This is a genomic window from Achromobacter spanius (assembly GCF_039673305.1).
In the GTDB taxonomy this organism is placed as follows: Bacteria; Pseudomonadota; Gammaproteobacteria; order Burkholderiales; family Burkholderiaceae_B; genus Achromobacter; species Achromobacter spanius_F.
In genome coordinates this window covers 1-40402 of record NZ_JBDJLJ010000051.1, presented here as the reverse complement: position 1 = coordinate 40402, position 40402 = coordinate 1, and the positions used below count along the sequence as shown (strand labels likewise).

Sequence of the window (40402 nt, the reverse complement as noted above, 5' to 3'; positions counted from 1 at the left end):
GCTCTCGGCCGGCCCCGGCCAGGCGCTGGCGCGCCTGCGCATCGGCCAGATGGACTGCCCCACCGAGGAAACGCTGATCCGCAAGAAGCTGGGCGGCCTGGACAGCGTGCATGCGCTGGACTTCAACCTGATGCAGCGCATCCTGACCGTGGTGCATGCCGAAGGCGCGCTGGATCCCATCATCGCCGCCATCAAGTCGCTGGACATGACGCCCGAGCCGCTGGCGGACGGCGCCGCGGGCGCTCCCGCCGCGCCCGCCGCCAAGCCGGTGAACTGGTGGCTGATCGGCGGCGCGGGCGTGCTGGCCGCGCTGTCGGAGTTCTCGCATTTCGCGCAGGGGCCGCTGGTCCTGACGGCCGCGCTGGCCCTGGCCGCCATTTTGGCCTGCGGTGTCAGCACTTACCGCAAGGGCTGGATCGCGGTGCGCAACGGCAACCTGAACATCAACGCCCTGATGAGCATCGCCGTCACCGGCGCGGTGCTCATCGGCCAATGGCCCGAAGCCGCCATGGTGATGTTCCTGTTCAACGTGGCCGAACTCATCGAGGCCCGCTCGCTGGACCGCGCGCGCAACGCCGTGCGCGGCCTGCTGGACCTGGCGCCCGAAACCGCCACCGTGCGCCAGGCGGACGGCACCTGGATCGAGGCGCCCGCCGCCGCGCTGCAGCCGGGCGACAGGGTGCGGGTGCGCCCCGGCGAGCGCATCGCCGCCGACGGCATCGTCGTCAGCGGCAGCTCGGCGGTGGACCAGTCCCCGATCACCGGCGAAAGCCTGCCCGTCGAAAAGGCCCAGGACGATCCCGTCTTCGCCGCCACCGTCAACACCGCCGGCTCCTTCGAATACCGCGTGACCGCCGCGGCCGGCAACACCACGCTGGCGCGCATCATCCACGCGGTGGAACAGGCGCAGGGCGCGCGCGCGCCGACCCAGCGCTTCATCGACCGCTTTTCTCGCATCTACACGCCCGCCGTGGTGGGCATCGCCCTGCTGGTCGCGGTCGTTCCCCCGCTGCTGTGGGGCCAACCCTGGTTCGACGCCATCTACCGCGCGCTGGCGCTGCTGATCATCGCCTGCCCGTGCGCGCTGGTGATCTCGACGCCCGTCAGCATCGTCAGCGGCCTGACCGCGGCCTCGCGCCGCGGCATCCTGGTCAAGGGCGGCGTGTACCTCGAAGAAGGCCGCAACCTGAAATGGCTGGCGCTCGACAAGACCGGCACGCTCACCCACGGCAAGCCGGTGCAGACCGACATCCAGGACTGGGACGCCCCTGAACATGGCCGTCATCCCGCCGCCCTGATCGCGGCCAGCCTGGCGGCCCGTTCGGACCACCCGGTGTCGCTCGCCGTCGCCAACGCCGCGCGCGAGGCCGGCAGCGCGCTGCTGGACGTGGACGCCTTCACCGCCCTGCCCGGCCGCGGGGTCAGCGCCCAGCTCGACGGCGTGACGTACCGGCTGGGCAACCGCCGCCTGATGCGCGAACTGGGCGTCTCCAGCGACAAGCTGGAAGCGCGCCTGGATGAACTGGAAAACCAGGGCAAGAGCGCCATCGCCCTGACCGACGGCAGCCGCGTGCTGGCGTTGGCCGCGGTGGCGGATACGGTCAAGCCCACCAGCGCCGAGGCCGTCGCGGACCTGCACGCGCTGGGCGTGCGCACCCTGATGCTGACGGGCGACAACACGCCCACCGCGCAGGCCATCGCGCGCCAGGTCGGCATCGACGAGGCCCGCGGCGACCAGCTGCCGGAAGACAAGCTGGCCGCCATCGAAAGCAAGCTCGCCCCCGACGCCCGCGTGGGCATGGTGGGCGACGGCATCAACGACGCGCCCGCGCTGGCGCGCGCCGACATCGGCTTTGCGATGGGCGCGGCGGGCACGGGCACCGCCATCGAGACGGCCGACGTGGCCCTCATGGATGACGACCTGCGCAAGATCGGCACGTTCCTGCGCCTGTCGCGCGCCACGCATCGCGTGCTGGTCCAGAACATTGTGCTGGCCCTGGGCATCAAGGCGGTGTTCCTGGCCCTGGCCATGACGGGCAACGCGACCCTGTGGATGGCGGTGTTCGCCGACGTGGGCGCCAGCCTGCTGGTGGTGGCCAACGGCCTGCGGCTGCTGCGGGCGGCGCCGGCAGGCCATTGAAACTGGCGGCACGCCGACGCGGGCATGGCGGGAGTTTCCCCTTATGATGGCGAAAAACAGAGCCGCCCCGTGCGCGCCGTCAAGGAGACTTCCGCTTGTCCGCAGGCTCGCATTCGCCCCACCCGGAACCCTTTCCCACCTTTGAATCATCCGATTTTTCGGGCGAGGGGTCGTTCTACTTCGACCTGGTGCGCCTGCAGGACCGCGAAGATATTCCGCGCGGTTTCCTGCACCGCCACAACTACTACCACCTGCTCTGGATGAGCGAGGCGCGCGGCACGCACATGCTGGATTTCGAGCAGCACGAAGTGCGCGACCACTCCGTTTTCTTCCTGTCGCCCGGCCAGATCCACGCCTGGACCTCGTCCGTCAAGCCGCGCGGCTATGTGCTGAACATCAGCACGGACTTCTTCGCGCACATGTTCCCGCGCGCGGACGACATCGCCAAGTTTCCCTTCTTCCATGTGGCCGGCGGTTCGCCGGTCCTTTATCTTTCGCGCGAGCAGCATGACGGCATGCTGCCGCTGCTGGGCGAAATCGAGCGCGAGACGCGCGACCGCCAGACCGGCCGCTTCGACGTGGTGCGCTCGTACCTGCTGATCCTGCTGACGCAGCTGCGCCGCCTTTATCCCGCCGATGAGCGCGAGACCGCCGCCGGCCCCGGCTATCCGCTGGCCCGGCGGTTCACAATGCTGATCGAAGACCACTACCTGGAATTCAACGCCATCCGGCAGTACGCGGATGCGCTGTGCGTCAGCGAGCGCCAGCTCAACGAGGCGGTCAAGCGCAGCGTGGGGCGCACCGCCAGCCAGCTGGTGCAGGAGCGCATCGCCCTCGAGGCCAAGCGCCTGCTCAGCAATACCGCCCTGGGCATTGCCGAGATCGCGTTCAAGCTGAACATCGAAGACCCGGCCTACTTCGCCCGCTTCTTCAAGAAGCGCACCGGCTGCACGCCCGGCGACTTCCGCAGAAAGCACTACCGCCCCATCGAATGAGGGCGGCGCCCGGCAGCGGCGCGGAAAAGTGCAACACAAGCTCCGATCTGTCCTAACGCGGCCGCCCCGGGGCTGCGTAAAGTCGGTCAAGTCCGGGAACGTACTGCCGCCCGCCGCCCCTGGTAACGGCGCCCCGACGACATAAAAAATCCAACACTGGAGACAGACATGCATACCCCACTGCCCTTCCTGCGGCGGTTGAGCGCTGGCGCGCTGCTGGCCGCCGCGTCGCTGGGCGCTGCCGCGCCCGCCCTGGCCGCCGGCTATCCCGAACGGCCCTTGCGCATCATCGTTCCCTTCGCCGCGGGCGGCGCCACCGACGTGATCGCGCGCACCGTGGCGCAGTCCATGTCCACGCGCCTGGGCCAGCCCGTGGTGGTCGAAAACAAGGCCGGCGCCAACGGCAACATCGGCGCCGTCATGGCGGCGCGGTCCGAACCCGACGGCTACACCCTGCTGATGGCGACGTCCAGCCATGCCATCAATGCGACGCTCTATCACCAACTGGACTACAGCCTGACGCGCGACTTCGCGGGGCTGTCGAACCTGGCGTCGGTGCCCTTACTGCTGGTGGTGAACCCGTCGGTGCCGGCCAGGACGCCGCAGGAACTGGCCGCCTATGCCAAGGCGAACGGCAACCGGGTGAACTACGCCTCCGGCGGCACCGGCACCGCGTCGCACCTGGCCGGCGCCCAGTTCAATTCGCTGGCGGGCGCGCAGATGACGCACGTGCCCTACAAGGGCGGCTCGCAAGCGCTCAATGACCTGATGGGCGGCCAGGTCCAGATCATGTTCGCCAATTTGCCCGAAGTGCTGTCGCAGGTGCAGGCGGGACGTCTCACGCCGATCGCGGTCACCGGCACGCAGCGCCACGCCGCCTTGCCCGACGTGCCCGCGTTTTCCGAGACGCCCTACACGGCCATGAACGCCCGTTCATGGTTCGGCCTGTTCGTTCCCGCGGCCACGCCCGCGCCCGTCGTGGAAAAGCTGTCGCTGGCCATCACGCAAGGCGTGGCGGACCCCGCCGTGCAGGACAAGCTGAAGGGCCTGGGCGCGGATCCCGTGGGCGACGGCCATGCCGCCTTCCAACAGTATGTAAACCAGGAAGTGGAACGCTGGAGCACGCTGGTGAAGCAGTCCGGCGCCACGGCCGACTAATGTGCTTTCCGCAACACCTATCAAGGATGGACCATGCTTTACGACGTACGTACCTATACCTGCCGCGCCGGCACCATCAAGAAACATCTGGCGCTCTATGCCGAGCACGGCTACGAGGTGCAGAGCCGGCATCTGGGCAAGCCGCTCGCCTACATGCAGACCGAGACGGGCAACGTCAACACCTACATGCATATCTGGGTCTATGACAGCGCCGCGGACCGCGACGCCAAGCGCCAGGCCCTGCAGAAGGATCCGGCCTGGGCGACATACCTGGCCAAGAGCGCGGACGCCGGCTATCTGATCAGCCAGGAAAACCGCCTGATGACCCCCACGGCGTTCTTCAAGCCCTGAAGCCGTCGCGCCGCCGCGCGCCGGCCGCGGGCGGCCCTGGCGGCGGCGCTATCCCGCCTGTTCTTCCTGCGGCCAGTCTCTCAGCACGGGCGCGTCCGGCGCGCCCGGTCCCACGTCGCGCAGATGGTCGTGCTGCAGCAGGGCCATGCGGTAGGCGTCGCGGTAGGCGCCGTTGGAAAAGAACTCTTCCTTCAGCAGGCCTTCGATCTGGAAACCGCAGCGCTCGTAGATGTGCACGGCGGCGGTATTGTCCTTGTCCACCACCAGGTACACCTTGTGCAGGTTCAGCACGCGGAACGCATAGCCCACCGCGATGCGGGTCGCGGCCTTGGCGTAGCCCCTGCCCTGGTAGCTGGGCGCGATGATGATCTGGAATTCGGCGCGCCGGTGGATGTAGTCGATCTCCACCAGTTCGACCAGGCCCGCGGGCTGCCCGGTGTCGTGTTCGATGATGAAGCGCCGCTCGTTCTGGTCGTGCAGGTGGCGGTCGTACAGCGCGACCAGTTCGTCGTAGGCCTCGTAGGGCTCTTCGAACCAGTAGCGCATGATGACGTCGTTATTGTTGATCTTGTGCACGAAGTGCAGGTCGCCGCGTTCTAGCGGGCGTATTTTGATATCGGATGCGACCGACATGATGACCTCGGAATGACCGCTGATGTGAGGCCATTCTATGTCAATCCGAGGGATCTTCCGCCGCATGCCGCTCTGCGCGGTCAGCTCGGCACATTGGCCAAGCGTTCCCCCCGGGTCCGCCCTTTCCCGCGCAGGGAAACGAATAGGACCGCGCGCCTACAGCGTCAACCCCGCCTTGCGCGCACGTTCGGAATAGGCCTTGACGTGCCGTTCGGTGCGACGGCCGGCCGCCGCGACGTCGCCGTCCGCGATGGCCTGGAAGATGCGCTGGTAGACGTGGATGATTTCCTTGCGGCTGTCCTCGGACGTGAAGTCCTCGACCCCCGACAAATCATGGATCAGTTCTGCCAGCGACGTCATGAACACCCGCAGCAGCTCATTGTGGCTGGCGGTGGAAACTCCGTAGATCCACTTGCGCGTCTCGGCCAGGAAACACGCCGGATCCTGGGCGGCGGGCGCCGCGATGCGTTCCAGCACGCCCTTCAACTCCGCCAGGTCTTCGTCGTTCCGGTTGGCCGCGGCCAGCATCGCGATCCGGGGTTCGAGCGATTCGCGGGCCTCCAGCAACGCCTCCAGGGGCAGCTTGCGGCCGCGCGCATAGACCCGGAAATGACGCGCGAACATTTCATCCGACGGCTGGCAGACGAACGAACCGCCGTAACGCCCCAGACGCGTCTGCACCAGGCCTTCGGCCTCCAGGATGCGCAGTCCCTCGCGGATCGCATTGCGGCTGATGCCGGTCTGCGCGACCAGGTCGCGCTCGGCCGGCAGCTGCGTGCCGGCGGGGTAGACGCCGGACAGGATCTGGTTGCGCAGCCGGGCCGCAAGCATGTCGCAGGACTTGGGGACGTCGATCAGCCCGAGCGTGTCGAAATCGCCAGATGCCATGTTGAATTCCTTATGGTTGGAATATGTATTTCTTGAACCATTGTATTGCGCCATCGCCGCCACTTCCCAGTTGCCCTTGCGCCCAGCGCGTCCCCGGCACAGACCCGATTGACTTTCATCTGGACGATTTCCATAATGATAAAACTTTAGATCAATGTAATATATAAACCATTGAACCAAGGAGGCGGCATGGACTTCCCTTTGGCTGGGCTCAAAGTGCTGGATCTTTCCAAAGTGCTGGCCGGGCCATTGTGTGCCCAGATGCTGAGCGACTTTGGCGCCGAGGTCGTCAAGGTCGAACCCATCGGCATCGGGGACGAAACGCGCCACTGGCCGCCCTATGACGCCCACGGCAACGGGGCCGTGTTCCTGTCTGCCAACCGCAACAAGCGCAGCATCGCCCTGGACCTGAAGAGCCCGCGCGGCCAGGAAGTCGCACGGCGCCTGGCCGCGGACGCCGACGTGGTCATCGAAAGCTACGCGCCCGGGGTTGCCGGCAGATTGGGGGTCGGCCGGGACGCGCTGCGCGCCCTGAACCCGCGCCTGGTCTATTGCAGTATTTCCGGTTACGGACAACAGGGCCCCTTGAGCGCCTTGCCCGGCTACGATCTCATCCTGCAGGCCTTCAGCGGCATGCTGGAGATCACGGGGGAAGAGAACGGCGGCCCGGTGCGTTCACCCATGTCGCCGATCGACCAGGCCACCGGCATGAACGCCCTGTCCGGCATTCTTGCCGGGCTGGTGCAGCGTGGCCGCACGGGACAGGGCACGGCCCTGGAAGTCTCGCTCTTTGACAGCGCGGTCGGGCTGCTCGGCTATACCCTGCAGAACTATTGGCAGTCGGGCAGGCTGCCCGGCAAATCGGGATCCGGGCACCCGTCGTTGTGCCCGTACCAGGTGTTTCACGCCCAGGACCGCGACATCCTCATCGGCATTCCGAACGACAACCTGTGGGGCCGCTTCTGCAAGGCGGCCGGCGTGCCGGAAGCCGCCAGCGACCCGCGTTTTGCCACCAACGGCGCCCGGGTGAAGCATGCCGCCGAAACGATTGAATTCGTGCAGAAGCTGGCGGCCACGCGCAGCTGCGACGACTGGCTGGAACGCCTGACCGCGGCCGGCGTGCCGGCGGCGCCGCTGAACACCCTGCAGGACCTGCTGGATCACCCCCACATGCGGGCGCGGGGCATGGTGCTGGACTTTGCCGGCCAGGCCGCAGGCCACACCATTGCGGCTCCCGTGGCCTTCGAAGACGCACGCCCGGCCTTGCGCAGCAATCCCCCGCAACTGGGGGAACACACCCGGGACATTCTTTCCGAATTGGGCTATGGCCCGGACGACATCGGCGCGCTGTTGCAGGACGGCGTGGTTCAGCACCGCAGCGCCCCAGCCTCGCAAGACGGACACAGATAGGCAGCACGGCCGCCGCGCCCCGCAGGCGCGGCAAGATCAAGGCGCACCGCCAGAGCGCGCCCCAAAACAACTACCGCAATCCGCGGAGGAGACATCATGAAGACACGCTTGCACTTGGCAAGGCTGGGCGGCGCCTGGCTGCTGGGCCTGTGCGCCATCGCTCCGGCGGCGGCACAACCCGTGAAAATCGGCCTGCTCAGCGATATGGGCGGCACCTTCAGCGCCTTGGGCGGCGCGGGCTCGTGCGCCGCCGCCAAGATGGCCGCCGAGGACTTCGGCGGCAAAGTGCTGGACCGGCCGATCGAAATCCTGTGCGCCGACCATCAGAACAAGGTGGAGATCGCCGCAAGCCTGGCGCGCAAGTGGATGGACCATGAAGGCGTCACCGCACTGGCGGACATCGCGTCCAGTGCGGCCGCGCTGGCGATCCAGCAGGCGGCCACGGAATCGAAGAAGGCGGTGGTGCTGACGTCGGCGTCCGGCACGGAATCGCTGGTCAATTCCGCGTGCTCGCCGGTGGGGGCCGTGTGGGCATGGAACACCCGTTCCCAGGCGATGAGCACGGTCCAGGGCGCCATGAAGGAAGGCGGCAAGAAGTGGTTCTTCATCACCGTCGACTACACCTTCGGCCATGCGCTGGAGCGCGACGCGTCCAAGTATGTCCTCGCCAACGGCGGCACGGTCGTGGGCAAGGTGCGGCACCCGCTGAACACCACGGACTTTTCATCCTACCTGCTGCAGGCGCAGGCCTCGGGAGCGGACGTGGTGGCGCTGGCCACCGGCGGCGCCGACCTGGTGACCGCCATCAAGCAGGCCCAGGAGTTCGGCCTGACGCGCGGCAAGCAGAAAGTGGTGTCCTTCATTACGTTCCTGACCGACATCCACGCGCTGGGCCTGCAGCGCGCCCAAGGCCTGGTGCTGACCACATCGTTCTATTGGGACCTGAACGACGAGACCCGGGCCTGGGCCAAGCGCTTTTTCGACATCCGCAAGGCCATGCCCACCATGGTGCAGGCCAGCGTCTATTCCAGCGTCGGTCACTACCTGAAGGCGGTGCAGGCGGCCGGCTCCACGGATGCCGTGACGGTGATGCAGAAGATGCGGGAAATACCGGTCAACGACGTCTTCACCCACAACGGCAAGCTGCGCGAAGACGGCGTCATGCTGCACGACATGCTGGTGGCGCAGGTCAAGACGCCGCAGGAATCCAAGGCGCCCTGGGACTACTACAAGATCCTGTCCACCTTGCCCGCCGACCAGGTCTACTGGCCCCTCTCCGAAAGCGAATGCCCGCTGGTCAAGAAATAAAGGGAGACCTGCCATGCGTATCCGCAACCTTTTGCTGGCGGGGCTCGCCATGCTGCTCCTGGGCACCGCCCAGGCCGCCGACCCGGCCGCCGATTTCCCCAACCGCCCCATCCGCCTGGTCATTTCCTTTCCTGCGGGATCAGGGTCCGACATCATTGCCCGCTACCTGGGCAAGCACGTCAGCGCGACGCTGGGGCAGCCCATCGTCGTGGAGCCCAAGGTGGGCGCCCAGGGCAGCGTCGCCGCACGCGAGGTCGCGCGGGCCAAGCCCGACGGCTACACCTTGCTGCTGGGCACCAACTCGACCCACGCGGCCAATTTCTACATGATGAAGGACATCGGCTACGACCCGGTCAAGGATTTCAGCCCGGTCACCCAGCTGACCTCGAACCCGCTCATGCTGGTCGTGCGGTCGGACCTGCCCGCCCGGGACATGCCGGAATTCCTGCAATACGCGCGGGCGCGCCCCGGCCAGTTGAACTACGGCACCGGCAATTCCGGCGGCCTGGCCGCCGCGCAGCTCCTCAAGACGCTGACCGGCATCCAGACCATGGGCATCCCCTACCCCGGCACGCCCCAGGCGGTCACCGACCTGATCGGCGGAAGGCTGGACTACATGATCACCGACGTCATGGTCACGCGCCCCTACCTGGAAAGCGGCAAGCTGCGCGCGTTGGGCGTCACCAGCCGGGAACGGCTGCCCTCCAGCCCGGACGTGGCGCCGCTTGCCGAACTGGGCGTCGAAGGCTATGAGTTCGCCTCCTGGGTGGGCTTGTTCGCGCCCGCCGGCACGCCGCCGGGCGTGGTGGCCAAGATCAACGCCGCGTTCGTGCAGGCGCTGAAGGCCCCGGACACCAGGCAGTTCTTCGACAGCATGGGCATGCTGCCCGCGCCCTGCACGCCGCAGGAATTCTCGGCCTACATCCGCGCCCAGCTCGACCTGTGGGGCAAGCTGACGCGCGATGCCGGCGTCTCCGTCCTCTAGTCCCATCCCGCTGATTCCAGGAGCCTGCCCGTGCCCCCTGCCGACAACCTGCTGTTCACTCCCTACACCTTGCGTGGCCTGACCTTCGCCAACCGCATCGTCATCTCGCCGATGAGCCAGTACTCCGCGGTCGAGGGCAAGGTGCAGCCCTGGCACCGCGAGCACACGCTGGCGCAGGCCCGAGGCGGCGCCGCGGCGTTCATGGTCGAGGCGTCGGCCGTCACGCGGGACGGGCGCGGCACATGGGGCGACCTGGGCATCTGGAACGACGACCACATCGAGGGGCTGCGCGAACTGGCCGACATCATCGCGCGCCAGGGCGCGATCCCCGCCATCCAGATCGGCCATGCGGGCCGCAAGGCCAGCACGCAACGCCCCTGGGAAGGCAACCGGCCGCTGGCCACGGCCCACGGCGACGAGCCGGCCTGGCCCACGCTGGGCGCCGATGCGATCCCGATCGCGCCGGGCATGGACCCGCCCAGGCGCCTGGACGCGGACGGACTGGCCGGAATCTGCGGCGCCTTTGCCGCGGCGGCCCGGCGCGCAGCAAAGGCCGGCTACCGCATGGTCGAAGTGCATGCCGCGCACGGATACCTGCTGCACAGCTTCCTGTCGCCCCTGTCCAACCGGCGCGAAGACGAGTACGGCGGTTCGCTGGAAAACCGCATGCGCTTTCCGCTGGCCGTGGTCCGGGCCGTGCGCGACGCGCTGCCGGCGGACTGTGTGCTGTCGGTGCGCATATCGGCGGTCGACGGCGCCAGCGGCGGCTGGACCCTGGCCGACTCGATCGAGCTGGCCCGCCGGTTCAAGGCGCTGGGCGTGGATATCGTGGACTGCTCATCCGGTGGAATCCTGGGGCCGGCCACGGCGTCCACGGACCCGCAAGCGGTCCGGCGCGGGCCGGGCTTCCAGGTTCCCTTCGCCAATGCCGTCAAGCACGAAGCGGGCATTCCCACCTTGGCGGTGGGCCTCATCGTGCAGGCCAGCCAGGCCCAGGCCATCCTGGCCGAAAACAAGGCGGACCTGATCGCCATCGGTCGCCAGGCCCTGGTCGATCCGCACTGGCCCCTGCGCGCGCGGCGCGAGCTGGGCCTGGATCCGGACTATGCTGCCTGGCCGCGGCAATATGGCTGGTGGCTGGCCCGGCGCCCGGAGACCGGGCCTCAGACGTCCAATCGGTAGACGCGCCGCGCCGTGTCCATGAACAGGGCGCGGCGCTCGTCCTCGGTCAGATCCCGGGTTGCGATCTTGAACGCGTTCCACAAGGCGTTGTAGTCGCAGGACTGCCTGTCCACCGGGAAATTGCTTTCGAACAGGCAGCGCTGCGGCCCGAAGCGCTCAAGGCAGACATCGATGTAGGGCTTCCATAGGCGCGCCAGTTCGGCCGATCCGGCAGGCCCATCGGCTTTCTCGAATCCAAAGCCGAATACCGGCATGCCCATGCCGCCAACCTTCACCACCACATTGGCGCAGCGCGCGACCTGCGCCATGCTCTGGCTCCATTCGGAAAAGGCCTGCTCGCGCCGGCCGCCGTAGGCGTCCACGCCCAACACGCCGCCAACATGGTTGAGCACGATGCAGGTGTCGGGGAACGCGCGCGCCAGCTGCACCAGATCGTCCAGCTGCGGGTGGTACATCCAGGCATCGAAGCTCAGGCCCATGCGCGCCAGTTCGGCAAAGCCGGCGCGAAAATCCGCCTGGCCCATCAGGTGGACCGGCACGGGATGCCTGATATGGCGGCCCACCGCGCCGTCCGCATGAGCGACCTGGTGGCGGATGCCGCGCAACCTGCCGCCCGAAGCCGCCTGCGCGGCCCGCAGCACATCGCCCACCGCGGCGCCCAGGCGCAGATCGGCATGCGCCACGATGCCTGCCGCGATGCGGCAGGGTCCGTAGGTTCCGCTGTCGGCGATCGCCCCCATGCCCGCCGCGAACTCCACTTCGCCCACCGGCCGCAGGGACGCCGGCCCTTGCGCCCGCCACATGGAGGCAGCCTCGACGTAGACGGTGGCCACGATGTTGTGGCCGCCCTGGATGTCTTGCAGGAAGTCGGGAAGCAGGTAGCGGTTGCCCGCTGCCGGGAAATCCCACAGGTGATGATGGGCGTCGATGATGGGCAGCTCGGGTTCCAGCGCGGCCTCGCGCCGCGTCCGGCCCAGCCAGGATTCCAGGTCGGCGGTGCTGCGCGGCTGGTTGCCGGTGTAGCCGCTGTCGGGTGTGGGATGCATGGGGGCCTCGGAGGTCAGGAGGACTGGGCGCGGGACCGGGCCGGTCCGAAATGCGCCGCCAGGTGGTCACGGTATTGCTGCAGATAGGCGCTGCGCGCCTGCGGGCTGACCCGCGCCACCGCGTAGGCGGCAAAGGGCGGCAGGACGCCCATGCCGACATACGGGAACAGGCCCTTCTGCAGCGGCAGCAAGGTGCCTTCCAGATCCGCGTAGCCGCGCGGCGCATCGTCCGAAAAGCGCTCGGCGGGACTGCCCGTGGTGATGGTCACCATGGCGTTGCGGCCCTTGAGCGCGCCCTTCTCGAAACGCCGGTCGCTGTCGTAGGCGAATCCCACCGACATGACGCGGTCTATCCAGCCTTTCAGGATGGCGGGCGGCCCGAACCACCACAGCGGAAAGTTCAGCATGACGACATCGCACCAAAGCAGCTTTTCGTGTTCGGCCGCGATCTGCGCGCAATAGCTTTGCTGCTGATGGGCAATGCGCTGTTCGCGCTGGTACTCGAAGGGCACGTCATCGACCTCGTGCTCGAAGTCGTCGACGTCGCCGACCGGCGAGAAGTCCATGCGGTACAGATCGGACACCTGCACCCGGTGGCCCAGGTCCGCCAGGGTCTGGCACGCCGCATCGCGCAGCGCGCCGCAAAAGCTGGCCGGCTCGGGGTGGGCAAATACGATAAGCACATTCATGGGCGGTTCCCTAGCGGCCGCTGAACGCGGGAGGTCGTTTCGCCAGGAAGGCCTGCACGCCCTCCTGGTGGTCCTGGCCCAGCACGGCCAGCCCCTGCGAGGTCGCTTCCAGGTCCAGGAAGGCTTCCAGCGTGGGCACCGTCATGGCCTTGAACATGCGCTTGGCCAGGCCGAAGGCCATGGTCGGCCCCCGGGCCAGGGTCAGTGCAAGATCGGCCGCGGCGGCGTCCAGCTCCGCGTCGGGAACCACCCGGCACACCAGGCCCAGCGCCTTCGCCTCGGCCGCATCCAGGGTGCAGCCGCTGAAGACAAGTTCCTTGGCCTTCATCATCCCGAGCGCCTGCGTCAGGAAGTAGACGGCGCCGCCATCGGGCGCCAGGCCCACGTTCTTGAAGACCATGGAAAAGCGCGCGGTTTCCGAGGCCACGATCATGTCGCTGGCCAGCGCCATGCTGAATCCCACGCCCGCCACGGGCCCGCGCACCGCCGCCACGACGGGCTTGTCCAGATTGGCGATGGCGGCGATTGCGCGATGCAGGCGGCGAAAGCGTTCGCGGGTGCTGAAGGCGGTGAAGCTGCCCAGGTTGTTGACGTCGCCGCTGGCGCAGAATCCGCGGCCGGCGCCCGTCAGGATGACCGCGCGCACCTCGTCGCGGAAGGCGAGATCCAGAAAAACGTCGCCCAAGCGCTGCTTTACCGGTTCGGTCAGCGCGTTGAGGCGCTCGGGACGATTCAGGCGGACCGTGGCGAGCGGCCCGTCCTCCGTCACTTGGACTTCCAGGTCAGCCGTCGTCATGGCCGCCCCCCGTCAGAAGGCCACTGATGCCGCGCCCTTGAGCGCGAGCATCTGCCGGGCCTCGTCGGGCGTGGCCACGGCCATGCCCAGGCCCTCGATGATCCCCCGCACGATCCGCACCTGCTCGGCGCTGCCCTGCGCCAGGCGGCCGGGCCCGGCCCACAGCGAATCCTCCAGGCCAACCCGCACATTGCCGCCCCCCGCCAGGGCGATGGACGCGACCTTCATCTGCGCGGCGCCCGCCCCCAGCACGGACCACTGGAACTGGTCTCCGAACAGGCGGTCGGCCGTGCGCTTCAGGTGCTGCACGTCTTCGGGGTGGGTGCCGATTCCGCCCAGGATCCCGAACACCGTCTGGATGAACAGCGGGCCCTTGACCAGGCCGCGATCCAGGAAATGGCGCAAGGTGTAGAGGTGGCTGGTGTCGTAGCACTCGAATTCGAAGCGCGTGCCGTTGGCCGTGCCCACCTGCAGGATGTGCTCGATATCCTTGAACGTATTGCGAAACACCAGTTCCCGAGAATTTTCCAGATGCTCGCGCTCCCACTCGTGCTGGAAGGTCTTGTACTTGTCCAGCAAATGGTAAAGCCCGAAATTCATGGACCCCATGTTCAGCGACGCCAGTTCGGGCTTGAACGTGGCGGTGGGCCGCAGGCGTTCTTCCACGGTCATGTAGGGACTGCCGCCCGTCGTGATGTTGACCACCGCGTCGCAGCGGCGCTTGATGTCGGCAAGGAATGGCGCGAAGGCCTCCGGCGTCTGGTCCGGCTTGCCGTTCCGGGGATTGCGCGCGTGCAGATGCAGGATCGCCGCACCTGCCTCGGCGGCGGCCACGGCGTCGTCGGCGATCTGTTCAGCCGTCACCGGCAGGTAGCGCGACATGGACGGGGTGTGGATCGCGCCCGTGACGGCGCAAGAGATGATGACTTTCCGGGTGTTTGCCATGCTTGTCTCCTGTTGTCTGTGCCGGCGCGTCAGATCACGCCGTCCGCGCGCAATTGCGCCAGTTCGGCATCGGCCAGCCCAAGCCAGTCGCCGAACACTTCATCGTTGTGCTGTCCCAGTTCGCCGCTGGGTTCGATCGGCGGCAGGTCCGAGCCCTCATAGCGCATCGGGGACCGCGGCAGCGTCACCCGGCCATAGAGCGGGTGGTCGACCTCTTGCAGGAAGCCGCGTTCATGCAGATGCGCATCCGAGGTCACCTCTTCCAGGTCGCGCACCGGCGCGCACGGCACCCGCTGCGCCTGAAGCAGCCGGACGAGCTCGGCCTTGCTCAGCGCGCGGGTGAATTCCGAGATCATCGCGTCCACGGTATCCATGTTCTGCACCCGGGCCTTCAGCGTGGAGAAGCGTTCGTCCTGCGCCAGGTCCTGCCGGTTCAGGGCGGCCAGCAGGCCGGTCCAGTGTGTCTCGCCCACGCACAGGATGGCGATGTGGCCGTCGGATGTCGGATAGACGTTGTAGGGCGATTCGGCCAACCCGCCGTGGCGGTTGCCCGTGCGCACGGGGGCTTGCCCGCCTGTGCCGTACCACAGGCCCAGGCTGGAGCTCAGCGACGCGTACACCGCTTCCAGCATGGCCACCTCGACCCGGCGGCCCAGGCCGGTGCGCTCGCGTTCGAACAGCGCCGTGAGCACCGCGCCGTACAGGTGCACGCCGCCCGAGAAGTCGCACACGGCGGGGCCGGCGCGAACCGGCGCCCGGTCGGCAAAGCCGGTCACGCTCATGATTCCCGACACCGCCTGCACCGTCAGGTCCATGGCCGGCAGGTCGCGATAGGCGCCAGACAGGCCATAGCCGGAGCCCGAGGCATAGATCAGCCGGGGATTGACCTCGCGCAGCGCGTCGTACCCCACGCCCAGCCGGTCCATCACGCCGGGGGCAAAATTCTCCAGCACGACGTCGCTGCGCGCCACCAGATCGCGCAGCAGTTCACGGCCGCGCGGCTGCTTGAGGTTGAGCGACACGAAGCGCTTGTTGGAATTGAGCATGGCGAAGGGCAACGCCGCCCCGCCCACCACGCTGCGCCGGCGCAGGTTTTCGCCGCCGGGCGGCTCGACCTTGATGACCCGGGCGCCGGCCATGGCCATCAGGAACGTGGCGTACGGGCCGTTGTAGATCTGGCCCAGGTCCACGACAGTCAAGCCATGCAAGGGAAGATCACGGCTCATGGCTAGCGCCCCTGGAAACGCGCGGGGCGCTTCTCGGCGAATGCCGCCGGCCCTTCCTTGGCGTCGACCGTCTCCTGCAGCAGGCGATTGACCAGCAGTTCAACCCGCAAGCCGGTCTGCAGATCCATGTCCCGGCTGCGCAGCGCCAGCTCCTTGGCCGCCTGCACCGCCAGGGGCGCGTTGGCGGCAATGCGCCGCGCGTAGTCCATGGCCGCATCCATCAGCTGTTCGCGCGGCACCACCTTGTTGATCAGCCCCCAACGCAACGCCGTCTGCGCGTCGATGGCGTCGCCGGTCAGCGTCAGTTCCATGGCCAGGGCATAGGGAATCTGCGACATGACGCGCTGGGTGCCGCCGTTGCCGGCCACGATTCCGCGCTTGACCTCGGCCAGGCTGAAGGTGGCGTGCTCCGCCGCCACGCGGATATCGGTGGCGAACAGCAAGGTCGTGCCGCCGCCCAGCGACAGGCCGTTGACCGCGGCGATCACGGGCTTCCAGACCTCCAGGCCGCGGTTGAGCAGCTGGTCTCGCTGGGTCAGCCACATCTGCTCCAGCGGCGTGGGCGCGGAGACGAACGTCTTGATGTCGGCGCCGGCGGTGAAGGCCCGGTCGCCGGCCCCGGTAATGATGGCCACGCGCACGGCGTTGTCGTCGCGCACCCGCTGCCACGCGGCGGACAGGGCCTGGTAGTGCTCCAGGTCCATGGCATTCATGCGTTCGGGCCGATTGATGGTGATGACGGCAATGCCGTCCTCGACAACGTAATCGATAGACATAGCGACCTCCTGGGGTTTATTTGGAACGGTTGCCCAGCAGATGGCGCGCGACCACCATGCGCTGGACTTCGGATGGGCCTTCACCGATGCGCTTGATGCGCAGCTCGCGGTACCAGCGCTCCAGCGGCATTTCGCAGGCCACGCCCATGCCGCCCAGGATCTGGATGCAGCGATCGACGACGCGCCCGGCCGTCTCGGTGGCGTATACCTTGGCGATCGACGCGTCCAGCTTGATGTCCTGGCCGCGATCGGCCTTCCAGGCGGCCTGATAGACCAGCAGGCGCGCGGCCCGCAGTTCGATTTCGGAATCGGCGATCATCCACTGCACGGCCTGCCTGTCGGCCAGCAAGGCGCCGAATGTCTGCCGCTGTTTGGCCCAGTCGATGGCGAGTTCAAGCGCGGCCTGGGCGACGCCCAGCGTGCCCGCCGCATACGGGACCCGGCCATGCACCAGCAGCCGGTCCACCAGTTCAAAGCCCTTGCCGACCTCGCCCAGCACGTCGTCCAGCGGCACCCGGTAGTCGTTGAAGTGCAGCTCGTACGGCGCATAGGCGCGGATGACCGGGATGACCTTCGTGGACACCCCGGGCCTGTCCATATTGATGATGAAGGCCGTGACGCCATCGCGCCCCTTGGACGGCCCGGTCCGGGCGAAGGCCACGCCCCAGCGCGATTCGCTGGCGGCCGTGATCCACACCTTGGTGCCGTTCAACACATAGTGATCGCCCACGCGCTCCGCGCGGGTCTGGATCGCGCGGGCCGGATCCGAGCCGCCGCTGGGCTCGCTGATGGCGAAGAACGCTTTTTCGCCCCGCTCGATGGAGGGCACGGCGTACTTGCGGATCTGTTCCGGCGTGCCGCCGAAGATGATGCTGGGCGGATCGAAGCCGAACGCGCCGCAAGCCGGTATGTAGGCCCCCATGCGGCATTTGGCCGATTCTTCGGCCACGATGCACTGGCCCAGCAGGTTCAGGCCCGCTCCGCCGTACGCCTCGGGGCTTTGCACGCACCACAGCCCGAGTTCCCGGGCCTTTTTCTGCAGCCCGGCCAATGCCTCGGGCGGCAGGGCGAACGCGTCGTGCTCCAGCCCTTCTTCCAGCGGCGCGACTTCATTGCGCATGAACCGCCGGACCGTTTCCTCCAGCATGCGGAGTTCTTCGGGCATCTCCCAACTGCCCAGTTCCGCAGCAGCCTGCACCTGCTCCATGGTGAGTCTCCTATTTGTTTTGGTCGACCTTTATAGGCCGCTGTGCGCCGTGGAAGCGCATCCCGGCCATGAAAATCATCTTATCTCAATCTTTTTAAAAAATGAACCATTGAAATCATTTAAATGGTGTGCTGAAATTTGAGCCACACAAATTCGATAACGGAGACAAAGACCATGCCCATCCGATCGCTGCTGTTCGTACCCGGCGACAGCGAGCGCAAGCTCGCCAAGGCCGTGCAAACCCATGCCGACGTCCTGATCCTGGACCTGGAGGATTCGGTCTCCGGCGAACGGGCCGACATCGCCCGGCGCATCGTGCGCGACTTCCTGGACAGCCAGCCTGCTGCCCGGCGCACGCAGCGCCTGTGGGTGCGCATCAACGCGCTTGACCACCCGGCGGCCCTGGCCGACCTGGTGGCCGTGGCGGGCGGCCACCCCGATACGATCCTGCTGCCCAAGACGCGCGGCGGCGCGGACGTCAAGCAGTTGGACCATTACCTGACCGCGCTGGAACAGCGCGACGGCGTGCCGGTGGGCGCGGTCACCATCGTGCCGGTCGCGACCGAGACCCCCGAATCCGTGCTGGCCATGCACAGCTACATGGGCTGCAGCCCGCGCCTGGCGGGGTTGACCTGGGGCGCCGAAGACCTGTCGTCGGCGGTGCACGCCTCGTCGAACCGGCTGGAAGACGGATCGCTGGAACACACCTACCGCATGGCGCGCTCGGCGTGCCTGCTGGGCGCGCGCGCGGCGGGCGTCGAACCCATCGACACCCTGTGGACCGACTACAAGGACCCGGTCGGCCTTGCGAAGGATGCCGCCGCGGCGCGGCGCGCCGGGTTTTCGGGCAAGGTCGCCATCCATCCCGACCAGGTGGACGTGATCAACCAGGCCTTCACGCCCAGCGCCGAAGACATCGCCTACGCGCGGCAGGTGGTGGCCGCCTTCGAAGCCCAGGGCACGGGGACGGTCGGGCTGAACGGCAAGATGCTGGACATGCCCCATCTGAAGCAGGCCAGGCTGGTGCTGGCTCAGGCCAACGGCTGACGCCGAAGGCGCCGCCTGCCCGCGGCGGCCCGCGGGCGCCGACTCTTGGGGGGAGTCCCATGAACGACACGCACGCGGCAGCCCGCGGCGCGCAACGCGCCGCGGACGCCATCGTCCTGGAAGGCCGCGCCGTGCGGCGCGAATTCCGCGGCTTCGTGGCGGTCGACAATGTCGACCTCAGAATCCGCGAAGGCGCGATCCACGGCCTCATCGGGCCCAATGGCGCGGGCAAGACCACGGTCTTCAACCTGCTGACCAAATTCCTGGCGCCCAGCAGCGGCAGCATCCTCTTGCGCGGCCGGGACATCACGGCGCTGAGCGCGGCCGATATCGCCCAGCAGGGACTGGTGCGCTCATTCCAGATCTCCGCCATCTTCGACAGCCTCAGCGTGCGCGACAACCTGCGCGTGGCGCTGCAGCGCGGCGCCGGCCTGGCGACCCAGATGTTCGCGTCCGCCCGCCGGCTGGACGCGCTGGACGAGCGGGCGATGGCGCTGCTGGAGGACGTGGGCCTGCGCGCCTATGCCGAGGTGCGCGCCGGCACCCTGTCCTATGGCCGCAAGCGCGCCCTGGAACTGGCGGCCACCCTGGCGCTGGAACCGCGCATCATGCTGCTGGACGAGCCGATGGCGGGCATGGCGCACGAAGACATCGACGCCGTGCGGGACTTGATACGCAAGGCCGCGTCGGGGCGCACCGTGGTCATGGTGGAGCACAACCTGCCGGTGGTCGCCGCGCTGTGCGACTCCGTCACGGTCCTGGAGCGCGGCAAGGTCATCGCCGAAGGCAGCTATGCCGAGGTCAGCGAGATGCCGCGCGTGCGCGAGGCCTATATCGGAGCGGATGATGACTGACATCGCTATCGAAGTCCGCGACCTGCACGCCTGGTACGGCGAAAGCCACGTGCTGCAGGGCGTGTCGCTGAACGTGCGCCGCGGCGAAGTGGTCACCCTGCTGGGACGCAACGGCGCCGGCAAGACGACCACGCTGAAGTCCATCCTGGGCGTGCTGCGCAAGCGCACCGGCGACATCCGCATCGGCGGCCAGGATGCGACCCGCTGCGCCCTGCACCACATTTCGCGCCACGGCGTGGGATTCGTGCCGGAAGAGCGCGGCATCTTCGCCAGCCTGAGCGTGGCGGAGAACCTGACGCTGCCGCCCATCGCCCGGCCTGGCGGCATGTCGCTGGACGAGATCTATGCCCTCTTTCCGAATCTGCTCGAACGCCGCAACAGCCCCGGCACGCGGTTGTCCGGCGGCGAACAGCAGATGCTGGCCATTGCCCGCATCCTGCGCACCGGCGCCGACATCATCCTGCTGGATGAACCCACCGAGGGCCTGGCGCCCGTCATCGTGCAGCGGATCGGCAAGCTCATACACACCTTGAAGGCGCGCGGCATGACCATCCTGCTGGTGGAGCAGAATTTCCGCTTCGCGCGCAAGGTGGCCGACCGCTACTACGTCATGGAACACGGCAGCATCGCCGACGAATTCACCGGCGCGCAGATCGAAGGTCGCGACGCCCGCCTGAACGCCCTGCTCGGGCTCGCCGGAGGGCATGCATCATGATCCCCCTGATCGGAATACCCACGGTGGCGCTCTTCGGCCAACTGCTGCTGGGCCTGATAAACGGTTCGTTCTACGCGCTGCTCAGCCTGGGCCTGGCGGTCATCTTCGGCATGCTGCGCGTCATCAACATGGCGCATGGCGCGCAATACATGCTGGGCGCCTTCGCCAGCTGGCTGCTGCTCAACTACCTGGGCATCGGCTTCTGGCTGTCGCTGGTGCTGGCGCCGCTGTGCGTTGGCCTGCTGGGCATCCTGGTCGAACGCCTGCTGCTCGCCCACCTCTACCAATCGGACCATCTGTACGGGCTGCTGTTGACCTTTGGCGTGGCCCTGGTGGCCGAGGGCCTGTTCCGCTACTGGTTCGGATCCAGCGGACAGCCCTATGCGCCGCCCGAAGCGCTGGACGGCGCGGTGGATCTGGGCTTCATGATCCTGCCCATGTACCGCGGGTTCATCGTGGTGGCCTCGCTGCTGGTCTGCCTGGCGGTGTGGTGGGTCATCGAGCGCACCAAGTTCGGCGCCTACCTGCGCGCGGCCACGGAAAACCCGGTGCTGGTGCAGACCTTCGGCGTCAACGTTCCGCTGCTGATGACCCTGACCTACGGACTGGGCGCCGCCCTGGCCGCCCTGGCCGGCGTATTGGCGGCGCCCATCTACCAGGTCAGCCCGCTGATGGGCCAGAACCTGCTCATCGTCGTGTTCGCCGTCATCGTGATCGGCGGCATGGGCTCCATCGGCGCCGCCATCGCCACCGGCTACATCGTGGGCATCATCGAGGCGGTCACCAAGCTGGTGTACCCCGAAGCGGCCAACACGGTGATTTTCGTGCTCATGGTGATCGTGCTTTTCTTCAGCCCCAAAGGACTGTTCGGGAGGGAACAATGATGACGAACCTGACCCGCCCCGGCACGCCGATGCGCCTGCTGCTGCTGGCGATACTGGCCGTGCTGCTGATCGCGCCGGCGGTGGTGTACCCGGCCTTCCTTGTCAAAGTGCTGTGCTTCGCGCTGTTCGCCATCGCCTTCGATCTGCTGCTGGGCGGCGCGGGCCTGCTGTCATTCGGCCACGCCGCCTTCCTGGGGTGCGGCGCCTATGTGTCGGCCTACGCCATCAAGACCCTGGGCATGGACCCGGTGCTGGGCATTGTCGCCGGCACGTTGGCCGCGGGCGTGCTGGGGCTGTTGTTCGGCCTGGTGGCCATCCGGCGCCAAGGCATCTATTTCGCCATGATCACCCTGGCCCTGGCCCAGCTGTTCTATTTCGTGTGCGTCCAGATTCCGCAGACGGGCGGCGAGGACGGCATCCAGGGTGTGCCGCGCGGCAAGGCGCTTGGCATCCTGGACTTGAGCAACAACCTGAACACCTACTACTTCGTGCTGGCGATATTCCTGGCGGGGGCCTATGCCAGCTGGCGCATCCTTCATTCCCCCTTCGGCAACGTGCTCAAGGCCATCCGCGACAACGAGCCCAGGGCGATTTCCCTGGGGTATCGCACGGCGCGCTACAAGCTGGCGGCGTTCGTCGCGTCCGCGACCCTTGCCGGGCTGGCCGGCGCCACCAAGGCCATGGCCTTCCAGGTGGCCTCGCTGCTGGACGTGCAATGGCAAACCTCGGGAGAAGTCATCCTGATGGCCCTGATCGGCGGCATCAGCACGCTGCTCGGCCCCTTCGTCGGCGCGGCGGTGATCGTCTCGCTGGAAAGCTACCTGGCGGACCTGGACCTGCCCATCACCGTGGTCATCGGCTGCATCTTCATCGTGTGCGTGACGGTGTTCCGCTCGGGGATCGTGGGGGAAATCGAGAAGCGCCGCGCGCAGCGCCAGGAACGGATCCTGGCCGGCCGGGCCACCGAAGCGGGCGCTGGCGGGGGGTAGGTCTTTTTGCGCAAGCGGATCGGCATGGCGGCCGCATACACGGTATCCTGGGCGGCCCCGGCCCGCCGTTCTCCGAACCCGCGCCCGCAGTCCGCCCCAACAGGAACCGATCATGCACATTCTGGTTGCTGGCTTCCAGCACGAAACCAACACCTTCGCGCCGTCCAAGGCCGGGTACGACAACTTCGTGCGCGGCGAAGGCTTTCCCGCCATGGTGCGCGGCGCTGACATGCTGGCGCTGCGCGAAGTGAACATCCCCGCGGGCGGCTTCATCAACGCCGTGATGGCGGAAGGCCATACGGTGAAGACCGTGATCTGGGCGGGCGCGAGCCCCTCTGCCCATGTCACGCAAGACGCCTACGAACGCATCGCCGGCGAGATCCTGGACGCGGTCCGGGCCGGCGGCTTTGACGCCGTCTACCTGGACCTGCACGGCGCGATGGTCACCGAACACCTGGACGACGGCGAAGGCGAACTGCTGGCCCGCGTGCGCGAGATCACCGGTCCGGACGTGCCGGTCGTCGCCAGCCTGGACCTGCACGCGAACGTCACCGCCCGCATGCTGCAAATGGCCGACGGCCTGGTCGCGTTCCGCACGTATCCGCACGTGGACATGGCCGACACCGGCGATGCCGCCGCCCGCCTGCTGCTTGCGCGCATCCAGGCCGGCGGACAATGGACGCGCAGCGAGCGCCGCCTGCCCTTCCTGATACCCATCAACGGCATGTGCACGATGCTCCAGCCCTCGCAGGGCGTGTACGAATTGCTGGCGAAGCTGGAGCAAACGCCGGGCATCGCGTCCATCTCGTTCGCGCCAGGTTTCCCGGCGGCGGATTTTCCGGAATGCGGACCGGTGGTGTGGGCCTACGGCACGGACGCCGCGGCGGTGGAGCAAGTATCGGAAACGCTGACGGCCCGCGTGCAGGCGCTGGAACCGGACTGGTCGCCGGACTTCCTGGCCCCAGCCGACGCCGTGCGCCGCGCGCAGGCCCTGGCGACGGACGCAAAACGCCCGGTGGTCATCGCCGACACCCAGGACAATCCCGGCGCGGGCGGCGACGCCAACACCACCGGCATGCTGCGCGCGCTGGTGCAGGCCGATGCCCAGAACGCGGCGCTGGGACTTTTCTATGATCCGGACGCGGTGCGCCAGGCGACCAGCGCGGGCGTGGGCGCCACCGTGAAGCTGAGCCTGGGCGGCCAGTCCGGCGTGGCGGGCGACACGGCCTTCGAGGGCGAATTCCTGGTCGAAATGCTGTCGCCGGGCAAGCTGCGCTTTGACGGACCCATGATGAACGGCATGGAGGTCGACCTGGGCGCCGTCGCCTGTCTGCGGATCGGCGGCGTGCGCGTGGTGGCCAGCGCCAGCAAGGCGCAGATGCTGGACCGCAACCTGTTCCGCGTGGGCGGCGTGCAGCCCGAGGAAATGGGAATCCTGGTGGTGAAGAGCTCGGTGCACTTCCGGGCCGACTTCCAGCCCATCGCGCACGAGGTGCTGGTGGCCAAGGCCCCGGGCCCGATGCAGGCCGATCCCGCCGACCTGCCCTGGACGCGCCTGGCGCCGGGGATGCGGGTGCGCCCCCTGGGACAACCCTTCGCGGCAAATTAAGCCGGCAGGCCAGCGGGCGCGCCAGTGGCGCCCCGCTTGGCGCGGCCGGCTATGCTTACTTCAGCTTGCCCTGAGGGCTGACAAAGTCTTCCAGCGTCAGCCCCTTTTCCTTGAGGATCGCTTCCAGCAGGGGCTGCAGCTTGCCCAGGCTTTCCTGAACGGTTTCGCGCACGGTGTCGACCACGACCTGGGTGCTGCGTTCGATTTCGATATTGACGGCGTCGCCCGCCTGCTTGTCCTCGAACACCGTCATGCGGCGCGTTTCGGGGATCAGCCAGACCTCGAACCAGCCCTCTGTGCGGTTCACTTCCGACACGGTCAGGCTGGCGCCGTTGATGGCGATGTAGCCCTTGGCGAACACATACTTGCGAAAGGCCTCGGGGATGCTGAAGCGCATCAGCCGATTGGTGTCGGACGACTTCACCATCAGCACTTCCGACGTGAAATCCACGTGGCCGGATAGCGGGTGGCCGCCGATCTCGGCGCCGTCCTTGGCCGCGCGCTCGACGTTGGCGCGATCGCCTTCGGCGTAGCTGCCCAGCGTGGTGATCGCCAGGCTCTGCAGCATGACGTCGAACGTGGCCTGGTTCTCGGACAGGATCTCCGTGACCGTCAGGCAGACGCCGTCGGTCGACACGCTGGCGCCGATGGCCAGGTCAACGCAGAAACCAGGGGGGAAATCCAGCGTGAAGGTGCGCAGGCCTTCGCGATCCGCGATCTTTGCGATCTTCGCGGTGCCTTGAACAATACCGGTGAACATACGGATCCTGAATGCGGGGCGGCGGGCCCCGGAAGCAAAACATCAACGTTAACCGATATTTTGCCCCCGGGCCGCCGCCCGCGCCGCGATCCGTAACGCGATCAATGGCGGATGGCGATGGTCTTCAGGGTGGTGAAGCCGTACAGCGCCTCGAAGCCCTTCTCGCGGCCGTAGCCCGACTGGCGCGAACCGCCGAACGGCAGCTCCACGCCGCCGCCCGCGCCGTAGTTATTGACGAACACCTGCCCGGCGCGCAGCTTGCGCGCAAGGCGCATCTGGCGGCCGCCGTCGCGGGTCCACACGCCGGCGACCAGGCCGTACAGCGTGCCGTTGGCGATTTCCAGCGCCTCTTCCTCGGTGTCGAACACCATGGCGGCCAGCACCGGGCCGAAGACTTCTTCCTGCGCCAGGCGGCTGTCGGGCGGCACGTCGCGGAACAGCACGGGCGGCTGGTAGAAGCCGGCTTCGGGCGTGCCTTCCTTGAGCTTGCCGCGCGCGGCGACCTTCATGCCCTGCGCTTCGGCTTCCGCCAGGAAGCCGCGCACGCGGTCCTGCTGGCGGGCGTTGATCAGGGGGCCGACGTCCAGGTCCGCGGCGGCCGGGCCGGTGACCGTGGCCGAGAACGCGTCGGACAGGCGCTTGAGCACGGTCTCGTACACCCCGCGCTGGATCAGCACGCGGCTGCCGGCCGAGCACGTCTGGCCGGCGTTCTGGATGATGGCGGCCAGCAGCACCGGCATCGCGGCGTCCAGGTCGGCGTCGTCGAACACGATCTGCGGCGACTTGCCGCCCAGCTCCAGCGTGACCGGCACGTGGTTTTCGGCGGCGGCGTGCGCCACCATCTTGCCCGTCTGCGGCGAACCGGTGAACGAGATGTGGTCGATGCCGGGATGGGCCGACAGCGCCGCGCCCGCCTCAAAGCCATAGCCCGTGACGATGTTCAGGGCGCCGGCGGGCAGGCCCACCTCGGCGGCGATCTCGGCCAGCTTCAGGAGCGACAGGCAGGCGTCCTCGGCGGGCTTGACCACGCAGGCGTTGCCCGCGGCCAGCGCCGCGCCCACGCTGCGGCCGAAGATCTGCAGCGGGTAGTTCCAGGGCACGATGTGGCCGGTCACGCCGTGCGCCTCGCGCACGGTCAGCACGGTAAAGCCCGGGGTATAGGGAATGGTCTCGCCGTGCAGCTTGTCCACCGCCCCGGCGTAGAACTCGAAATAGCGCGCCACGGCGGCGGCGTCGGCGCGGGCCTGCTTGATGGGCTTGCCGGTGTCGGCCGATTCCAGCTGCGCCAGCTCTTCCTGGCGGTCCAGCAGCGCGAAGGCAATCCGCATCAGCAGACGGCTGCGCGCGGCGGGCGCCATCTGGCCCCACTCGCCTTCGAAGGCCGCGCGGGCGGCTTGGACGGCGCGGTCCACGTCGGCTTCGTTCGAGCGGGCGATCGCCTCGAAAGGCTTGCCATCGGACGGGTTCAGGACGGGAATGGTTTCACCGGCGGCCGCGGCCACCCATTGGTTGGCGATAAAGTTCTTCTGAGTCACGATGTGCGGAGTAAAGTAGCGGCCGAACGGCCGGTTGGGGGAATTTGCAGGTCTCCAGGCGCTTGCCGGCCGGGCCGGTCGCGCCGCCGGCGCGTCGTGCGCGCGGGCGTTGTGGTTTGCTGCCAAGGTACGGGAGCCCCCCGGAACTTGTCAATTGGATTGACAGCTTTTATCCCAAGCTTCAGGATATTTTTCTGGATGGTGGGGTTATCCCTAATATTTCAGGGGCTTATGGCCCCACCGGTTTGTCATGCGCAATGACAAGCCCGTCCCCAACGACAAGGAGCGCGCCCGATGAGCAATGTGCGTGACCCGCAGCTGGAATCGCTGCTGGCAGCCGCCACCCGCCCCCGTCCGGAACTGGACGTGCTGGCCGAGGTGGCGTCCGGCCTGGGCTATGTGCGCGCCGAGCGCTTCGCCGAGCGTGTCTACGAAAGCCTGTTCTATGCGATCGCCACCGGCAAGATCGCCCCGGGCAACAAGCTGCCCACGGAGCTTGAACTGGCCGCCCTGTTCGAGGTGTCGCGCCCCGTGGTGCGGCAGGCGCTGGACCGCCTGCGCGAAGACCAGCTGGTCGACTCCATCCGCGGGTCCGGCACCTACGTGAAATCCAAGCCGGACCTGATGGGCGGCATGCCCGCGGTGGACCCCGCGCGCCGCGTCGGCCATATCCTCGAAGGCCTGGAGCTGCGCATGGTGATCGAACCGGAATGCGCCTACCTGGCCGCCCTGCGCCGCACCCCCGACGACCTGCAGGAAATGGACCGCATGCTGACCGGCTACGAAGAAGCCGACGCATCCGGCGCCATCGCGCACCACCACGACTTCGGCTTTCACCGCGCCATTGCGTCGGCCACCGGCAACCAGCGCTTCGTGCAGGTGCTCAAGTCGCTGGAGTACGACGTCAGCCACGCCGTCAATGTCATGCGCCACCTGGTCCACAGCGAACCCTGGAAGCGCACCCGCGCCGCCATCGACGAACACCGCCATATCTATCGCCTGATCCAGGATCAGGACGCCGAGGGCGCGCGCAACGTCATGCGCGCCCACATCGAGAAAGCCCGCAGCCGCATGCTCAACAGCGGTTCGGAACACTAAGCAGGAAGCCGTACTTTCATGTCTACGCAACGCCCCCAATTGAACCTGGACCAGCAGCTCGTCATCGTCACCGGCGCCAGCCGCGGCCTGGGCGCCGCCATCGCGCAGGCCTTCCTGCGCGAAGGAGCCAAGGTCGTCATCAACTACCTGAACAGCGCCGACCGTGCGCAGGCCCTGGCGGCCACCGCCCCGGACCGCGCGCTGGCCTTGCAGGCCGACGTGCGCGACCCAGCCGCCGTCGCCGCGATGGTCGCGCGGGCCAGCCAGCACTTCGGCCAGCCGGTCGGCACCATCGTCAACAACGCCCTGCCCGCCTTCCAGTTCAACGGCGACGCCCGCCCCCACGCCGACACGCTGGACTGGGCCCAGATGAACGCCCAGATCGAAGGCAGCGTGCGCGCGGCGCTCAACACCACGCAGGCCGCCCTGCCCGGCATGCGCGCCGCCGGCGGCGGCCGCATCATCAACGTGGGCACCAACCTGGTCCAGAACCCGGTGGTCCCCTATCACGACTACACGGCCGCCAAGGCCGCGCTGCTGGCCTTCACGCGCACCCTGTCCCATGAACTGGGCGCCGACGGCATCACCGTCAACATGGTGTCGGGCGGCCTGCTGCGCACCACCGACGCGTCGGCCGCCACGCCGGACGCGGTCTTCGACCTGATCGCCGCCAGCACCCCGCTGCGCGAGGTCACCACGCCCGAGCAGTTCGCCGACGCGGTGCTGTTTTTCGCCAGCCCGTGGTCGCGGGCGGTGACCGGGCAGAACCTGATTGTCGATGGCGGATTGGTGAAGGGGTGACCGGCGCATCCGGGTTGCTCCCCGGATGACGTCGATGCGTCGTGTGTTACGGTGAACCGGCGAATCCACCGCAACCCAGGAGGCAAGATGAAGACGCAGATCACTTATCGAAAGCTCGACGGCAGCGAGGGCGTGGCGCTGGTGAATGGCGGGATCTCCGATACGCGGCAAGCCAGGCAGGAACTGGCGAACTGGCTGGAACTGCCCGCGGTGAACGACCCCGTCGCGGACCGCGAGGATGTCGACGGCAGGCTGCGGCAAGGCGGGATCGAGCCGGGCTCCGTGCAGTTCAATCACATCAGCGAATAGCAGCAGTAGAAGGCCCCGACGCGTGCGTGTCGGGGTTTTTTGCGTTCGTGCTCCGGCGAGCCGGTACCGCCACCAAGGCGGCACGCCGTAAAAGGCCGCGCGGGTGCGCGGTATCATTCGGCATCCGACCTCATGGCCGCCCGCCGAACCCGCACGGACGTCGCAGCCGTTCGGCGGCATTCGCGGGGCGATGACCCGAGAGCCGCATCCATAAACGATCTAGAACAACCATGAAACTCGCCACCTGGAACGTCAATTCCCTGAACGTGCGCCTGCAGCAAGTCCTGGACTGGCTGGCCGCCAATCCCGTCGACGTGCTCTGCATCCAGGAACTCAAGCTCACCGACGACAAGTTCCCCGAGGCCGCATTCAAGGAAGCCGGCTATCACGCCGTCTGGGCCGGCCAGAAGACCTACAACGGCGTGGCCATCATCTCGCGCGTGCCCGGCACGACCATGGTGCGCAACATCCCCGGCTACGAAGACCCCCAGCAGCGCGTCCTGGCCCTGACCTTCCCCAGCCCCGAAGGGGACGTGCGCGTCGTGTGTGCGTACTGTCCGAACGGCCAATCCGTGGGCTCGGACAAGTACGCCTACAAGCTGGAATGGTTCCAGGCCATGCACAAGTGGCTGGCCGAAGAGATCAAGCAATACCCCCGCCTGGCGGTGCTGGGCGACTACAACGTCGCCCCCGCCGACGAAGACGTGCACAACCCCGAGAAATGGGAAGGCCAGGTCCTGGTGTCCGAACCCGAGCGCCAGGCCCTGCGCGATCTAATCGACCTGGGGCTGACCGACTCGTTCCGCCTGTTCGAGCAGCCCGAGAAGTCCTTCAGCTGGTGGGATTACCGCCAGTTCGCGTTCCGCCGCAACGCCGGCCTGCGCATCGACCACGTGCTGCTGTCCGCCCCGCTGGTCAAGCGCTGCGTCGCCTGCGTCATCGACAAGGAACCGCGCCGCAACGAGCAGCCCTCGGACCACGCGCCGGTCATCGCCACGCTGGAATTTGCCTGAAAAAATATCGGGGTATGACGTGTTGCGCGGACCCGGCAGTATCCTGTATATTCCTGGTCTTGCTTGATTTGGGGCGGTAGCTCAGCTGGGAGAGCGTCGCGTTCGCAATGCGAAGGTCGGGAGTTCGATCCTCCTCCGCTCCACCAAATTCCAGACGGAAAAGCCTTGGACACGAAATGTGCTCCAAGGCTTTTTTGTTTCTGCGTGTCTGATTCCATTCACCTTCGGATCGTGTTTTCGCTTGGAAGGCGCAAAATCCAATCCGGCTGCTCGCGACCCCTTGGGGCTACGTTCATGAGCGCGATGCCAAGTTAATACGCAACTGACTTCGCTTCGGATCGATCAACCCGCATCATGACCTCTCTCACCCACCGCAATATCGCCGACCGAGTGCAGCAGGTAATCCCTGCTCGCGCTGCCAGACATGGCAGCAGTACGGAAACAGAGATCCGGGCCGTCCAGGAACAAGCAGTCCAACCAGAGGACCGCGTGAAGCTGGGTTCGGTGCTGGCGTCCATCGCGCGCAAAGCCGGCGCCCTGAGCGTTGCAGAGGTCGAATCCATCAATCAGGTGCGTGACAAGGCACCAGTGGAACCGATGCAGCTGGATTGACCTCCATCACCCCTGAAACGCCACCTGGGACCGCGAGCCGCGCCCTCCGTGTCAACACTCTGGCCCAGGCCCTCAGGCCGCGCGACTTTCCCCCCTCAAACCCTCTCCTGATCCAACCTGCGCACCGCCGCGCTCAAGGTGGAAAAGTCGAATTCCTTCCGGCCTCGCGCCAGGCACCGGATCAGCACCGTCGTCGCCACCGGCACAAACGCCGCCAGCAGGAAGGATTCCAGCAGGTAGGTCGGCTTGTCGCCCGGCGCGGGGAAGAAGAACAGGCCGGCGATCAGGCCCGAGATTGTGGCGGCGGTGGCGGTGAAGCCGTCGTGCTTGCGGCTGAAGAGCCCATAGAACACCGGGAACGCGGCGGCCGAGCACAGCAGGTCGGCCAGCAGGAACAGGTACAGCACGCTGTAGCCCTGCGAGGCCACGATCATGACGGGAATCGCCATCAGCAGCACCAGCCAGCGCGCCAGGCGCTTCATGGTGACGGCCTGGGCCTCGGGCATCAGGCGGCGCAGGTCGACCGCGATGATGCTGGTCACCGCGCTGATCGCGGTGTCCGCGGTGCTCATGACCAGGGACAGGCCCAGCGGGATCAGGGCAATCACGAACCAGGCCGGCGCGTGCGGCATGATGACGCTGAACAGCGCGATCGAACTGTCGCCCGCCGGCGCCAGCGCGACAAAGGCCAGGCCGAACAGGCCCATCAGGAAAATGAACGGCGCCACCAGCGCGCCGCCCAGCAGGAAGCCGTTGCGCATGGTGCGCGCGTCGCGCGCGGCGTAGATGCGCTGCCAGTTGCCCTGGTGGAAGATGCCCGTCAGCAGGATGGCGACGAAGAACGTCAGGCCCGCCTTCACGCCCACCGGATCGGTCAGGTCGAGCAGCTGGGGGGCCTTGGCCTGCAGCGCCTCGACGGTGGGCAGGACGCCGCCGGCCGCCTGCCAGCCGACAACGCACAGGACGACCAGCAGCGGCACGATGATCATCATCTGCACCTGGTCGGTGAAAATCGACGAACGCAGTCCGCCGTAGGTGGTGTAGAGCAAGGTCGTCCCCATCACGATGGCGGCGGTTGCCCACAGCGGCACGGGCGCCAGCATGGCGACCAGCTTGGCGATGGCGGTGATCTCGGCCGACAGCGCGATGAACAGGTAGAACAGCATGATGAAGAGCGCCAGCCCGTACATGGGCCGTCCGTAGCGCGCCATCAGGAATTCGGTCAGCGTGTGGCCGTGCGGAATCAGTTCGCGCATGCGCCGTCCCAGGGGAATCATGACCAGGCGCGGCGACATCGATCCCAGCGCGTAGCCGATGACGGCCGCCAGGCCGCCCCAGGTGGCCGCCTGCGCGGGCGAAAACAGGATCCATGCGCCCAGCGTGGACGCCATCAGGGTCAGGATCGTGCCGAAGGATCCCTGGCTGTTGCGCGCCACGATGTAATCTTCCAGCGTGCTGCGCTTGCGGCGCGTGTAAAGCACGCTGGCCAGGGCGAAGCCGCCGGAGAACAGCAGCAGCCATATCAGGGCGGTGGATTGGGTCAGCATGAAAATCGGTCCTCCCGCGGCCGGCCGCAGGCCGCGCGCAACGCGGCGGCCCGCCGTGCCGGTGGGCCGCAAAGTGAATGAAATCCAGGGAGGTCGCGCGAGACTTGCGTTGTCCTTCCCTTCGCCGGCATTACCCGGATCAGGTTCAAAGGGTTACCGCGTCGATGCGGAATCTCAGCCCGTAAAGGGCTCCCCCAGGAATTGCCGCAAGGTTAGGAGAGCGGCGCGAGGATGTCAACGCGCGCGGCCCGCCGTCCGCGGCGCCGTTTTATGCTAAGTTCGCCCGCTTGCGGCGCCCCAGGGCGTGCCCGGCGCCGCAATCCCGAGGCAACCGACGAGCTGATCGCCATGATGCACCTGAACCTCTTCATTTTCGGCTGCGGCCACCATCGCGCGGCCTGGCGCCACCCGGATTCGGCCGCCGAGCGCCTGGGCGACATCAGCTACTACGAAGAACTGGCCCGGACGGCCGAACGCGGCAAGCTCGACGCCATCTTCTTTGCCGACGGCCAGTCGATGGACAACATTGGCGACGGGCCGCGCTGGCATCTGGAACCGCTGACCACCATGGCGGCGATCGCGCGCGCCACCACCCGCATCGGCCTGATCAGCACGGTTTCCAGCACATTCTTCACGCCCTTCCACGCGGCCCGCATGGTCGCATCGCTGGACCACATCTCGGGCGGCCGCATGGGCTGGAACGTGGTGACCTCGATGTTCGACGCCGAGGCGCGCAACCACGGCTACGAATCCATGCCGGACCACGACTGGCGCTACGCCCGCGCCGAGGAATTCGTCGACGTCGCGCTACGGCTGTTCGATTCCTGGGAAGACGACGCGCTGGCCATTGATCGCGCCGGTTTCTATGGCGTCCCCGACCGCCTGCACAAGATCCATCACCAGGGCGACCATTTCCTGGTGGACGGCCCCCTGACGGTGCCCCGCCCCCCGCAGGGCCATCCGGTGCTGTTCCAGGCCGGCGCCTCGGACCAGGGCCGCGACCTGGCCGCCCGGCGCGCCGAAGCCATCTACGCGGTGGCCTACGACCTGGCCGCGGCGCAGTCGTATTACCGCGACATCAAGCAGCGCGTGCGCGCCGCGGGCCGCGACGCCTTCGTGCCCATCATGCCGGGGCTGGTCACCTACGTGGGCTCGACCGAAGCCGAAGCGCGCGCCAAGCAGCGCGAACTGGATGAGCTGCTGCCCAGCGACGCCTCGCTGCGGCAGCTGGGCCTGTTCGTGCTGCAGGACTGCACCGGCTGGGAACTGGACGCGCCCGTGCCGCCCCTGCCCTCCTTGGCCGAGTTCACCGGCCCCAAGGGCCGCTACGCGACCATCCTGCGCATCATCGAAACCGAACAGCCCACCGTGCGCCAGCTGCTGGGCCGCCTGGCTGCCGGCGGCGGCCACTGCACGATGGTCGGCACGCCCGAGCAGATCGCGGACCGGATGGAGCAGTGGTTCAGGAACGAAGGCGCCGACGGCTTCAACCTGATGCCGCCGTCCCTGCCGGGCGGCATCGACGATTTCGTCGCGCACGTGGTTCCTGTGCTGCAGAAGCGCGGGCTGTTCCGCACGGAATACGAGCACAGCACCTTGCGTGGCCATTTGGGGTTGGAAAGGCCGCAACGCTGAACGGGTGGGCAAGACTTCATTGTTGCCATTCCAGCAATAGACCGACCCGGCAAGCCGGGTATTTGTATCGCCGCGCGGCCACTAGAATCGACCGGGCGGCGACGCGGGGTTCGGCTCAGGCGTTGCGTCCGCTACGCCCACAGTCGTATCCCTGGTTTTTTGAATGCAATCCTTCCTGGAATTTCTTGCGCACGGCCTGTTTCATTTCAGCATCTGGCAGATCGTCCTGTTCACGCTTGCGGCCACGCACATCACCATCGCCGGCACCACCCTCTACCTGCATCGCAGCCAGACCCACCGCGGGGTGGATTTCCATCCCGCCGTGGCGCACTTCTTCCGTTTCTGGCTCTGGCTGACCAGCGGCATGAAGACCCGCGAATGGGTGGCGGTGCATCGCAAGCACCACGCCAAGTGCGAACGCGAAGGCGACCCGCATTCACCCGCGGTGTACGGCGTGATGCGCGTGTTCCTGCGCGGGGCCGACCTGTACCGCGTCGAGGCGTCGATGGCGGCCACGCTGGAACGCTATGGCCGCGGCACGCCGGACGACTGGCTGGAACGCAATGTCTACACCCCCCACAGCACCTGGGGCATCCTGCTCATGCTCGCCCTGGACGTGCTGGCGTTCGGCGCCCTGGGGCTGACCGTGTGGGCCGTCCAGATGGCGTGGATCCCCTTTTGGGCGGCCGGCGTCGTCAACGGGCTGGGGCACTTCGTCGGCTACCGCAATTTCTCCAGTCCGGACGCCAGCACCAACCTGTCGCCCCTGGGCCTGGTGATCGGCGGCGAAGAACTGCACAACAACCACCATGCACATGCCACCTCGGCCAAGTTCTCCAGCAAGTGGTATGAGTTCGACCTGGGCTGGATGTATATCCGCATCCTCCAGGCCCTGCGCCTGGCCAAGGTGCGCCGCGTGGCGCCCAAGCGCGTGCTGCGCGATCGCGCGCAAGCCGGCCTGCCGGCGGACCTGCGCACCCTGGAAGCGGTGCAGATCCACCGCTACGACGTGATGCGCCGTTTTGGGGCCCTGCTCAAGCAGACGGCCTTGCGCGAACTGCGCGAACGCAAGGCCCTCGAAAAACGGTCAACCCTGAAATGGCGGCGCTCGGTACTGCGCAAGTTCCTGTTGCGCCAGGACGCGCTGCTGAGCGAACCGCAACGCAGCCAGTTGCATTCCGCCCTGAGCGGGATGGAGCAGCTGCAGCGGCTGGTCGACATGCGGCAGGCGCTGGCCCGTCTGTGGGAAAGCTCGTCCGAAAGCAGCGAGCAGCTTTTGCAGCAGTTGCGCGCATGGTTGGCGCAGGCCAGCGCCAGCGGCATCAATGGGCTGTCCCGCTTTGCGGGAGATCTGGCGCGCTACGCCTGAGCGGCGTGGCGGTGGGGACTTCCGGCGCCCGGCGTGTTGCGCGCGGAGCGCCGGGATTCATCCGGCCTGCGTCGCCGGCGCGGGTTCTTTTTCGGCGCGTTGCGCCTTGGGCTGGGTCGCCGGCCTGCGCGCCCATGTGGCGATCCGGTCGTAAAGCACCACGCCTGGTTGACGCATCAGCGCGGTGACGAATCCCGCGACCGCCAGTGCGACAAGCACCCAAAGCATCCAGGAAGTCATGACGCGCTCCGCTGCGGGTGGGCTTCGCCGCATGCCGCAGCACGAATCGCGAAGTTGGAGAAACGGCACGCGCCGTTGGCGGGCGCAAGCGCCGTGGATGCAGGCAGCATCGGCCCGGAGCGGGCTACGGTGCGCTGCTGAACCAGATGAGCGGTCATAGCTTGGTCTTACGCAAAAACAGAAGCGCGTGGCCCGAGTGCCTAGCAGCTACGCGCTGAAAATTCAATAATGTAATGTACTCTACATTACGCCATTACTGCAGGTTACATTACCCCGCGTTGGAGCAAATCAGACGAACGGAACAAAAGGAGAGCCGAGGTGAGCGATTCGGCCGAATCGATGACGCGCACGCTGACGCACAAGATGACGCACAAAGGCGAGGCCCGCCGCCAGCGGCTGCTCGAAGCCGCGACGCAGTCGCTGCTGGCACACGGGTATGCGCAAACCTCGATCCAGCGGATCGTGCAGCAAGCCGGCGGCTCGGCGGCCACTGCCTATCAACTGTTCGGCAACAAGGAAGGCCTGCTGGCCGCGGTGCTGCAGCACGAATTGGACAAGATGCAGGCGACGGTGTTCCCGGACGCATTGCCCGAGCAGCCCGTCGGCCCTGCCCTGCACGACCTGGCTTTGCGGCTGCTGAACTATGCGATCCAGCCCAAGTCCGTCGCCCTGCACCGCCTGCTGGTGGCGGAATGCCACCGCCTGCCGCAACTGGCGGCATCGCTGCAGCAGGCGGTGGACAAACAGATCCACGCACCCCTGGAACAATGCCTGCGGCAGGCCTGCGACCGGGGCGAACTGAAAATCGACGACCTGCGCCAGGCCGCGCTGACGCTGGGCCACCTGATCAACGGCACCGCATTCGAGGCGCGCCTCTATGGCGGCTACTCCGGCTCTGCCCCGGCCAGCCTGGTGGCCACCTGCCGCTATGGGGTGGACATGCTGCTGCGCGCCTACGCGGCGTAGCGGTCACAGGTTCGGATATTTGCCGATGATTTCGAGCACGCCGTTGATGACGAACTGGACGCCCATGCACACCAGCAGAAAGCCCATGACGCGCGAAATCGCCTCGACGCCGCTCTTGCCGATCACCGCCACGATGCGGCCCGCCCAATGCAGGCAGACCCAGAACAGCACGCCCAGCAGCCCGAAAACGATGACGGGCGTCACGGCCACGACCCAGCGCGCGTAGTCGGGCGCGATGGCGGTATCCACCGACGACGCCCCGCTGATGATCATCGCGATCGTGCCCGGCCCCGCCGTGCCTGGCAGGGCCAGCGGCACGAATGCGATGTTGGGACTCTGGCGCTCAAGCGCGTCGGCCGCCGCCTCGGCTTCCAGCGCGCGCGGCTGGTCCGAGGGGAACAGCATGCTGAAGCCGATGGTCACCACGATGAGGCCACCCGCGATGCGCAGCCCGGGAATGGAGATGCCGAAGGTATGCATGAGCAGCGCGCCGGCGTAGTACGTCACCAGCATGATGCCGACCACGTAGAACGCCGCCTGGGTGACCTGGCGTTGCCGCTCCTTGAAGGGAATCTGCTGGCCCAGCGACAAAAGCAGCGTCATCGAGGTCAGCGGATTGGCCAGCGGCAGCATCAGCGCCAGGCCCAGGCTGACGAGTTTGGCCAGTTGAATCAGTTCATCGATCATGGAGGCTCGCTAGAGTGGGCGCGACACGCGCCCGCACAATCGGACCTCGCCGGCCAGGCGCGGCCGGCGAGGCGCGGCCGGCGAGGCGCGCAACGGCCTCTACCTTACCAAGCTTTGCGGATCATTCCCCCGGCGGCTGCCAACGGGCGGCGGCCAGCGCCAGCAAGGCTTCGTCCGTACCCGCCGCCGCAACCAGCTGCAGGCCCACCGGCAGGCCGTTCACCCAGCCCGCCGGCAGGCTGATGGCCGGCAACCCCAGCACATTCCACGGATTGGTCAGGCCCAGCAGGGTCTCGCGCACGCCGGCGCTGCCCGGACCGGCCACGCTGCGCTGCTGCAGCGCGGGCGCGGTGATGGCGACAGTGGGCAGGGCCAGGACGTCGAATTCCTGGAACAGGCGCGCAAACTCGGCCTGCAGCCGGGTTCTTTCCTTCAGGGCGCGGACGTATTCCCAGCCTTGCACCCCGCGCGACGCGCGCAGGCGTTCCAGCACTTCGGGGTCGAATTTCTCGGGCTGGCTGTCGACGCGCTCGGCGTGCACCTCGTAGGCTTCGGCACGCTGGATGGCGCCCAGCGCGCTTTGCAGCGCGCGGGCATGGCGCGTGACCTGCGGGGCATCGCGCAGCGGGCCGCCAGCCAGGCGTTGCGCCGCCGCGCGCACGCAGGCCGTGACGGCGGCATCGTCCATCGCGAACGGCGTGTTGGGCACCCAGGCCACGCGCGGCGCGTCATCGCTGCCCGCCGCCGGCGCGATGGCGCCCGCGCTCAGCGCCTGCATGAACACTTGCGCGTCTTCCACGGAATTGGCCAGCACACCGGGATCTTCCAGCGTGGGCGACAGCGGGAACACGCCTTCGGAGGCAATGCGGCCATGCGTGGGCTTGAAGCCGACCAGGCCGCACAGCGCGGACGGCACACGCACGGAGCCGCCGGTGTCGGTGCCCAGCGCGACGGGCACCATGCCCGAGGCCACGGCGGCGGCGCCGCCCGCGCTGGAGCCGCCGGTGATCTGGCTGGTCCGCCAGGGATTGCGCGAGGCGCCCTGCACGCTGCGGTCGCCGGTGGGACCGTAGGCGAATTCGTGGGTCAGCGTCTTGCCCACGACGATGGCGCCGGCCTCGCGCAGCAGCGCGACGCAGCGCGCGTCCGCCGCCGGACGGTGGCCCAGGAAATGGGCCGCGCCCATCGTGGTGGGCATGTCGGCCGTATCGACGTTGTCCTTGATGGCGACCGGAATGCCGTGCAAAGGCCCGCGGGTCCTGCCCTGCGCCCGTTCGGCGTCGCGTTCGCGGGCCGCGGCCAGCGCGGCGTCGATGTCCACGTGGACGAAGGCGTTCAGCTGCGGATTGAGCCGTTCGATCGCGGCCCCCGCGTGGCGCACCAGGTCCTGCGCGGTAAGCCCGCCTTCGGCCATGGCGTGCTGCAATTCGCCCAGGGTGCGGCCCCGGAAGAAGCCGGGCTCGACAGCCAGCGAAGGAACGGAAATACTGCGGTCGGTCATTTGGCGGCTCCAGGTTGCAGCGTCGGGCGGGCGGGCATGCGGGGCCCGACGCCGGGACGCACCTGAAGCATAGCGAACATGCCGACCGCGGTGGCGACCGACGCGGCGATGAACATCACCGAATAGCCGTGGCGGGCGGTCAGGTAGCCGGTCAGCGTGGGCGCCAGGATGGACGCGATGTTGGCGAAGAAGTGCATCAGGCCGCTGAAGGTGCCGACGCGGCTGGAGGGAGCGGTGTCGATCACCACGGCCCAATAGACCGAATTGGGCAAGGCGTTCAGCGCATTGGCCAGCGTCATGAGGGCGATCACGGCGAACACCGACTGCGCCTGCGAGACCAGCAGGAAGCACAGCGTGGTGGCCAGCAGGCAACCCGCGGCGAACCAGCTGCGGGCGATCTTCAGGCTGCCCGTGCGCTTGAACAGCAAGTCCGAAATGCGGCCGCCCAGCAGCACCGTGAAGCAGGCGCCCACCCAGGGGATCATGCCCATGTACCAGAGCGAGGACAGGCTGTAGCCGAAGTTGTCCTGCAGGTACTTGGGCGTCCAGGTCAGCAGCAGGAAGTTCACGTACATGAACGAGAAATAGCCCAGCGTGTTCAGCACCAGCGTCTTGCTGCGGAAAAAGCTCCACCAGGGCAGCGCCGGCGCGTCGGGGGCCTCGGCGGCGACGGCCGACTGCACGCGCGACGCCTGGATCTCCGCCAGTTCCTGCGGCGAAACGCGGGGGTTGGTTTCGGGGCGGTCGGTGAAGATGCGCATGAAGAACACCAGCACGACCAGCCCGGCCCCGCCCAGCACGAAGAACATGGCGCGCCAGCTGTCGGTCAGCGTCAGCAGGCCCACGGCCACCGGCGCGGTCAGCAAGGCGCCCAGCGGCGTGCTCAGCAGGCCGAAGCCGACGACGAAGCCGCGTTCGCGGGTCGTGGCCCAGTTGGCGATGGTCTTGTTGATGATGGAATACGCCGGCCCTTCGGCCGCCCCGAACAGGATCCGGATGGTGGCAAAGCCGGCCAGCGCCGACCCGCCCAGGAATGCCAGGCCGAAATCGCCTGCCCAGGCGGTGGCGATCTCGAACACGGACCAGGCGATCCCGGCCACGATCCAGACCTTGCGCGGGCCGTAGCGGTCGGACAGCATGCCGCCGAACAGCGCGCCCACCATGTAGCCGTAGCCGAAGTAGCCCAGCACCGAGCCCCATTCGCCGCGGTCCAGGCCGTATTCGCCCGTGATGTGCGCGGCGGCATAGGACATGGCGCCGCGGTCGATGTAATTGATCAGCGCCAGCAGCACGACCATGGTGAAGATCCGGTACCGGAACCGGGAATTCTGGCTTTCAGTTGTCATTGCGTTTCGATCCAGTCGGTTTACCCAAACGTTTGGGTTGCGCAATGCTAAGGGGTCCGAACGCAAAAATCGACTGGGTGTAAACCCTAACCCCCGGTCTTCCGCCCTGTCGCGCCATTTCCGCGTGTATCCTCCAGCCCCATGAATAAATCGCGCCCCGTCACCCTGCAAAGCCTGGCGCGGCAGCTCGGTTTGAACGTTTCGACCGTGTCCCGGGTCCTCAACGGGTCCGAAGACGATGCGCGCGGCGCCGCGGCGCCCGACACCGTGAAACGCATCCGGGCGCTTGCCGCCGAATTGCAATATCAGACCAATCCCCACGCGGCCAGTCTGAAGACGCGCCGCAGCCGCACCATCGGCGTGCTGGTGCCCCGGCTGTCGGACATGGTGCTGGCCACCATCTACGAAGGCATCGACGAAGCCGCGGCCGAGCATGGCTACCTGACCTTCGTGTCCAACACCCAGGACGTGCCCGACAAGCAGCGCAAGCTCATCGACATGGCGCTGGCGCGGCGCGTGGATGGCCTGATCCTGGGCGACGCGCACAGCGGCCTGCCCGGCACGCCGCCCAATCCGCTGCTGGCCGAACTGGCGCGGCGCGACGTGCCTTTCGTGCTGGTCAGCCGCCACGCCGACAGCCACTGCGCCGTCACCTGCGACGACATCGAGGGCGGCCGCCTGGCCGCCGAGCATCTGCTGGCCATGGGTCACCGGCGCATCGCGGTGATGGTGGGCGAACCCTTCGCCAGCACCGGCCGCGACCGCTCCGAGGGATTTTTCAGCCATTGCGCACGGCATGGCGTGGAAATCCCGCCGCACTGGCGCATCGAAAGCCCGTTCGACACTGACGCGGGCCGCGTGGTGGGCGCGCGCCTGCTGGGCACGGCCGACCGTCCCACCGCCATCTTCGCGGTCAACGACTTTCTGGCCGTCGGCGTCATGGGCGCCGCGCGCGACCACGGCCTGGAAGCCGGCCGCGATGTCGCCATCGTGGGCTACAACGACACCCCGCTGGCGGGCGCCCTGCCCATCGGCCTGACCACGATCCACTCGCCCATGCATCAGATGGGACGGCGGGGGCTGGAATGGCTGCGGCAGAAACTCGCCGGCGGCCAGCCGCCCAGCCAGCGGCTGGCGCCGTCGCTGGTGG

General features: G+C 67.5%; 39 protein-coding genes, 1 tRNA gene and 1 riboswitch. Of the genes, 24 read left to right on the top strand and 16 right to left on the bottom strand.

Annotated elements, in window-relative coordinates; translation table 11 throughout:
* From ABE485_RS25485 to ABE485_RS25470, 4 genes are all read left to right on the top strand, one after another.
* Positions 1-2140 (top strand): heavy metal translocating P-type ATPase (locus ABE485_RS25485; protein WP_346518028.1); only part of this gene is annotated, 2140 nt, incomplete at its 5' end.
* Between the two features lie 95 nt (positions 2141-2235).
* Positions 2236-3135, top strand: coding sequence for a helix-turn-helix domain-containing protein (locus ABE485_RS25480; protein ID WP_346518027.1), 900 nt, complete (start codon positions 2236-2238; stop codon positions 3133-3135).
* Positions 3136-3303: 168 nt separating this feature from the next.
* Positions 3304-4293: a tripartite tricarboxylate transporter substrate binding protein gene (locus ABE485_RS25475; protein WP_346518026.1), complete on the top strand. Its 990-nt coding sequence runs from the start codon at positions 3304-3306 to the stop codon at positions 4291-4293.
* A 33-nt stretch (positions 4294-4326) separates the two neighbouring features.
* Positions 4327-4644 (top strand): NIPSNAP family protein, encoded by a 318-nt coding sequence (locus ABE485_RS25470; RefSeq protein WP_346518025.1) that lies wholly within the window; start codon positions 4327-4329, stop codon positions 4642-4644.
* A gap of 48 nt (positions 4645-4692) precedes the next feature.
* Here ABE485_RS25470 and speG read toward each other — a convergent pair whose 3' ends face one another.
* Positions 4693-5277 (bottom strand): spermidine N1-acetyltransferase, encoded by a 585-nt coding sequence (gene speG, locus ABE485_RS25465; protein ID WP_346518024.1) that lies wholly within the window; start codon positions 5275-5277, stop codon positions 4693-4695.
* Positions 5278-5433: 156 nt separating this feature from the next.
* On the bottom strand, positions 5434-6165 hold the full coding sequence (locus tag ABE485_RS25460; RefSeq protein WP_346518023.1) for a FadR/GntR family transcriptional regulator: 732 nt from the start codon (positions 6163-6165) through the stop codon (positions 5434-5436).
* A 189-nt stretch (positions 6166-6354) separates the two neighbouring features.
* Between ABE485_RS25460 and ABE485_RS25455 the strand changes: the two genes are divergently transcribed.
* From ABE485_RS25455 to ABE485_RS25440, 4 genes are all read left to right on the top strand, one after another.
* Complete coding sequence (locus ABE485_RS25455) at positions 6355-7575, top strand: CaiB/BaiF CoA transferase family protein (RefSeq protein WP_346518022.1); 1221 nt, start codon at positions 6355-6357, stop codon at positions 7573-7575.
* A gap of 96 nt (positions 7576-7671) precedes the next feature.
* Positions 7672-8883 (top strand): ABC transporter substrate-binding protein, encoded by a 1212-nt coding sequence (locus tag ABE485_RS25450; protein ID WP_346518021.1) that lies wholly within the window; start codon positions 7672-7674, stop codon positions 8881-8883.
* Between the two features lie 13 nt (positions 8884-8896).
* Positions 8897-9868, top strand: a complete 972-nt coding sequence (locus tag ABE485_RS25445; RefSeq protein WP_346518020.1) for a Bug family tripartite tricarboxylate transporter substrate binding protein — start codon at positions 8897-8899, stop codon at positions 9866-9868.
* A 30-nt stretch (positions 9869-9898) separates the two neighbouring features.
* The gene (locus tag ABE485_RS25440; RefSeq protein WP_346518019.1) at positions 9899-11050 is read left to right on the top strand and encodes an NADH:flavin oxidoreductase/NADH oxidase; all 1152 of its coding nucleotides are present in this window, start codon (positions 9899-9901) and stop codon (positions 11048-11050) included.
* On the opposite strand, the gene ABE485_RS25435 is transcribed toward ABE485_RS25440, so the two are convergent.
* The 7 genes from ABE485_RS25435 to ABE485_RS25405 are packed head-to-tail and all read right to left on the bottom strand — an operon-like array spanning position 11032 to position 17735.
* Positions 11032-12096, bottom strand: coding sequence for an amidohydrolase family protein (locus ABE485_RS25435; protein ID WP_346518018.1), 1065 nt, complete (start codon positions 12094-12096; stop codon positions 11032-11034). The genes ABE485_RS25440 and ABE485_RS25435 overlap by 19 nt on opposite strands.
* Positions 12097-12110: 14 nt before the next feature.
* Positions 12111-12785 carry an NAD(P)H-dependent oxidoreductase gene (locus ABE485_RS25430; RefSeq protein ID WP_346518017.1) on the bottom strand — a complete coding sequence of 225 codons (675 nt, stop codon included), beginning with the start codon at positions 12783-12785 and terminating at the stop codon, positions 12111-12113.
* Positions 12786-12795: 10 nt separating this feature from the next.
* Positions 12796-13581: an enoyl-CoA hydratase/isomerase family protein gene (locus ABE485_RS25425; RefSeq protein WP_346518016.1), complete on the bottom strand. Its 786-nt coding sequence runs from the start codon at positions 13579-13581 to the stop codon at positions 12796-12798.
* A 12-nt stretch (positions 13582-13593) separates the two neighbouring features.
* Complete coding sequence (locus ABE485_RS25420) at positions 13594-14526, bottom strand: 3-keto-5-aminohexanoate cleavage protein (RefSeq protein ID WP_346518015.1); 933 nt, start codon at positions 14524-14526, stop codon at positions 13594-13596.
* Between the two features lie 29 nt (positions 14527-14555).
* Positions 14556-15752 carry a CaiB/BaiF CoA transferase family protein gene (locus ABE485_RS25415; protein ID WP_346518014.1) on the bottom strand — a complete coding sequence of 399 codons (1197 nt, stop codon included), beginning with the start codon at positions 15750-15752 and terminating at the stop codon, positions 14556-14558.
* Positions 15753-15754: 2 nt separating this feature from the next.
* Positions 15755-16528, bottom strand: coding sequence for an enoyl-CoA hydratase/isomerase family protein (locus ABE485_RS25410; RefSeq protein ID WP_346518013.1), 774 nt, complete (start codon positions 16526-16528; stop codon positions 15755-15757).
* 16 nt (positions 16529-16544) lie between these two features.
* Positions 16545-17735: an acyl-CoA dehydrogenase family protein gene (locus ABE485_RS25405; protein ID WP_346518012.1), complete on the bottom strand. Its 1191-nt coding sequence runs from the start codon at positions 17733-17735 to the stop codon at positions 16545-16547.
* A gap of 174 nt (positions 17736-17909) precedes the next feature.
* Between ABE485_RS25405 and ABE485_RS25400 the strand changes: the two genes are divergently transcribed.
* The 6 genes from ABE485_RS25400 (at position 17910) to ABE485_RS25375 (ending at position 23833) form a co-directional block, all read left to right on the top strand.
* Positions 17910-18782, top strand: coding sequence for an HpcH/HpaI aldolase/citrate lyase family protein (locus ABE485_RS25400; protein ID WP_346518011.1), 873 nt, complete (start codon positions 17910-17912; stop codon positions 18780-18782).
* Positions 18783-18841: 59 nt separating this feature from the next.
* Positions 18842-19636: an ABC transporter ATP-binding protein gene (locus tag ABE485_RS25395; RefSeq protein WP_346518010.1), complete on the top strand. Its 795-nt coding sequence runs from the start codon at positions 18842-18844 to the stop codon at positions 19634-19636.
* Entirely contained in the window at positions 19629-20351 is a 723-nt protein-coding gene (locus ABE485_RS25390; protein WP_346518009.1) for an ABC transporter ATP-binding protein, read from the top strand. Before ABE485_RS25395 ends, ABE485_RS25390 begins: the two co-directional genes overlap by 8 nt.
* Positions 20348-21235: a branched-chain amino acid ABC transporter permease gene (locus ABE485_RS25385; RefSeq protein WP_346518008.1), complete on the top strand. Its 888-nt coding sequence runs from the start codon at positions 20348-20350 to the stop codon at positions 21233-21235. Before ABE485_RS25390 ends, ABE485_RS25385 begins: the two co-directional genes overlap by 4 nt.
* A complete protein-coding gene (locus ABE485_RS25380) occupies positions 21235-22224 on the top strand; it encodes a branched-chain amino acid ABC transporter permease (protein ID WP_430795466.1) in 990 nt (329 codons plus the stop codon). The genes ABE485_RS25385 and ABE485_RS25380 overlap by 1 nt, the downstream gene beginning before the upstream one ends.
* Positions 22225-22336: 112 nt before the next feature.
* Complete coding sequence (locus ABE485_RS25375; RefSeq protein WP_346518006.1) at positions 22337-23833, top strand: M81 family metallopeptidase; 1497 nt, start codon at positions 22337-22339, stop codon at positions 23831-23833.
* A gap of 55 nt (positions 23834-23888) precedes the next feature.
* On the opposite strand, the gene ABE485_RS25370 is transcribed toward ABE485_RS25375, so the two are convergent.
* The gene (locus ABE485_RS25370; RefSeq protein ID WP_346518005.1) at positions 23889-24593 is read right to left on the bottom strand and encodes a riboflavin synthase subunit alpha; all 705 of its coding nucleotides are present in this window, start codon (positions 24591-24593) and stop codon (positions 23889-23891) included.
* Between the two features lie 101 nt (positions 24594-24694).
* Complete coding sequence (locus ABE485_RS25365) at positions 24695-26131, bottom strand: aldehyde dehydrogenase family protein (RefSeq protein ID WP_346518030.1); 1437 nt, start codon at positions 26129-26131, stop codon at positions 24695-24697.
* 291 nt (positions 26132-26422) lie between these two features.
* On the opposite strand from ABE485_RS25365, the gene ABE485_RS25360 reads away from it, so the two are divergent.
* From ABE485_RS25360 to ABE485_RS25335, 6 genes are all read left to right on the top strand, one after another.
* Positions 26423-27226, top strand: a complete 804-nt coding sequence (locus tag ABE485_RS25360; RefSeq protein ID WP_346518004.1) for a FadR/GntR family transcriptional regulator — start codon at positions 26423-26425, stop codon at positions 27224-27226.
* 18 nt (positions 27227-27244) lie between these two features.
* A complete protein-coding gene (locus ABE485_RS25355) occupies positions 27245-28027 on the top strand; it encodes a 3-oxoacyl-ACP reductase (protein WP_346518003.1) in 783 nt (260 codons plus the stop codon).
* An 87-nt stretch (positions 28028-28114) separates the two neighbouring features.
* Positions 28115-28336 carry a hypothetical protein gene (locus ABE485_RS25350; RefSeq protein ID WP_346518002.1) on the top strand — a complete coding sequence of 74 codons (222 nt, stop codon included), beginning with the start codon at positions 28115-28117 and terminating at the stop codon, positions 28334-28336.
* Positions 28337-28566: 230 nt separating this feature from the next.
* Positions 28567-29349, top strand: coding sequence for an exodeoxyribonuclease III (gene xth / locus ABE485_RS25345; RefSeq protein ID WP_346518001.1), 783 nt, complete (start codon positions 28567-28569; stop codon positions 29347-29349).
* A gap of 70 nt (positions 29350-29419) precedes the next feature.
* Positions 29420-29495 (top strand) — tRNA-Ala (locus ABE485_RS25340).
* Positions 29496-29703: 208 nt separating this feature from the next.
* Positions 29704-29961: a FitA-like ribbon-helix-helix domain-containing protein gene (locus tag ABE485_RS25335; RefSeq protein ID WP_346518000.1), complete on the top strand. Its 258-nt coding sequence runs from the start codon at positions 29704-29706 to the stop codon at positions 29959-29961.
* Between the two features lie 95 nt (positions 29962-30056).
* Here ABE485_RS25335 and ABE485_RS25330 read toward each other — a convergent pair whose 3' ends face one another.
* Positions 30057-31508: a sodium:solute symporter family protein gene (locus ABE485_RS25330; RefSeq protein ID WP_346517999.1), complete on the bottom strand. Its 1452-nt coding sequence runs from the start codon at positions 31506-31508 to the stop codon at positions 30057-30059.
* Between the two features lie 99 nt (positions 31509-31607).
* Positions 31608-31714: riboswitch (TPP riboswitch) on the bottom strand.
* A 142-nt stretch (positions 31715-31856) separates the two neighbouring features.
* Here ABE485_RS25330 and ABE485_RS25325 point away from each other — a divergent pair.
* Both ABE485_RS25325 and ABE485_RS25320 read left to right on the top strand, forming a co-directional pair.
* Positions 31857-33143 (top strand): LLM class flavin-dependent oxidoreductase, encoded by a 1287-nt coding sequence (locus tag ABE485_RS25325; protein ID WP_346518029.1) that lies wholly within the window; start codon positions 31857-31859, stop codon positions 33141-33143.
* A gap of 163 nt (positions 33144-33306) precedes the next feature.
* On the top strand, positions 33307-34512 hold the full coding sequence (locus tag ABE485_RS25320) for a DesA family fatty acid desaturase (RefSeq protein ID WP_346517998.1): 1206 nt from the start codon (positions 33307-33309) through the stop codon (positions 34510-34512).
* Between the two features lie 57 nt (positions 34513-34569).
* Here the strand turns inward: ABE485_RS25320 and ABE485_RS25315 are convergent, their stop codons facing one another.
* Positions 34570-34752, bottom strand: a complete 183-nt coding sequence (locus ABE485_RS25315; protein ID WP_346517997.1) for a hypothetical protein — start codon at positions 34750-34752, stop codon at positions 34570-34572.
* A 318-nt stretch (positions 34753-35070) separates the two neighbouring features.
* On the opposite strand from ABE485_RS25315, the gene ABE485_RS25310 reads away from it, so the two are divergent.
* A complete protein-coding gene (locus ABE485_RS25310; RefSeq protein WP_346517996.1) occupies positions 35071-35718 on the top strand; it encodes a TetR/AcrR family transcriptional regulator in 648 nt (215 codons plus the stop codon).
* Between the two features lie 3 nt (positions 35719-35721).
* Here the strand turns inward: ABE485_RS25310 and ABE485_RS25305 are convergent, their stop codons facing one another.
* The 3 genes from ABE485_RS25305 to ABE485_RS25295 all read right to left on the bottom strand — a co-directional run bounded on the left by ABE485_RS25305 (position 35722) and on the right by ABE485_RS25295 (position 39252).
* Positions 35722-36405: a MarC family NAAT transporter gene (locus ABE485_RS25305; protein WP_346517995.1), complete on the bottom strand. Its 684-nt coding sequence runs from the start codon at positions 36403-36405 to the stop codon at positions 35722-35724.
* Between the two features lie 121 nt (positions 36406-36526).
* Positions 36527-37906 (bottom strand): amidase, encoded by a 1380-nt coding sequence (locus tag ABE485_RS25300; protein WP_346517994.1) that lies wholly within the window; start codon positions 37904-37906, stop codon positions 36527-36529.
* Complete coding sequence (locus ABE485_RS25295; protein ID WP_346517993.1) at positions 37903-39252, bottom strand: MFS transporter; 1350 nt, start codon at positions 39250-39252, stop codon at positions 37903-37905. The genes ABE485_RS25300 and ABE485_RS25295 overlap by 4 nt, the downstream gene beginning before the upstream one ends.
* 141 nt (positions 39253-39393) lie before the next feature.
* On the opposite strand from ABE485_RS25295, the gene ABE485_RS25290 reads away from it, so the two are divergent.
* Positions 39394-40402 (top strand): LacI family DNA-binding transcriptional regulator (locus tag ABE485_RS25290; RefSeq protein WP_346517992.1); only part of this gene is annotated, 1009 nt, incomplete at its 3' end.

Bases quoted from the DNA above. Each gene is read 5' to 3' on its own strand.
- ABE485_RS25460 (WP_346518023.1), bottom strand. From the start codon at position 6,165: ATGGCATCTGGCGATTTCGACACGCTCGGGCTGATCGACGTCCCCAAG.
- ABE485_RS25430 (WP_346518017.1), bottom strand. From the start codon at position 12,785: ATGAATGTGCTTATCGTATTTGCCCACCCCGAGCCGGCCAGCTTTTGC.
- ABE485_RS25425 (WP_346518016.1), bottom strand. From the start codon at position 13,581: ATGACGACGGCTGACCTGGAAGTCCAAGTGACGGAGGACGGGCCGCTC.
- ABE485_RS25455 (WP_346518022.1), top strand. From the start codon at position 6,355: ATGGACTTCCCTTTGGCTGGGCTCAAAGTGCTGGATCTTTCCAAAGTG.
- ABE485_RS25390 (WP_346518009.1), top strand. From the start codon at position 19,629: ATGACTGACATCGCTATCGAAGTCCGCGACCTGCACGCCTGGTACGGC.
- ABE485_RS25320 (WP_346517998.1), top strand. From the start codon at position 33,307: ATGCAATCCTTCCTGGAATTTCTTGCGCACGGCCTGTTTCATTTCAGC.
- ABE485_RS25415 (WP_346518014.1), bottom strand. From the start codon at position 15,752: ATGAGCCGTGATCTTCCCTTGCATGGCTTGACTGTCGTGGACCTGGGC.
- speG (WP_346518024.1), bottom strand. From the start codon at position 5,277: ATGTCGGTCGCATCCGATATCAAAATACGCCCGCTAGAACGCGGCGAC.
- ABE485_RS25395 (WP_346518010.1), top strand. From the start codon at position 18,842: ATGAACGACACGCACGCGGCAGCCCGCGGCGCGCAACGCGCCGCGGAC.
- ABE485_RS25420 (WP_346518015.1), bottom strand. From the start codon at position 14,526: ATGGCAAACACCCGGAAAGTCATCATCTCTTGCGCCGTCACGGGCGCG.
- ABE485_RS25370 (WP_346518005.1), bottom strand. From the start codon at position 24,593: ATGTTCACCGGTATTGTTCAAGGCACCGCGAAGATCGCAAAGATCGCG.
- ABE485_RS25305 (WP_346517995.1), bottom strand. From the start codon at position 36,405: ATGATCGATGAACTGATTCAACTGGCCAAACTCGTCAGCCTGGGCCTG.
- ABE485_RS25470 (WP_346518025.1), top strand. From the start codon at position 4,327: ATGCTTTACGACGTACGTACCTATACCTGCCGCGCCGGCACCATCAAG.
- ABE485_RS25410 (WP_346518013.1), bottom strand. From the start codon at position 16,528: ATGTCTATCGATTACGTTGTCGAGGACGGCATTGCCGTCATCACCATC.
- ABE485_RS25375 (WP_346518006.1), top strand. From the start codon at position 22,337: ATGCACATTCTGGTTGCTGGCTTCCAGCACGAAACCAACACCTTCGCG.
- ABE485_RS25450 (WP_346518021.1), top strand. From the start codon at position 7,672: ATGAAGACACGCTTGCACTTGGCAAGGCTGGGCGGCGCCTGGCTGCTG.
- ABE485_RS25330 (WP_346517999.1), bottom strand. From the start codon at position 31,508: ATGCTGACCCAATCCACCGCCCTGATATGGCTGCTGCTGTTCTCCGGC.
- ABE485_RS25315 (WP_346517997.1), bottom strand. From the start codon at position 34,752: ATGACTTCCTGGATGCTTTGGGTGCTTGTCGCACTGGCGGTCGCGGGA.
- ABE485_RS25350 (WP_346518002.1), top strand. From the start codon at position 28,115: ATGAAGACGCAGATCACTTATCGAAAGCTCGACGGCAGCGAGGGCGTG.
- xth (WP_346518001.1), top strand. From the start codon at position 28,567: ATGAAACTCGCCACCTGGAACGTCAATTCCCTGAACGTGCGCCTGCAG.
- ABE485_RS25380 (WP_430795466.1), top strand. From the start codon at position 21,235: ATGACGAACCTGACCCGCCCCGGCACGCCGATGCGCCTGCTGCTGCTG.
- ABE485_RS25385 (WP_346518008.1), top strand. From the start codon at position 20,348: ATGATCCCCCTGATCGGAATACCCACGGTGGCGCTCTTCGGCCAACTG.
- ABE485_RS25445 (WP_346518020.1), top strand. From the start codon at position 8,897: ATGCGTATCCGCAACCTTTTGCTGGCGGGGCTCGCCATGCTGCTCCTG.
- ABE485_RS25300 (WP_346517994.1), bottom strand. From the start codon at position 37,906: ATGACCGACCGCAGTATTTCCGTTCCTTCGCTGGCTGTCGAGCCCGGC.
- ABE485_RS25475 (WP_346518026.1), top strand. From the start codon at position 3,304: ATGCATACCCCACTGCCCTTCCTGCGGCGGTTGAGCGCTGGCGCGCTG.
- ABE485_RS25355 (WP_346518003.1), top strand. From the start codon at position 27,245: ATGTCTACGCAACGCCCCCAATTGAACCTGGACCAGCAGCTCGTCATC.
- ABE485_RS25435 (WP_346518018.1), bottom strand. From the start codon at position 12,096: ATGCATCCCACACCCGACAGCGGCTACACCGGCAACCAGCCGCGCAGC.
- ABE485_RS25325 (WP_346518029.1), top strand. From the start codon at position 31,857: ATGATGCACCTGAACCTCTTCATTTTCGGCTGCGGCCACCATCGCGCG.
- ABE485_RS25295 (WP_346517993.1), bottom strand. From the start codon at position 39,252: ATGACAACTGAAAGCCAGAATTCCCGGTTCCGGTACCGGATCTTCACC.
- ABE485_RS25360 (WP_346518004.1), top strand. From the start codon at position 26,423: ATGAGCAATGTGCGTGACCCGCAGCTGGAATCGCTGCTGGCAGCCGCC.
- ABE485_RS25405 (WP_346518012.1), bottom strand. From the start codon at position 17,735: ATGGAGCAGGTGCAGGCTGCTGCGGAACTGGGCAGTTGGGAGATGCCC.
- ABE485_RS25335 (WP_346518000.1), top strand. From the start codon at position 29,704: ATGACCTCTCTCACCCACCGCAATATCGCCGACCGAGTGCAGCAGGTA.
- ABE485_RS25400 (WP_346518011.1), top strand. From the start codon at position 17,910: ATGCCCATCCGATCGCTGCTGTTCGTACCCGGCGACAGCGAGCGCAAG.